Raw genomic sequence first — 52,222 nt, forward strand, 5'->3', positions numbered from 1 at the left:
GAAAGTGAAGATAAATATCGTACCATTGTGGAACAGTCGGTTATGGGGATAGGGATATCGAAAGGAAATCAGATCATATTTGCCAATAAGGCTTTATTACGAATGTTAAATTACGATGATCTTGAGGAATTTAAAAAAATACCTTTATTAGACCACGTTGCCCCATCTTCGCGTCAATTAATCACTGAACGGATGACGATGATAGCTGAAGGGGAAATCCCTCCACCGGAATATGAATACGATATAATATCTAAGGGAGGGCTGATCAGGACGTTTCTCGCTTCCAACATTCGTTTATCATTAGGAAAAGAGTTTTATATTCAATCAACTTTCCAGGACATTACAGAGCGCAAGCGAGCGGAGGAGGCTCGTGAACGTACCCATAATGAAATGGAGAATCTCCTTAACAATTTAACCGATGCTATTTTTTCGGTGGATGCTGTTAAAAATACAATGATGATTGTTTCACCCGCACACCAGACAGTGTTTGGCTACCCGCCATCAGAATTTTTTAAAAATCCGCAATTATGGTACGAACAAGTTATCCCGGAAGATAAACCAATCATAGATGCGGGTTATCCGGTTTTATTTGCAGGTAATAATCTTCAGCATCAGGTCAGGATAGTTCATCCCGATGGGCAAATACGATGGATTGAAGCAAGATTGAGACCGACACTGGATATTGAAGGAAAACTTGTTCGGGTAGATGGGATTGTTGCCGACATTACCGAGCGCAAACGGATAGAGGAGGCGCTGCGGGCGAGCGAAGAACGCTTCAGAAAAGTCTTTGAAAGGGCTCACCTGGGCATTGTCATCACCTCGCCATCATTTAAATTTGAGAAAGTTAATCCGGCTTTTTGCCGCTTAATGGGATACTCGGCGGATGAACTCATTTCCATGACATTCGCAGATATAACACACCCGGATTACCTCAAGAAGGATATGGAGAATGTAAAGAAAGTCGGACGGGGCGAAATACCCTTCTATCAAACCGAGAAGCGATATATCAAAAAGAACGGCGATGTACTATGGGGTAACCTTATCGTTTCGAGTATCCGCGATGAGCACGGCGCGTTGCAATATTATCTTTCCATGGTAAATGACATTACCGAACGCAAGATAGCGGAAGAGGCGCTGCGCGAAGTGAATCAACGCTTTGAAGCCCATATATCCAACTCCCCCCTCGCTGTTATCGAGTTCGACCCCCAATTTCGTGTCGTCAAGTGGTCTGGCGCGGCAGAACGAATATTCGGCTGGAGTCAGGATGAAATCCTCGGCAAAGCAATTACTGAAATGCCCTGGGTCTTCGAGGAGGACATGGAATCAGTACAACAAGTGTCTGAAGACATGCTTACCGCCCGGCGTCCAAGTAACCTGAACATCAACCGCAATTACACAAAAAACGGATCGATTATTCAATGCGAATGGTATAACTCTGCTATCTATGATGAGCAGGGACAAATGAGATCAATCTTATCACTCGTACTGGACATCACCGAACGAAAATGGGCAGAACGTCGTCAATTACTTTCGGCTGAAATCCTGGGGATTCTTAATGAGGATATTGCCTTCTCTGATGCTGTTAAAAATATTCTCATCGCAATCAAACAGGAAACGGGATTCGATGCGGTTGGGATTCGCCTTCGAACCGGCGATGACTTTCCGTATTTTGTCCAGAACGGTTTTTCCGAGGATTTTCTGCGCACGGAGAATACACTCATTGTCCGTGAAAAAGGTGGCGATGTCTGCAGGGATGAAAACGGCAACATTTCCCTCGAATGCACCTGCGGGCTGGTACTTTCCGGGAAAACCGATCCGTCAAATCCTCTTTGTACACCGGGGGGAAGTTTCTGGACAAACGATTCGATTCCTCTCTTAGACCTTATGGCCGACCAGGATCCGAGGCTTCATCCGCGGAACCGCTGCATACATGAAGGCTTCCAGTCCGTTGCGCTGATTCCCATCCGCGTGAAAGAGGAGATTGTTGGTCTGCTGCAGCTCAATGATCGTAAAAAAGGGCGCTTAACGCTCGACAGGATTCGCTTTTTTGAGGGGATCAGCGAAAGCATTGGCATAGCGATTATGCGCAAACAGTCTGAAGATGCGCTGCGGGAGAGCGAGGAGCGATTAAGGCTGGCGCAGAAAGCCACCAACGATGTGATATGGGATTGGAATATTGTCAATGATCAACAGATGTGGAATGAATCGGGTGCTGTCGTTTTCGGCTGGACAGATATAGTAACAGTTCCGCAAACCGCTGCCTGGTGGGTTGAGAAAGTGCATCCAGAAGATCGTCAGCGAGTCGATGATGGATTTTTCACCGTAATAAATAATCCAACCGAATCCCGCTGGCAAGATGAATACCGGTTTTTAAAGTCCGATGGAAGCTACGCCCATGTGGTGGACAGAGGGTATGTTATTCGGGATACTCAAGGCAAGGCTGTCCGCATGATCGGCGCCATGCTTGACATCACCGAGCGGAAGAAAGCTGAAGAGTTGCTTTTTCTTTCAAAGCAAAAGTTGGAACAACACGTTAAGCAGACACTGTTCGCTGTCATCGAATGGGACATCGATTTCAGAGTCAGAGAATGGAATACCGCAGCCCAACAGATTTTCGGTTATACAAAAGAAGAAGCTCTGGGACAGCATGCCAGCTTCATTATTTCCGAATCCGCAAGAGAACATGTGGATGCTGTATGGCAGGCACTTCTGGTTCAAAAGGGCGGTCGCAGGTCGATGAACATGAACATCCGAAAAGACAGCCAGATTATTTCCTGCGATTGGTTCAATACTCCTTTGACGGATACTCAGGGAAAGACTACAGGTGTAATTTCACTCGCCATGGATGTTACCGCAAAAATACAAGCTGAGGATGCGTTGAAAAAGAGTGAGATACGATATCATGAACTGTTTAGCAATATAAGCAGCGGAGTTGCTATATATGAAGCGCGAGATAATGGGAACGATTTTATTTTCAAGGACATGAACAAAGCCGGCGAACGAATAGATAACGACCGGAGGGAAAATGTTTTAGATAAGAGCGTTTTAGAGGTACGGCCGGGGATTAATGAATTTGGGCTGCTCGATGTATTTAAACGAGTATGGAAAACCGGTATTCCCGAATATTTACCCGTGAGTCTATACCATGATGAGCGGTTGACAAAATGGTATGAAAATTTTGTCTATAAGCTTCCTACCGGTGAAATAGTAGCAGTCTACGATGATGTGACCGAGCGTAAAAAGTCTGAAGATGCGCTGCGGGAGAGCGAGGAGCGCTTTCAGCAGCTGTTCGATCATATGGCAGATGGAGTTGCCGTCTATCAGGCGGTGGATGAGGGTCAGGATTTTGTCATTGTGGACATCAACAAAACGGGACAATCCCTCAGCCATGTTCGCCTGGACGAGGCGGTTGGCCGACGGGTCACCGAGGTCTTTCCGGGAGTGGAGCGGATAGGGCTTCTGGACGTATTCCGTCGCGTCTGGCGAACCGGCAGGCCAGAGCATCATCCGCTCACGGAGTACAAGGATGGCCGCATCAAGGAGTGGGTGGAGAACTATGTATATAAGCTTCCTTCGGGATTGATCGTCGCGATTTATGAAGACACTTCCGAGAAGCATCGGGCGGAGGAGTTACTCAGGGAAAGCGAGGAACGGCTTGATTCGATAGTGCGTACAATCCCTGACATCATTTATCGACTCGATTCTGAAGGGAAAATTGTATTTGTAAATAGTGCAGTAGAACAGTACGGTTATACAACTGATGAGTTAATCGGCAGAGATATACTTGATTTTGTATGTCCCCGTGATAGGGAAAAGGCTTCATACAGACTTAATGAGAGAAGAACTGGTGACAGGCATACGAAATCTTTCGAGATACGGTTGATGCGTAAGGATCAGGTCTGTATAGAATTTGATATAAAATCAGATATAGTTTCCAGCATGCCGGTATTTAGTGTTGATGCCGAAGGGATCTATATAGCCCAGGGGACCAAAAATCAGGTGTTTTTGGGTACACAGGGAATCGCCCGCGACATCACCGACCGTAAGCATTACGAGGAGGAAAAGGCTAAACTCGAAGCCCAACTCGCCCATGCCCAGAAGATGGAGTCGATTGGCTTGCTGGCCGGCGGTATCGCCCACGACTTCAACAATATTCTCTCGATCATTCTCGGATTCGCCCAGATCGCAAAAGAGGACACTATACCTCCCGGCAGTTCCATCATCGAATCTCTCGATGAAATCGAAAAGGCGGGATTACGGGCAAGCGATCTTGTCAAACAGATACTGGCTTTCAGCCGGAAATCCCAGACCGAGCGTCAGCCGTTCAAGGTCGGCCTCGTTATCAAGGAATGCATAAAAATGCTCAGGGCTTCCCTGCCTTCTACCATCGATATCAAGTACACAGATACATCATCGTCCGATCTGATTCTCGCCGGGCCCGCTCAGATAGAACAGATCGTCATGAATCTCAGTACAAACGCCAGCCATGCAATGCGCGATAAAGGTGGAGTGTTAAAGGTTACCCTGGAAGACGTTGTCTTCGATACCAATAACATAACATTGTATCCCGGCCTTGTCCCCGGTGAATATTCAAAAATCACGTTCTCGGATACCGGATACGGTATGGACCCCCAAATACTGCCCCATGTGTTCGAGCCGTACTTCACAACGAAGAAAAAAGGCGAAGGAACCGGTTTGGGACTGTCGGTGGTTTATGGAATCGTGAAAAGCCTGGGAGGGAATATCAGCGTATCGAGCACGATTGGCGTCGGAACAACATTCGAGATTCTGATTCCGAAGTACCTGAAGAAAGAAATTACGACAGAGGAAAAGCCTGCCTTGTTCAAAGGAGGAAGGGAAAGTATACTAGTGGTTGATGATGAATCGCAGATTGTCGATATTGAAATGAAGATGTTGAAAAATCTCGGGTATTACGTCACCGGATTTACGAAAAGCGAAGATGCGCTCGGTTTCTTCACCGCCAATTCCGGTTCATTCGATGTTGTGATCACCGACCAGACGATGCCGATGATGACGGGTGACGAATTAGCCGCAGAGCTGTTAACGATTTGTCCTGATCTTCCAATAATTCTTTGTACGGGGCACAGCGATCGTATCGATGAAAAATATATCAGTAAAATCGGTATAAAGGCGCTGTTGTTCAAGCCGGTTACCGTCGCCAATCTGGCTAAGACCATCAGAAAGGTTCTGGATGATGAATAAAGCAGTGAAAAACGATATTCCAAAAGCCGGTATATTGATTATCGACGATGACAAGGCTTTCTGCAAGATGCTGTCGGTGAAGCTGAAATCGTCAGGGTATGGTACAGTTTCCGTTCAAACTATCGCGGAAGGGCTGCGGACTGTTACAGAAGGTGCGTTCGATGTCGTGTATCTCGACGTCAATCTTCCCGACGGGAACGGACTCGATCTGCTGCCCCGATTGCGGAGCATCGAATCATCGCCCGAGGTTATCATTATCACGGGAGCGGGAAAACCCGATGGCGCGGAGCTGGCCATAAAGTGCGGCGCGTGGGATTATATCCAGAAAGGTTCCACACTGAACTCGATGATACTTCCCCTCATCCGTGCACTCGATTACAGGAAAGAAAAGAAAAAGTCATCGATTCCAATCTGCCTTGAGCGTTCCCATATTATCGGAGACAGTGAAGCGATCAATGTCAGCCTCGACAGGATTGCGAAAGCGGCGAACAGCGATACCAATGTCCTGATAACCGGCGAGACAGGCGTGGGGAAAGAACTCTTCGCTCAGGCCATTCACAAGAACAGCCGTCGCAGCGAAAATAATTTCGTTGTAGTCGACTGCGCATCGCTTCCTGAAACCCTTATAGAGAGCATCCTTTTCGGACATAAAAAAGGCGCATTCACCGGAGCGCACGAGAATCAGAGCGGACTTGTCAAACAAGCCGATGGCGGTACTCTGTTTCTCGATGAAATAGGCGAACTTCCCCTCTCTATTCAGAAAAGTTTTCTCAGAGTCCTTGAAGACCATTCGTTCATGCCGATAGGCAGCAGCAATCATATAATAAGTGACTTCAGGCTTATCGCGGCTACGAACCGGAACCTCGAAGAAATGGTAAGGAGCGACATGTTCAGAGAGGATCTGCTTTACCGGATCAGAGCGTTCGTTATTGAAATCCCGCCACTGAGAGAGAGAAAAAGCGATATTATCAATATATGCTTTCACTATACCCGAAAGATTTGTGAACAATCAGGGATCGATATAAAAGGTTTTTCCCCCGAGTTTTTCGAGATTCTCATGTCATACGACTGGCCGGGCAATGTCCGCGAGCTGGTCCATATGATCGAAACGGCTATCACCGCCGCCCAGACCGAACCGATACTCCATACCTGGCACCTTCCAGTTGCCCTGCGGGCACAAATCGCCAGCGATTCCATGAAACATTCCGGAAAAACGGTATCACCTGAAACGTCTGTATCCGGGGATTTCCCGCCCATGAGAGAAGTTCTCGAATTAACCGAAAAACAGTATATCCAGAATCTTCTTCGATTTACCCGGGGGAACAGGACGGTGGCATGCAGAATATCGGGTCTTTCACGAACCAGCCTTTTTATCCGTATGAAGCACCACAATATCACCTGATCTTCCCGATAACCATCTCTTCATTTTTTTTAAAATACTCCCCGGTATTACGTATTGTGAACAGTGTTCCGAATACAGAACATGTCCGCCCTCCTGAATACGAACAGACCCAACATCGATATAACTTCTTGTTATACCGTATTTTACTTTGCCAGTTGTATTGATCCGATATGGGTTCATTAGCACACATTTTTAAGGACCTTTATGACAGTTTATGTCAGAAATGTTTTGGTAAAAAATCGTTATATATTATTTTATCATAAATTTATGTTTGTACTGATTTTCAGACTATTTGTTACTATTTTTCGATGAATTGTAGAATTTGTGTAAATAATGGGAATGCATATGGTTACGCTGATTTTATTAAAAAAGAATAACTTATGAATATTTTAGTGTTTCTGCTTGACATACAGGAGGTCACTGGTTCAATTCCAACAGGTAATAACTCAGGAGTATTAAGAGATTGCGATATATTTTAATCTCTCTTCGAGTGTGCCAGTTTGTGCCAGAAATGGTGTGAAATAGAAGAAATTGTGGGAATGGTGAACTTTTTAAGGAATTTTTATAAATGCAGAGGCCATGACGTATTAGGTTTATTATTAGTGATTTGCGATGGTTGCTGAATCATTGCTCAATTGTGACTGGCAGTCAGGAGGTCGCGAGTTCGATCCTCGCTAGCTCCACCAAATTTCGTTTTTCACGGAAATCGTCTTTTCGCTGTATCTTCTTTTAATCCCCTGCCTCCCGATATTTCTAATAATATTAAAGGATTCCTTGAGTTTATAAATAAACTCCCCATCTTTCCAGATCAGGTTCGAAAATACGATCTTTATTATTGCTTCGGTGGTTAAACAGTGACATAAGATTGTGTCATGTCGAACTTGTTTCGGCATCTATTCCAAATATCAGTATCATTATTTATTCGCCGGAGCAGTAATTTGCGTTTTTCTTCAGCATTCCGGCTCCAATGCGAGGGGATCAATCTCATTTTCCCGGAATATTTGATATTATGTATCGTGAACCATCCCTTTACATACCGGCATTATGCCTCACCAATTTTCCCGGTGATTTCCATCCGTGGACTCCTATAAAGGGGGAATATCGAAAGCTTGTTTAAATCAAGGAAGGGAGCGTAGAAAAGGATACGGAGTAGGCAACCGGAAAGCCAACAAATCTGATTATCTATCTATGGGATGTATAATGGGTATTTCGGTATTCAGGCAACAGCAGATCAAATCATATAAAAAAATAAACACATCCAAAGCTCTTAAGCCGCACACTTTTTCTGATTCTTAACTGTATATCTTCACACCGACCTTTTCGGCAGTTCTTTCAATAAATGCCTTGGCCTCGGGATATTCCTCATCCTTTCCAAACTCCAGCATGAGTACCCGTGTCCTTTTCATCCGGCTCATCCTCACGAGGTATGTTTCATAATCCTGGACACCCTTGCCTGCGACTATCATATCGAGGTGAACAAGCATCCCCCGACCCATTACGGTGTCTTTGGCGTGACAGTTGGCAATATTCTCGCCAAGCATGTCAAAACACCGGTTGAGCATCTCGGTGGAATGGAAATAGTTCGCGACCGTAAACATGTTCGCGCTGTCGAGCGCAACCTGACAGCGGGGGTCGCCAACATCTTCTATGAGCCGTAAGTGGGCTTCCGGGCCGTCGAGAGGCGTAGTGACCACAGCCTCCATACCAAGCACCGACTTATAACCGGCGGTGTCTTTCAGTATCTGTTTAACGCCTTCGACGCCGAGTTTCCATGTCTCTGCTGTCCAGTTATCCGGATGCATACCCAGCCCGTTGTCTGGATCACGGCTCCCCAGCCCGGCGCAGACAGCGCCTCCACCGCACCGTTCGGCAGCCTCGACGTTTTCGGTAACATGTCTGATGACTTTTTTTCGTATGGTGCTGTCCGGATGGATCAAGTTATCGGCAGTCATGTGGTCGAAAAAATCGACATCGTACTCTTTAAGAGCCGCTTTGAGCTCTGCGATCTCCGAATCTGAAGCGTCGAGCCATTTATTATGGCTGCCCAGATGGTTTGAGACACCGGCCGCGGTATATCCCTGATCCCGGATGCTCTTGACAGCTTCCGTTATGCTCTTGTCTGTCGGGTACCAGAGGCGTGTGGCTCTCGAGCTGCAGGCAAGACGGATGGGTGTCGGTCCGGGTTTCAGGTCCCGCACAAGGTTTCTATCCGGTCCGCGGGACCACAGGTTCCCTTCCCATGCTTTACTTCGTGAAAGCGCCGGTCCCTTTTTCGTATTTTGATTAAAAGCCGGTCCTGCTCCCGCAAATAATCCGGTCGACACCGCTCCAGCCGTCAGAGCCTTACGCCGCGTCATCCCGTGCGTCATGTGATTACTCCTACTTTTTCTTCTGTTCTTCCCAGAGTTGATGGTAGCTGACCAGCTTTATTCCCTTTTTGAGAATGATGGATTTCACCTCGATACTGCAAAGAGCATCCAGTTCTGCCGCCCTGTGCTTGCCGACGCCTCCTCCGGGGAATATATCCGGGGGATCTGCATGGATGAGCGCATCATCTTCCGGGGAATCTATCGCTATGTGATCGACAATTATATATAAACCCGGTTCTTTGATTGCGTCAAGCTGCTTAACCAGTGTTTGTGTCTTCTCGTTTTCCGGTGTCAAATATATTCCAGGGATACGCTTTTCTCCAAATCCCATTGAAACAGGAAGATTATATTCACTTGCCAATTTTTCCTTAATTTTCTGGTCAACTCCGCTGTAATGGCTGTCGAGATACTGTACATTTATTCCTCTTTTGAGTGCCAGCTCGATCTGAGCGCGCAGTTCTGCTTCCATTTCATCAAGTTTAGGATTGTTTGCCGCAAGCGCTCCAGGGGTCTGGAAAAGAAATCCGTCCTCATCCACCAGGGAAGAAACCTTATCCCACGGAAGCACAGGTCTCCACCGGTATCCCATCCATTCTCCCATGAGGCAGAGGTGAACCCCTACACACCACCCGGGATTCTTTTTGGCGAGTTCTGCAGCAGCCTCAAACCATGGTGCAGGCACTTGTATTGCACCGCTTGTCAATATACCATGGTTAAAAGCCCTCTCAAATGCCACCAGTGAGCCCTGGGTCATGCCCATATCATCTCCTCGAACAATGAGCCGTATTTCCCCTGCAGGTTTAGTCTGAGTGGCTTTTGCCTGAGAAAATGCATAACCCGGCATCATAATCACCATCATGCACAAAAAAACAAAAACAGCGAGCGCTTTGTCAGTAACTTTTTTCATCATACACCCCTTTTTTAAATGGATATTTCGATAAACAGTAGTGCCCGCAAACTGGGTAGAAATTCTTTGCATATAATAACTTCTTTCTATTATAGATGTCAATACTTTTATAGTTTAATGTTTTTAATTCAAGCAAATGACGATGTATTCTCCTGATGTAACAATATCTGGATACAGATGACTATAGAGCGTCGGGCCGAAAATGGCGAGAATATACCGGTCAGGACCTCCTGCACAAAAGTGGCTTTCGACTGGAACAACGATGCTTATTGTGTGAGACTATCTGACGATTCAACGGTACTGCTGCATTCACGGGATCGTGGCGCGACTTTTACTGCATGGACGATACTGGGCACAGGCAGTTTCGACATTGAATAGTTTACCGACCACAAGCAAACGGACGGGCTGCCGTTATGAGCGCGATTCGTGAGTTACAACTGATTTCATTACTCTGTTACAGGTACAGCCCGGTTTCATCGTTTCACGTTTGATCACATTGTCTACAGTTAAACTTCCCGTATCTTTCCTGGTCAGGTGCACAAATATAGAATACAGATTAAGCAGCCAGAAAGCCAACAAATTCTTCAGAAAAATTACTCGTATTTGGTTTAATGTATGCAAGACACTGACTCACAATTTCTGCATCTGAAGTCTTAGCAAAATCATAGATTAATTCCAGATTCCTTCTTGAGCCTGGCAAATTTGAATTATCAGGTAAGAAATCTGTTGCATACAGGATTTTCTCTTCTTGCTTCTTATGCGCGAAGCATCTTTTTAACATTTATGATAATAGATTCAGCATGTATTCTTTTTTACGCCGAAGGTTTCCGTATGATGGCCTGTGTCACGGGCGGTATGGTACTTGTTTTCCCGTGAAGACATAGGATATGTAGGTTCTTTATTATCAGTCATTTTCGATAAAGAAAGCTCTCGATTTGGTGCTGTTTTCTCTGAAATGTTTAATTTTTTCATATTCTTCCGAAAAAAAACATTTTTTGGCTTCTTCCATTGATTCAAATGCTATGATTATAGACCTTTCTGGCTTGTTGCCAATAAATGGTACTATCTTATTGCTTCGTGCAATATACTCACCATTATGTGCGTGAATTATTCTTACAACCTGTTTGATATAATTATCATACATTTCATGATCAAAGATTTCTTCAATAATTACGACAAATACTGTCTTCTTCATTTTTTATGCTCCTTAAAAAAGTGTTGTGATAAACACCATTTACATGTCCTTGACAGCAACAATACAACAAATTTCGTCATGGCGCGTGAAAAAGACACTTTTTCACCGCCCTCCTAAAATGCTTTATCAATAATAAAGGGAACCTGTAATAATTATTTTTGTGGTGAACGAATTATAAAAGTTGTATTTATTTCTCAAACCCCCATTCCTGCCCTTCGGGCATTCTTCCCCCGACCGGGGGCTGGATACCACTGTGGCGCACGACTTCCCTTGCCCCTGAGGGACACGAAACGAAGCGTAGAGCCGCGAAGCGCAAGGGAATGAGGGAAAGGGGGCTGTAGTATAAACCAGAATGCCTTGTCAAATACCTTTCTTGATAAATAGAGAAGCCCTTAGTTCTTTAATAAATAAATATTCTTTTTAAAACAACTGTTTTTGACGCACGCTATTTCAATCCCTGAAAACACTGAATTTTTCAGAGATTCTTTGTTGCCGTTTGGGAAAGGTTTTTGATGTAGCGGTTTTTCTGCGATATGGTGATAGAATAAAACACGCTCGCTCCAACTTCTGACAAATCGTTACACCGGGCCGATAGTTGTGTTTACGGTCGCTATACGTACCTGCATGTATTAAAATAATCCGGAACCACATTTAAACCGCCGGACGAGATGCAGGTCTTTTTTTAAATCCCGGTATATTTATAAAGAAAAAATCGTTTTTTTATTGACAAGTGAGAATTGGAATAATATTTTCTTTGTTTGTAGCATGATAATTATATTAGTAGCACACAATCATCACACTATTATTATTCGTAACACCGAAGGGAGCGGGAAGATGTCGTCCACTGTTTTGCTGGTTTTGGGTACGTTATTGCACACTTCCATCTGTTCTGCACAGACGGATTCCACAAAGACCTATATTCTTGATGAAATTGTTGTCACTGCAACGAAAACGGAAGCGAAAGCCTCCGACCAGCCGTTCGATGTTGGTGTAGTGACCGAAAAGGAACTCCATGCGATTCCATTCAGCAGTCCCAATGTCGGCGAGGCGATCCGTCACCTTCCGGGTGTGAATGTCGGGTTCGGGAACCGTAACATACCCGCATGGGTTCATCTCAGGGGAGCAGGAATTTTTTCCAGCCGCACTCTCTATCTGGTGGATGAACTACCTTTGTTCCACCCGATGCTCAATATCGCCACCCACCCGTCGAATATGAGCGGTGTGGAGGTTTTGCTTGGACCCTCGTCTTCACTCTACGGCCCGAATGCCGCTGGAGGCGCGCTGAATGTCAAATCAAAGTCTGGAGTTAATAATCAAGGTGTAAATGTCAATATGGGGTTGGGATCGTTCGGAACAACACGGCCTTCTGTCTCGATTGGTAAACAAATCCGTAACTGGGATGTGTACGTATCTTTCGCTCAAGACAAATCAGATGGATGGAAGCTGTTTTCCTTAGATAAAGCGCGCTACTTACACCAAGCGCTCCTTGCACTGGAAAAAACCGGTGGTACCGGGTATTACAGCAGCGTATCCATTGATGACAACTCGTATACGAACAATTATACGTATGGGAGAGTGGGATATCATAATCCTGAAAAGGGGTACGGTTTTACAGCGGGTCTCCATTATATGGGGATGGATTACTACCCCGGCGCAAAGAACAAGACGGACGATGAGAAACGTATGGTTGGTACCGGAAAACTATATACACCAATTTCGAACATTGGTTTTGCTACATTTCGGTTCGGGTACCAGGAGATCAGCTATGAAGGGGTGAAGAGCACGACGGGTATGATTTCGGTAGCAGATTCGCTCATCAACGGCCGGTTCGTGTATGCGGAAAAAGACAAGAACAACAGCTATGTCTACGATCCGACCGTCACCCGGTCGAGCGATTCGAAACAGACCCGCGTTCCGCTCGATTTTCAGACTGACTGGTTCTTCATCCCCAACAACATGCTCACCGCAGGGCTCGGATATATCAAGGACACCGCCGATCAGCAAACATACGGTGTCAGCAAAAACGTCGTAGCAACAACTCCGACTTCTGATACGGTGTATGATGTCCTGCAATCCTCGTTTTACCTTCAGGACCAGTATAAGATGCTGAACAACCGTCTTGTTTTCCTTGCCGGTTTCCGTTATGATTCCTGGGAATACACGAATATTTACGATCTTACTTCCACCGACCAACATCCCGGTGATATTACAAAAAACACGAATACCTATCGCGCGGGAGTCAAATACTTACTCTCCAAACAGTTCTCCGTACGCGCTTCCGGAGGGACAGCGTTCTATCCGGGGATGGCATCCTTTTTCTTCAAGAACTCCCGTAGCGGATCGACCTGGTCCGAACCAAATCCTGATCTGAAGCCGGAACGCACAAAAATGGTGGATGCAGGTTTGGATTATACGGACCAAGCGCGTGGAATTCAGGCATCCATTACCCCGTACATCGGACGTATAAGCGATTTTATGACCTATCGTTACGACCAGCATCCCGACAGCGTGAACATCCAGATCGTCCGCCGGTATAACGCCGGCGCGGTGAACATCCGCGGAGTCGAACTCGGTTTCAGGCAGGCGGTCACTCGCGAAGTGAACTATTATGTGAACTATACGTATAACCACTCCCGTATCGACGATGCGGTTGATGATCCGACCACAAAAACCGTGGACGAACGTATCCAGCAGGGGAAACAGCTGGCGAACGCCCCCGATCACTCCTTCAACTTCGGAATCACATACGACAAGCCGTCCCTGGTAGGTGCGACACTCTCGGGACGTTATGTTTCGGAACGGTTTTATAACGATGAAATCCAGCGGAGGACCATCGATTATTTCAAGATGGACCCGTATTTCGTCATGGATGTGAAAATATGGAAAAACCTCACGTTCTCGTCGCATACGGTTACCGCATCACTCGGTGTGGACAATCTGTTCGACACCGATTATGATGGCGAATTTTATTACACACCCGCCGGGCGGTTCGTTCAGTTCACGGTTGGATATCATTTGAATATGTAACAGTGGTGCCATTCATTTTTCCGCACAGAAGCGGGACGGCTGGAAAAATCGGTCATCCCGCTTTGTTTACATGGATAGGAATCTATGCTTTTCAGGCTTTTGACATCTTTTTTCTCCATCGGGATTCTGACTGTCGTTTCATTTCTGGCAATTGAACTTGCCCCGGGAGACCCGGCGGAACTGATTCTGGGGAATGTATCCACCACCGTTCCCCGTGAAACGGTGGATCATATCCGGGCGTTTTACCACTTCAACCGCCCGCCTCTGATACGTTACCTCGAATGGGTCGGAGATGTCTTCCGGGGAGACTGGGGATACTCTCTCAAGAGCGGAAGGAAAGTAACCGCCGAATTGCTGGACAGGCTCCCGACAACCCTGAAACTTTCCTTCGGATCGATTGTCCTTGCGGTAATAACAGGGGTTATTGTCGGTACCCTGAGCGTATTTCATGAAAACAAACCGCTCGATCATGTAATCCGGTGTATAACTGTTTTTGTCCTTTCACTTCCCTCTTTTCTGATCGGACTCCTGCTCCTGTATGTTTTTTCTTTTCGCGTGAACTGGACGCCACTTTACGGTTCGGGAAATATAGGCGGTCTGATATTACCCGTTCTCGCTCTGGGCATTGCTCAAGGTCTTTACTATGCAAGGTTGCTCAGGAACTCACTCATCGAATCCATCCATCGCGAGTATTTTTTGGCAGCCCTTGCCAAGGGATTACATTATCGAAAAGCTGTCATTCATCATGCCCTGAGGAATGCAATAACACCTCTCGTTTCGGTTATAGGGCTGCGCTTTGCCGGTCTGCTTGGAGGTGTGGTGATTATCGAGACGATCTTTTCGCTGCCCGGAATCGGTAGTTATATATTCGAGGCCATCGCGAGCAGGGACTATACGGTGATTCAGGGATATGTAGTGTGTGTAGGAACAGCCGTAGTGACCATGAATCTTCTGGCGGATCTTGCCCTCCGGCTCATCGACCCGCGAACAACAAAATCAAGGATTCACTGATACATGAATGCTTCGCTCGTTTCGGGAATTTTTATTCTCTTTTTCTTTCTGGCGGTCTGTGTCTTCGGTTTCGCGATTACGCCGTACCCTCCGTCCCTGACCGATTACGGGAATATCTTTCAAAATCCGTCCATCCACCATCTTTGCGGCACCGATCATCTCGGCAGGGATGTGCTGAGCCGTCTGCTCATCGGAACGAGAACGACCCTCGTCCTCGCGATCGGTATTGCGCTCATCAACATCCTCATCGCTCTGTTTGTTGGGTCTGCTTCCGGATTCTTCGGGGGAAAGCTCGACACGTTCATCATGCGGCTGGTGGACAGTCTTATCGCCTTGCCGGGCTTTCTTCTGGCAATCTGTTTTCTCGGCATATTCGGGGGAGGTGTAAAAAACCTTGTGGTGTTCCTCGTTCTTACCGGATGGGCGGGGCTGTCGAGAATAATCCGCAACGAGGTAATCGTCGTCAAGAACATGGATTTCATCATTTCCAACATTTCTCTCGGCTTCGGCACATTCCGAATCATCCGGAGACATATTCTTCCCCATATCATACCCTCGCTTCTCATCATTTTCATTATGACGATGACAGGAGAGTTGTTCTCTATCGTCTCATTGAGCTTCCTCGGTCTGGGTATTTCACCCCAGATACCCGAGTGGGGAGCCATTCTGAATGACGCTCGTCCGTATTTCCTGTCCTCACCCGGACTCCTCGTTTTCCCGACACTTTTCGTTTTTTTCGCGGTTCTCGGACTCCACTTTCTTGCCGACGGTGTACGGGAATACATGGACAGAAAAAAGATTCTCATCGAGATGGAAGAAAACGGCCGCTTGTTCCGTGTCGATGAAGCCCCCATCGGAGACTCCCAATGAACCTTCGCGTTCCTTGCGCCCTCGCCCTCGCGTTTCTCTGTGTCTTTGGAGCCTGTTCGCCTCATTCTGAAAAGGGGAACCGGCTCGTTATCGGCGTCGGCGGCTCGCTCAATCTGGGAACGAACAATCCCGTATACATCCAGAGGAACGCCAATGTCTGGGAAACGTTTTCCCGGCTTGACGATTCCTATAAACCGCAGCCGCTCCTCGCGGAATCATGGAGTTCCGGGGAGAACGGGACCGTGTGGACGATGCGTCTGCGCCGGGATGTCGTGTTTCATAACGGCGACTCATTAGATGCCTCACTTGCCATTGCCAATATCCGCCGGTTCAAAGACCACCCCGAATTCGATTACTATGGTGTTTATACGTATCTCGATTCGATATATACTCAGGATAATTATACCATCATCCTTGCATTTTCACGTCCGTGCGTCGATCTCCCCAATAAAATAGGTCATTATTTCAGCGGGATTTTCAGCCCCGAATCGTTCGATGGCGAAGGGAAAATCTCCGCGCCCATAGGGTGCGGCCCCTATGAGTTCGTAAAAAGCGAAACGGGGAAATGCGACATGGTGAAGTCATTCGACCGTTATTTCGGCGGGAAACCCTATTTCGACACAGTCGAATTCCGGATCATCCCCGATCCCCTGGTACGAGTCATGGCGCTCATCCGGGGAGACATCGACATGATCGCTCACCACGGCGGAGTTCTTCCCGAACACCTCAAACTCCTCCGGGGAAATTCAACTGTCGTTGTCGATTCCTGCGATATAGGGGTATCGCATTACCTCCTTTTCAACTGTGCGAGCGAGGCGTTCCGGGACCGTGAAAACAGGGTGGCGTTCTCGCTTCTTCTGAATCGGAAGGAGATGGTTGACTTGATCCTCCGGGGCAAGGGTATTCCCGCACACGATTATTTTGTCGGGTCGATCAGTACATGGGACAGGGCGCGATTCCCGGAAATACCCGACACATCCATGATCGCCTCCGCTTCCGCCATGTTCCGGAACAAACCGATCACCCTTGTTCTCGCGCAGGGCGACGTATCGAACTGGGGGTATAAACAGATAGCGGAATACCTGGCTGATTATTACGGGAAACGGGGCATTGATATATCCATCGTTTCCCTTGAGGGGGGAGCCTGGCAGCGGGCGATACAGAAAGGCGATTATTCATTCACTCTCTATCCGCTGTCCATTCCGACGGGAACCCCGGAGCTCTTCATTCGCGCCCTGGCGTGCTCGCAGGGGCTCAAGGCCAGAAACACCGGCAACAGAACCCATTTTTCCTCGGCGGATGTCGATTCACTCGTGGAAAAAGCGGTAACAGCGCCATCGCTCGCACTCCGGGACAGCCTCTATAACCGGGTTCTTGACATCATGGCCCGCGAACAGCCTGTTGTGCCGTTGTACCATGAGCGGTATTATTATGCATATAAAAAGGGATTGAAGCACATCTCGCTCGATCCGTTTTTAAAACTCGATCTATCACGCATATCACGGTGAATGCATGCTGGAAGTAACTGATCTTTCCGTTTCATTCGTAATGAAGAATGAAACTGTTCGGGCTGTCAGCTCGGTCTCCTTTGCTTTGGGGTATGGGGATAAAACGGCGGTAATTGGGGAAAGCGGGTGCGGAAAGACTGTGCTTGCCCTCGCAATGCTGAATCTGCTGCCTCAAACTGCCCGTGTCGACGGTTCGATCCGATTCAATGGAAAGGAACTCACTCTGGAATCCGAAGCAAGAACCGTGAGAGGCAGGGATATCGGCATGAGCTGGTCCAATGCCGAAAACTATTTCAATCCGATATATACGGTCGGAGAACAGATATCGGAAGCCTATCGTATTCATCACCCGTCAAGGAAAAAAGAGGCACGGGAGAAAACTCTCTCCCTGATGGAGAAATTGAATTTTCCACAGCCGGACAAGGTTTTCCGTTCCTACCCGCACCAGTTGAGCGGAGGGATGAACCAGCGCGCCATGATTGCCATGAGCCTTATAAACGATCCCTCGCTGGTCATTATCGATGAGCCGACCCGGGGATTGGATGATCGCAACCGGGAAATGGTCATGGACACCATACATTCTCTGGGAAATATCTCGATTTTTCTCATCACCCATGATCTTTATCTTGCGGAACGTATTTCGAATTTCATCATGGTTATGCGGCAAGGGATCATCCTCGAAACAGCAGCAAAAGAGGCGTTCTTTTCCTGCCCTCACCATCCGTACTCTATCGATTTGTTGCATTCTGTTCTATAAAAAACGCTTAAACCGGCCGGAGCCATGACCGAACATCAGTGCATCATCGAGACCAGAAACCTCAGCGTTTTTCATTTTTCGGGCGCTGTACTCACCAAAAAACACTATGTGGTGAAGAATTTCACCATGCATATTCATCACGGGGAAATCATCGGTCTGTCCGGCGAGAGCGGCTGCGGCAAGTCCACGCTCGGCAAGTCTATCCTCAATCTCATCCCGACCTGGGAGGGCGATATATACTGGAACGGTATAAATATCCGAAACAATGACCTTCGTCCGTACAGGCGCAATTACGGCTGGATGAGCCAGGAACCGTTTCTCATATTCAATCCGCGCCGTAAAATAATCGACTCGCTCGCGGAGACGCTCCTCGTTCATCATATGGCATATACCACCGATGAAACAATAACCGTTCTCGAACCTTTTCTGCGGAACATGTCCCTGGATAAAAATCTTCTCTCCCGGTATCCCTTCGAATTGAGCGGCGGACAGATACAGCGTCTCTCACTGTTGAGAGTTCTTTCCCTGCAACCCCGTTTCGTGGTGCTCGATGAACCTACATCATCGCTTGACCCCATCAGCCAGAAACAGATTGTCGAGCTTATCATGCACTACCATTCCGTCTTTAACATGGGCATCCTCTGGATATCTCATTCCGTCAGGTTTCTGGAGAAAAACGCTCATACCATTCATCGATTGGATTGAACGATGGATACCCTTTCGGCGATACAGGCGATAAATCATGATTCGTATGGGAGAATTGCCTCTCTCTGGGATAGAACGGTCAAGGAGAACTACGATTTCGAATTGCATGAGCGATGCAGGAACCTGTTCATCCGGCATCTGCCCGGAAAACGGATTCTTGAGGTGGGATGTGGCCTGGGATGGGACAGCCATTTTTTTTCGCTGGCCGGATACGATGTCACCGCCACCGATTTTCAGGAAGAATTCATTGCGCTGACCAAATCAAGGAATCCCGGTGTAAAGGCTCAGGTCATGGACATGACGATTCCGGCACACTTTCCCGAACCGTTTCATGGCATCTACGGATTCGCTTCTTTCCTCCATATTCCCCGCGAACAATCAGAAGAGACTTTAAAACGGCTGGCTGCCCTCCTGTGCGATAACGGCGTCTTTTTTCTGCACCATGTCCGGTCGAACAAGGGGATCATTCGGTACACACAGCCCCGACTGCTCATCGATAATAATCCGGCGTACTGTTTTTGTCACTCTGAAGATGAAATGAAACAAATGCTTCTCAACGCAGGATTGTCTTCAATCCAGTTTACCGGATATTCGTCGGGGAAAAGCGGCGGTCTTTCTGAGGAATTGGGATTGTCTCCGTATCAGGTGCTATCCTTTAAAAAATAATCCGCTGCTGTTCCTGTATAAGTCGGTAATGGCAACTGAAACGATATGTATAATCCTTATTTTTATTCCAATCCGGAAAAGCGTGTTCGGTGTGGAGGTCGTCTGTTCAATCCCGACTATCTCCACCAATGAAACAACAAGAACTGAGCAGTATTATTCCGAATTCCCTGAATGTCCCCCAATAATTTGAAACCGACCCTGTCCTTACCGTGCATCCTTTGCGCATCTGAATCCGATCATCGCCGCCCAGCCGGAGTACCTCATCGCGCTTCTGTACGTGCTCCCGATGTTCGCCGGCGGGGTCACCCATGACCCTCCGCGCATGAGCTGCCTGCCTTCCGGCATTCCGGCGATTTTTTTGCCCCAGGGATATTCGGTCCAGTTTCCTTCGAGCACCTCCCATACATTGCCTGCCATGTCATACACTCCCTCGGGAGTTTTCCCCTTTTCGTACGAGCCGACCGGGGTCGTATGACCGACATGGTGGTCGAAATTCACCCGCTCCGGATTTGGCGGCTCATTCCCCCAGGGATAGAGACGGGCTTCTTTTCCCCGCGCGGCGATCTCCCATTCGTATTCCGTGGGAAGACGCTTTCCCGCCCATACCGCATACGCCTGCGCCGATTCTGGCCGCATATAGACGACAGGGTAGTATTCTTTCCCCGGAACGACACTATACTTCCCTTCGCCGTTTTTGACGATGCCGCAGAAGTCGGGATCCGCCATATCCTCCATGTAGTGGGTATCGTTCCCCCCTACGTTGAGAAACCGGGCATAATCGCCTGTGGTGACTTCGTAACGGTCGATGTAGAAATCTTCCACGGTGACGGTGCCTTTGGGAGAATCTTCGGGGTCGGTGTTGTCCGGGCCTATCGTATAGGTACCGCCTTTGATTTTGACCATGTCACCGACATTCGGCTTCCGTTTTGACAGGGGTGCTTCGGTGAATGGAAACGAGTTTTCGAGCTCCGGGTCTTTGGGATCGATGACCGTCCGGTCGGACAGGATAACACGTCCCCATGACTCGGGGACATGCATGTCGTAGGCGAGATTGGGTGTCCATGTCCAGTCCCAGCACGAGCCCTTGTGATCGAAATCCGTAATAGGCCATACATTGCGCGGCCATTGGTACTGAACACGGCTGAATCCGATTCTCATGCATGTACCGTTCCGGCTGAGTTTTCCCCTGCTCATGTTTGTCTCGTCGAGCGATTTCCAGGGGATCGACACCTCGATCGTCCATCCCCGGTCGGTGTCGAGGGGATAGTTGATGCTCCCGTCCACACGTACCGCAGCGCGCAGTCCCTCGAGGTCCCAGGGCAGGCTGTACGGCCGGTTGTAAAAGTGCTGCGGCCAGCTCATGGGAAGACCGCCGCGGTGGAATTCCTTATGGAAAAACATGTCCCAGACCGTTCCCAGAATGTTGAATTCAAGCTCGATGTAATTCTGCGCATCGTCATCACTATCGATGAATATCTCGAAGTCGTTGTCGCCGCATACCACCGTATCGTTCTCCGCAATATGGCCGACAAGGTTCGGTTCTTCCAGTACGGCCGCAAAGTAAATGCGGTCGTTATCCCAGAGCATTTTCACCCGGGTTGCGAGAAACGGTTTCGTATAACCCCGCGTCGAAAGGATATGATCGAACCTGTTTGTCCATTCGGCGTTTGCCCAGCTCGTTTCATCCAGTGAGCCGTCGACGACAACAGGCCCGACCGCCCGGTAAATGACATACTGCCGCGGTTTGTGACGTTCCGGGATATAGGGCGCGGCGCTCGATGGGTATTTATAGTGAGGATCACGGTCGAAGTTGGCAGAATCCGCCGGATGAATGATGGTAATCATGAAAAATGAAAAAACAAGCGGAACCAGCGCTGAGACATGAAGACGATTATACATGACGGTCTCCCGGTATAATAAAAACCTGTGTTTGTGCCTGATTATAGTAATTTACCTTATTTTCCACGGGAACTCTTCTCGTGCATAACATATTGATAATTCGAAATATTTTCTGTTTATGCTCACCGCTCTTCGAGTACCTGTAATTCGGTATCGGCCTGGCGGAGACGTTCGCCGATAGCAAGGGCAAGGCGGGCAAAGACCCGTACGCCCAAAGCTGCATCAGCCAGCGACTGTTCGTTGAACAGGGAGCGTGAGAGCACATAGAGATCGGTCGGAGTTTTTGCCTCGGCATCGGCTGAGCGGTGACCACGATCGAGAAAAGTGATTTCACCGAAAAAATCACCTCTGCCAAAAGTGGCGAGGTGATGGTATTTCCCCCCCTCGAGGGGCAGCAGAATCCGGACACTGCCGCGGCGGATAAAGTAAATCTCGTCTCCCTGGTCGCCGTGAGAGAAAATTCTCTGCCCCTGCGGGACAAAGAGTTCGTGCATGCAGGCGGCAAGCCCATCGAGCGTTCTGTCGTCTAACTCACGGAAAAGGTTGATGTCCCTGACCTCAAGCAGTTGTTCCTCGTCCTTTGTCTTGACCCCCGCAGCTTCCAGAATCTGTTCCTCCATCCATTCAAGCGCGCCGTCGAGAGTATCGGAAATCATGATACCGCCGCCTTTTCTGATGACGCCGAGCTCGGCCAGATAATGCTCGAAATCACGCTGATCGAGGAGGGCTGACGGCATACCGCTGAACAGAAGCTGCCCGTCGCGTTCCGAAAGCCGTACCTGCATCTGCTCGAAGAGGTGCGCTGCCGTGTAATCCATGGACTGAACACGGCGCATGTCGAGAAGGACAAAGCGCTTTGTCCTGAGGTCGGGTTCGAGCTGGGAATAGAGCTGGTCGGTGGTGCCGAAGAACAGATTGCCCTGGAGTTCGCAGAAAACCCCCTGATCGCCGTGCTGGACGAGGACAGCACGTTCCGCGGCAAGACGACGGGTTTTCGAGGACATCTGGTTGAGGTATCTCTTACGGCGAATGACCGTTCCCCGTATCTGGTCACGGATGAACAACAGGATCGCGAGAGCCACACCCACTCCGGAAGCGGCGATCAGATCGACTGTGACAGCGACAAGGATAACCCCGAGAATGATAGCGAAATCAAGCCGCCCGGCCGGGTAACGCAGCAGCCGGAACATGCTCCTGTCGAACATTCGCCATGCGATAATGAGCAGAATACCCGCCAGCGCGCCGATCGGTACCCATGCGATCAGCCGGCTCAAAAGAAAGAGGGTCATGAGGACAAATACGCCCTCGATGACACCGGAGCGGGGAGTTCGTCCCCCGCTGGTCACGTTGACAAGCGTTGGCCCCATCGTTCCGGAGCCCGGCATGCCGCCGGCCAGGGATGATACAAGGTTCCCGATTCCCTGGCCCATGAGTTCCCTGTCCGAGTTGTGACGGCTTCGGGTCTGAAAATCGAGTACCACGCATGTCTTCAGGGTATCGATGGACAACAGCACTGAAAGGGTGAGCGCGGAAATGAATATGAGCCGGATGGATGCAAGGTGGACGGAAAACAGAGAGGTTACCTGTCCGGAAACAACGTTAAGAAGATTGCCGGAGGTCTGGATCGGCCCGATTATGAGGGGATTATCCTTGATATCGAGCATACCCGAAGAAAGCGCGGCGAGAGCGAAATAGGCGACCATACCCCCCAGGAGGCCAAGGATTGTGGCAGGAACCTTTTTTGAAAGACGGGGGGCAATCACCATGACGGCCATGGTGAAAAGCCCGACAGCGAGACTCTGCCATGTCCAGAGTCCCGGCAAGAACAAACCGTGGAGAAGCGATGTTCCTTTTGGCAGGCCGAACAGTTTGGGAAGCTGGCCGAGGGCGATGAGGACTCCCACTCCGGAGAGATAGCCGCTGACTACCGGGTAGGGAATGAATTTTATCAGCCTGCCCCCGCCTATGACTCCGTAGAGAATCTGAAATCCGGCTGATATCACAGCGGTCAGCACCAGGAGCGAGGGAATGCTTGCCGGATCGAGCCCGTTTCCGGATGTTTTGGAAAAAAGTTCCAGAGCCAGCGCGGAAAGGACAGCGGCCGCCGGTGCGCAGGGAGCGGATATAAGTCCCCCCGTCCGTCCGACCAGAGGCGCGACAATACCGAGCACCGCCGCGCCGAGAATCCCGACAAGGGCGCCCTGTCCCGCATACTCCGGCCCGAGCACCGTATAGACGAGGACTCCGAAGGCGATGGAGGAGGGCAGCGCAACGAGCATTGCCGAAAGTCCGCCCCACAGATCATCGATCCACGAATGTGTTTCCTGCATGCCTTTACCGGTTTGAGCAGTCATGATATCACCTCACGATGTCCCGGAAACAGTATGGAAACACCCATGATGGGCAAGAATATTTATGTTGATCTCTGTAAATATTCAGGAGCACTGTGGTTAAAAAATTTCTGCGGCACACCCTATAAACTATAATGAAATGTTGCAAATGACAAGCATGATAATTGTATATGCTTCAGAGTGAAAATAATAAAACCCCCCCTGTTTGAATTATAATCTGAAAAATTTACGGGATTCAATAGACTGATGATTTATGCTGACAGAGTTTATTTACTCGATAATTCTTGAAAAATCCTTGGAATTTCGAAAAGTGTGATTATTCCCGTATAAGAAAAAATCCGGTTGTAATTCATGAAATTTTCATTTTATTAGTATTCAAAGCAATAAAATTATGTAATAATGTAATTATAGTCATTGTATATGCACTGTATACTGCTTCCGTACCTGTAAACAAGGATTCCATTGTATGATCATGCTCTCGCGCAGAAAAGCTCTCATGGCGGCCATGGCATGGGGAACCTGTTCAGTTGTGGGTTCGGCCGCTGCCCAGACAGCGGGTAGCGGCAAAAAGGAAACGAGCTATATCGCTGCCTACGACACCGAATCGCCGTCATGTCTTGAGGCCTGCAAAGCCATCGTCGCCGTACACAGGAAGTTACACATCCCGGCGACATTTTTCATTGTGGGAAAAACGCTCGAAGCCAATTCCGCCGACTATCGTCAACTTCTAAATGATCCCCTTTTCGAGGTAGCATCGCATACCTATTCACACCGGATGCTGCGGGATAATCCCTTCTGCGGGTCAGAGATTCCCCTCAATGAAAAACGTACGGAGATTTTCAAGGGCAAGGAGGTAGTCGAACGGGTGTTCGGGAAACCCTGTACCGGACTTCGTCCGGGATGCGGATTCGTCGACGGTTTCAGGGGAGCGAACGATGTGCTCGGTCTTGTACGCGAAGCGGGTTTCAAATATACGAGCAGCCTGCTCTGGGGGCCCGACTACTCGATGCCTGCACTGATAACAGAACCGTTCACATACGCCCCGGATGGATACGCTGACCTGTGGGAACTGCCCGGTCATGGCTGGCACGAGAATCTGCTGAAAAACAACAACAAGTTCGGTCCGAGCCGCATGACACTCTGGCCGTCCGCGATGCCTGAAGCCATCCCGCCGGGATTCGTGACCACACCGCAGGAGGAATTCGCGGTCAACAGGATTTTTATAGAAAAGGCCGCTTCCACGGGGGCGACATATCTCTCGTTCATCTGGCATCCCTGGTCGCTGTTCTCGTTCGATCCCGGTATGAAAATGCTCGAGCTGACATTTTCCCATGTCCGCAAGCTCGGATTGAAGCCGTGCACATATTCGGATATGTATGCCCGGTTATCGGGGTAAGCATGTCCGTTCCACGGTTACCTGCCGGTGAATAATGTGCCGGACACAGCAAGTTGTCATAACGGTAAGGATTATATTCCGGAGAACCATCCGGTCGAACAGACCATACGCAGTGTTGGGCAGATGATTATCGCATAAACCGTTCATCCTGAGGTGCATATGAGGACTGTGATATACCATTTCTGTTTCTTCTGTGTCGTTATGCTTTTTGCAGCCGCATTTCCCTGCAATGCGCAGGAAACTTACAACACATGGGATTTGACATCGTTCGGCGAGATGGCATCATGGCCGTCATCGGGCGATGTTCTCGGGGCGCCGGTTACAAACGCGAAACTCATCGAGGTTCCCCGGACTGCTGACAACGAGTGGAACATCGGAGCCTGGTGGCAGGAGGAGCGCGATGTTGTACGGATCGAGGTTACACACAGCGGCGCGGTAAACGAATCCCTCGCGAAAGCTGTCTCCGTCGAGTACTGGAACAGAACATGGCCCGGAGAACCGCCCCGCCTGCATACCATCGAAGACCGGGCGGACGATCCCTGGCAGGGCGAATGGACGAAAGCTGCTGTGAACTCTTCGATCAACGGGCGAACCATCGCATTCACCTTCAAACCCCTGACGACAGAGGAAAACGGGCGCGCCGGCAATCTTCCCGAAGCCGTCGTTTACCGCCGGACAATGAAAATCCGTCTTGTGTACACCATCAAACCTTCCGCCGTAACCGCATTCCATGTGTATTCCCCGACGAAGGAGAAAAAGGTATCATGCTCCATCGAGTTTCTCGGTGATACGACCGTGAACTCGCCGGTTGAGGGCTCCCTGGAGATTTTCAACGGCCGCATCGGAAAGGTTTCGGGATGGGGGCTCACCCGGGGCGATACGGTTGACCGCCCATCGGGGTGGAAACTGCGTCCCGAGGGCAAACCGAAAGGTATCCGGGCCGATATCATCACCGCATCACCCGATCTGCCGGGATCGAACGACCTGACCATTATGACTGTCAGGAGCTCGCGGGGGACATTCTCATTTCTTGTGGACGATCTCGATAAAGGCCCCATATATATACCGTTGTACGCCGTGTTCATAAAAAAGGCGGATGATGCGACTACTTTCGCCGGTTTTGGGGCTGTTCAGGGCCGCACTATACGCGATCAGCTCAGGGTCGAGCCCGAGCAGACTTACGACCGTGCGGTGGCCGAAATCCCTGTGCTTTCCGTATCCCTGCGCGAGGACGGCAGACGGCTGTATCTGCCTCTGGCGGCGGATGCGAGCTGGCAAAAGTTCGCATTCGAATGGGGCGGCGGTTTCTTCATGAGTAAACGGCAGACGAAGGCGAAAGGCGCCGAGCTTGCGCGCTTATCCTGGGACAGCGATGTGCTTCACTGGTATATCGGAACCGGAGAAAATCCCGTGTATATCCGTGATGATGACAAGTCCCGAATGTCCATTCTTGACGATTATCTCCCGGTGCCGGAAGTGATCTGGAGCCATGAGGGGCTGAATTTCCGCGAGGAAGCCTTCGTGACCCTGCTCGAAGGGCCGTTGTCGCCATATGACGCGGGACGAAGCGAACAGACGCCTGCCATTCTCATGATTGCCCTTTCTATCGAAAATCCAAAGGATACAGACGCGATAGCCCATGTCTGGCTCAAAGCCGATTCGCTTGCAAGCCCGGTAGTTCGGAACGGTTTCATCTGCGATTCCAGAAACGGCGAAATCTTTCTCAGGGCCGGAGTAAAACTTCCTTCCGGCAATATCCTGCCCGACCAGACTGTAAGGGACAATGCCGTTCATCAGCCCGTTGAAATCCCTGCTCATCAGGCAGTGACCGTATACATTTCTGCGCCGTTTGCGGGCGATCTCACCATCCGTGACATCCCCCGTATCGCCGCACTCGATTACGGGGCCGAGCGTTTGCGGGTGACCGAATACTGGCGGACTGTGGTCAATGCCGGAACCGCTTATAATGTCCCCGAGCGGAAATTCAACGAAATGGCCCAGTCGGTTATCCCCCATATCAGGATAAGCACCTCGAAAGACCCGAAAAGCGGCCTCTTCATGGTTCCGGCGGCGAGCATGTCCTATGGCGTGTATTCGAACGAGTCTTCCTTCCAGACCCTTTTTCTCGACCGGATCGGCGACAGCGGAACGGCTGCCTCGTATCTGGAAACGTTCCTGAAGCTCCAGGGCACCGACCCTATGCCGGGGACGTTCACAGGCGACCAGAGCGCTGTGTTCCACGGCGGCAGGGTCGATGAGACATACAATTATACCTCCGGCAGGTATAACCTCGACCACGGCACTGTCCTGTGGGCTATGGCTCAGCATTACCTTTTATCCCGTGACAGGGCATGGCTCGACCATGCGGCGCCCAATATGCTCAGGGCAGCCGACTGGATCATCGAACAGCGTAACCTGACAAAACTTCTCGATGGTCAGGGGAGACCGGTGCGTCACTACGGGCTTCTCCCGGCGGGAAGGCTTGAGGATAACGATGAATGGGGATTCTGGTTCGCGGTGAACGCCTATGCCTGGCTGGGCCTGCAGAGTACCGCCGATGTCTTCGGACAGACGGGCATTCCCGGAGCCGACCGCCTTGAAAAGGAGGCCGCCGACTATCTGAAGGATATCCGCACCGCAGTAAAGCGATCAAGCGAACTCGCCCCCGTGGCGCGCCTCCGAAACAATACTTATGTTCCGTTCGTGCCGTCCCATGTCTATCAGCGATTCCGGTATTTCGGTCCCATGCGGTCGAAATATTATGAACGGTACCGGCAGAACACCCTCCTGACATTCCGTCTTTCGGCGACACGGGAAGCCCTCTATGGCCCCATGATTCTCATCACGACCGGAATTCTTGAACCGCGCGATTCCCTGTCCGATGCGATACTCGATGACTGGGAGGACAATATCACGCTTTCAAGCTCGCTGGGACAGCACATCCACGGCGTGGTGGACGACGAGTACTGGTTCAGCCGCGGGGGCATGGTCTTCCAGCCCAATCTGCAGAATCCCATCCAGGCGTACCTGCTGCGGAACGAAATCCCGGCGGCGATTCGCAATATCTATAATTCCATGGTCTCCTGTCTCTACCGGGATGTCAATGCCTTTACCGAGGAATACCGCCGATGGGGTGTCGGCAGCGGGCCCATGCACAAGATTCCGGATGAGGCCCGGTTCGTGAACCGTGTCTGCGACATGCTGGTCATGGAATCCGGCAATGAGCTTTGGATTGCGCCCGGCACGCCGAGACGATGGCTCGAACCCGGCAGGCCGATAGAACTGTATTCGGCCCAGACCATATTCGGGGAAGTCTCCTATGTCATGCAGCATGGTGGTAATCCCGGCACGGTCAGGGCGCATATTGAGCTTAAACCCGTGAAAACGCCGGGGAAAATTGTGCTGTTCGTCCGCGCGCCCTTCGGAAAACCGATGCGGTCGGTCACGGTGAATGGCAGGCAGTGGGAAGGCTTCGATACGGAGCGTGAAGCGGTCACTCTCGATCCTTCGGGTGGTGTTTTCGATGTTCTTGTATCGTATTGATGCTCGTTCATGGTTTGGTTTATGGTCTATGGTCTATAGTTTATGGTTCATGGTTTGGTTTATTTAGTCGGGTATCGATGATTCATTTTTTCAAGGGAGCGCGCTGCATGAAAATAACCGATGTTGAAACCATACTGCTCAGCCTGCCGGATATCGCCTGGCGCACGGATGGCAGCCAGGATACGGCAGTTGTGAAGGTCACCACCGACGAAGGAATCGTGGGTATCGGCGAGGTCGATTCCTCGCCGCGGGTGGTCAAGGCGATCATAGAGGCGCCGAAATCCCATACGCTCTGCCGCGGTCTCAGGGACATCGTCATCGGCCAGGACCCCTTCAATATCCGGCAGATATGGGATAAAATGTACGAAGGATCGCTCTATTACGGCCGTCGCGGGGCGGTCATCCATGCAATGAGCGGCATCGACATCGCTCTGTGGGACATTCTGGGGAAAGCAACCGGTAAGCCGGTTCACACCCTTCTTGGAGGAAACTGCTGTCAGAACATCAGAGCCTATGCGAGCTCGTTGTTCGGCGATACCGTCAGTGAGACCGGCGATATGGCGAGACGCTATGCAGACATGGGATTTACAGCCGTGAAGTTTGGCTGGGAACCGCTCGGAAGCGATCCGGACAACGATGTGGCGCTCGTGCGTGAGATTCGCCGTGCGGTCGGCACCGACAGAGATGTCATCATTGACGCTGGCCTGGTCTGGGATGCCAAAACCGCGATCATGATGGCCCGTCGGTTCGCCGATTATGACATCTACTGGCTCGAGGAGCCGCTCCATCCTGATGATCTCGACGGGTACGCACGGTTGACCGGGGCCACCGAAGTCCGGATAGCCGCCGGTGAGGAGGAAAGCGAACGCCACTCCTTTATCGAGCTCATGGATCGCGGGGGTATCGATGTGGTTCAGGTGGATGTGACCCGCTGCGGCGGATTGACCGAGGCTCTCCGCATTGCCGGTCTTGCACGGGACCGTCGTCGTCCGGTCGTGAACCATTCGTTCAAGACAGGCATCAATATTGCCGCTTCGCTCCATTTTCTTGCAGCGATTCCGAATTCCTTCATTTTCGAATACTGCGTGAGCCAGTCGCCTCTCAGGCACACGCTCACAAAACAGCGTTTCGAAGTCGTCGACGGCCGTGTATCGGTTCCCCAGGAACCGGGGCTCGGTATCGAGCTCGATGAAACCGTCATCGCTCAGTACAGGGTTGCCTGATCATGAAACGGATTACCTGGACCGGGAACGACACGCTTGTCTATACCGAAGATGCCCCTCTTCCCGCACCACCGGGCAGAGAGGAAGTGCTCGTCAGGGTTACCGCTGTCGGACTCTGCGGTACCGACGTGCATATCGTCAGCGGCAGGACGCGGTTCACCGACCCGCCCCATGTGCTGGGGCACGAGATTGCCGGTGTAGTCGAAGAAACAGGCGACGCTGTGGAATGCCCGGCCGGAACACGGGTGACCATCGATTCCGTGGTGGGATGCGGTGAATGTGTGTTCTGCCACCGGGGAGCGACACAGTTCTGCCCCAATGGGTATGAAATCGGCCAGACGGTAACCGGGGGAATGCAGGAGTTCATAACGGTTCCGGCGCGGAACGCGATTCCTGTTCCCGACGGTATCGGCGATGAGGTTGCCGCCATTCTCGATCCCGAAGTACTGGGCGCGCTGGTCAAGCCCGGAGTATGTGCAGGAGAGACTTTTCTGGTCATCGGCCCCGGTCCCGCGGGACTGATTGCCGTGCAGATCGGCAAAATTCTGGGCGCCGGAACGACAATCCTCATGGGAACCCGTCCCGAACGTCTAAAGCTTGGCGCACAGCTCGGCGCCGATATCACTATCAACCCTGCTGTACAGAATCCCCGTGAAGTGGTGAATGATGTCACGAAAGGACGGGGCGCCGGTCTCGTGTTCGATGGAGCCGGGACATCTTCAAGCCTTGCATCGGCCCTCGATCTGGTATCGGTGCAGGGGCGTGTCGTGCTGTACGGTGTTCATGGCTCGCCGGTACCCACCGTGAATATCGATATAATCACACTGAAGGATTTAACCGTTTACGGCGCTCTTTCGGATCGTGTAGGATGGGAACGTTTGTTTGGATGGCTCCTTGATGGCTCACTCGATCTCGCATCGATCATCACTCACCGGTTTCCGTTCAGCGAGGCTCAGCAGGCGTATGAATGTGTTCGTGACCGCCGCGACGGAGCTATTAAAGCGGTTCTTTTCCCGGCATGATTTTCGGGACGTCGAGATTCATCGGACAGGAAGGTGAAACGTGGGACATATTATCGTTGAAACGGCATGGCAGTATCACGGATTGCAGGCAATCTGCATCGAGAATTCACTGTTGAGAATCGTAGTTCTCCCCGAGCTCGGCGGCAAGATATTCCGGCTCATCCATAAACCGTCCGATACCGGCATTCTCTGGCAGAATCCCCGTCTAATCCCGCGTCGGCTCCCCACAGGATCGCGGTTCGACGATCATTTTTACGGCGGATGGGACGAGCTCTTCCCCAATGACGAACCGACATCGGCAGCCGGTGAACCATACCCGGATCACGGCGAGCTCTGGACGCTTCCCTGGCAGGCGGTAATAGAGGAAGAATCCGACGAGCAGGCGGTGCTGCACATGTGGTGTTACGGTTCGGTTACCACTGCCCGGCTGGATCGCTGGCTGACCGTAAAACGCGACAGCCCGTTGCTTACGTTCCGGTATGAACTTGTCAACATGAGCCATACCGGTCTCGATTTCCTCTGGAAACTTCACCCGGCGCTCAATATCTCCCCGTCGAGCCGTATCGATCTGCCGCCCTGTACGGTCATTCGGGGCGATCGGGAATTCAGCTTCTTGGTCGGGGAAGAACGCTTCCCCTGGCCGGTTTGCAGGGGAAAGGACGGTGACGACTGCGACCTGCGGTTCATGTTCGGCTCCGGGCGTCCGTTCAAAGAGTTTGTCTACTGCATCGATTTGGAGAATGGCTGGTGCGCGATGACCGATTCTGAAAAGAGAGTGGGTTTCGGCATGCATTTTCCGAAGGAAATATTCACATCGGTCTGGCTGTTTATCACAGATGGCGGCTGGCGCGGTTATCGCACGGCCATTTTAGAACCCTGCACCGCCTATCCGTTTCTTCTCGACAAAGCCATCGAGCAGGGAACCTGCGGTCATCTGAATCCCGGTGAAACGCTGAAATGCGAGGTTGAAGCCGTCGTATATGAGGGCCTCTCCGGTGTAAAAGGCATAGAATCCGGAGGACAGGTCATCGGTATATGAAATACCGGTGATTGTTCCTGATCCGGCCTGTAAAAAATTATGTGGAACGCGGATTTTCGCGGATTTGTTTTATATCTTATTTTTATTGTGAAAGAATTATAATTACTAAAGATAGTATATACAATTTGTTATATCTATTTGTGCCTTTGTGTCTTTGTGGTTAAATATTTTTCATGAATGATCCGGGCTGAAAATCGGACTGTTTTCTGAAGACACAGTGCATCACCGGCATCCCGCATGAACGGCGAATGAGGGAATTATATGTTTGCAATCGGCGCCATGGATTTTATCATCTTCGCGCTGTACATTGTCGCTGTGCTCCTTATCGGTTTTTTTGCGGGACGTAACAAGGGAGCACAGGCGGAGGGATTTTTTCTTGCCAGAGGGCGTCTTCCGTGGTACGCCGTCGGTTTCGCCATGGTTGCAACATCCATCAGCACCGAACAGTTCATCGGGGCTTCGGCAAAGGCATACGAAGTCGGTCTCGCGGTCATCCACTGGGAATGGGGAGTATTCCCCTCCTTCGCCCTGCTGATGGTCGTTTTCATGCCGCTCTATTTCCGGCGGCGCATCATGACCATCCCCGAGTACCTCGAACGAAGATTCAGCCCCCTTGCACGGTCTATCTTTTCGGCAATGACACTGGCGAGTTATTTCATCATCAATCTTGCAGGTGTGCTCTTTTCCGGCGGATACCTGATGCACCAGGTGTTTGGATTTCCGGTGGTTACTTGCATCTGGCTTCTGGCTGTATTGACCGGTCTATATACGGTCTATGGCGGCATGTCGTCTGTGGCATGGACGGAAACACTTCAGAGCGTTCTGCTCATTGTCGGCGGGCTTTTCATCACGGTGACGGGATTGATGCACATCCCCGGCGGATTCATGGAAGCGGTCGGCACCGGCGAACGTGCCCACCTGTTTCTGCCGATCGATCATCCCGAACTGCCCTGGACTGCTATCCTCGTCCTCATGTTCTCCACGAATGTCTGGTATGCCTGCACCAACCAGTTCTATATCCAGATGTGTCTGGGTGCGAAAAACGAATGGAACGCCCGCATGGGAGTGGTATTCGCCACCTTCCTCGGTATTCTGCTGGGGCTGGCAATCGAGTTCACGGGCATCGTGGGATACCGTCTTGCGCAGATCGGCGCAATGCCCGTTCCACCCGAGCCGAATGCTGTCTATCCCTATCTTGTCCGTTACATGGTTCCCGCCGGATTACGTGGCATCGTATACGCCGGTGTTTTCGCGGCCATCATGTCCACTATCAGCGCCCTCGTTCATTCGATTGCGACTCTCTTCTCGATCGACTTTTACCGTGTGTACTTCAGGCCCGATGCCTCGGATCGCCACCTCGTGACCGTGGGCCGTGCAACCGGAGGTATTCTGCTTGCGGCTGCGGCGCTGTGGGCTCCGGTTGTCGGAACATTCCCCACCATTTTCGATTATTTCCAGCAGAGCTGGGCGGTCATGGCGGCGCCTTTCGCGGTGATATTTACAACCGGCGCGCTCTGGAAACGGGCGACAAACCGCGGGGCAATCGTGACCATGCTTCTCGGAATGGTGCTCATTCCTCTGACATTCTGGCTCGAAAAGCGGATTCTCCCCGGATTCAATTTTTTCAATCTCGTCGGCATCGAATTTTTCCTGCTGCTCGGAGTGATGATTGCCGTAAGCCTCTTTTCATCGACACCTGACAGCGAACAGGTGCGCACGGCTGTATGGACACGCGATCTTGCTAATCTCCCTCCCGAAGAATGTCCGAAACCCTATTCCTGGTACAAAAATTTCTGGCTCTGGTGGGGAATATCCGTGGCATGTATGATTACGCTCTACATCATATTCTGGTAGATGTCTATTTTTGAATGATTTCCAGTAAGCCGTAGCTTCTTCGGATACGAAAAGCGTTTGGGATCGGTTATTTCAAAATATTCCGTGCAATTCTGTCTGCCGGATGAATCGAACCATTGGTTTTTATCAAACATAAACTGTCGGGGATCGGAGTTGCCATATGAATCGGAGAAACTTTGTCAAGTACATCGCTGCGGGGAGTCTGGCGACCGGGGCTGCGCCGCTGCTCTGGGGAAATCAGAAACAATGGCGGGGAGCCAATGACCGTATACGTGTCGCCGTTATCGGAATTCACGGGATGGGACAGAATCACATTCTGGAATACTCGAAACTCGAAAATGTGGAAGTTGCGGCTCTCTGTGATGTGGATGAAAACCTGTTTGAAGAGCGGATTAAGAAACTGTTTACCGATCGGGGATTGAAAAGACCGCAGACATATGGGGATATCCGTAAACTGCTCGAGGACAAGACCATCGATGCGGTTTCCGTTGTCACGCCCAATCACTGGCATGCGCTGGCTGCTATCTGGGCCATGCAGGCAGGGAAGCATGTGAGTGTCGAAAAACCGTGCTGTTACAACATTTTCGAGGGTAAAAAACTCGTCGAAGCCGCTCAAAAATACAAGATGGTCTGTCAGGACGGCGCCGAACAGCGAAGCAATCCCTGCGCCCGGACAGCGGTCGAGTTTTTACGAAAAGGCGGAATAGGCGAGGTCTATATGGCCAAGGGAATGTGCTATAAATGGCGTGATACCATCGGGAAATACCCCGATGGGCCAGTCGAACCATATACGAAAGAATACCTCGGTAAAGTCCATTACGATCTGTGGATCGGCCCCGCTCCCGAACGGCCTTTCAACCGCAATCGGTTCCACTATAACTGGCATTGGAACTGGGAATACGGGAACGGGGATATCGGCAATCAGGGGCCTCATGAAATGGATATTGCGCGCTGGGGACTCGGGGTCACTCTGCCGACGAAAGTTACTTCCATGGGCGGCCATTTCATGTTTGACGATGCACAGAACACGCCCAATGCCATTGTGGCGCTGTTCGAGTTTCCTTCCCAGGAAGGCGGCGGCGATAAAAAGAAAATGCTCCAGTTCGAGGTCCGTCACTGGAATACCAACGACGAAGGCGATATCCGGAAGCAGGCAAACCAGAACAAGGATAACACACAGGGATATATGATGAGCGATGTGAATGTCATCGGGAACATTTTTTATGGGTCTGAAGGTTACATGGTCAAAACGGTCGACCGGTGGTGGACATTTATGGGGAAAAAACAGGAACCCGGTCCCTCCGGCGGCGGCATCGGCAATCATTACCAGAATTTCATCGATGCTGTTCGGGCAAACGATCCGGGTATTCTGACCGCGCCGATCATAGAAGGCTATCATACCTGTTCGCTCGTTCATCTTGCGAACACGTCCTACAGGCTGGGACGATCCCTGGTTTATGATCCGGTCAATGAACGCTATGTCGGTGACAAAGAAGCGGATGCGATGATGAGTCGTGATTATCGGAAGCCGTTTTATGTGCCCGATAAAGTGTAAGCAGTGCAGGGCGGTAAAGAATATTTACTATATTTATACTGGATAGCGTTTATAAAGACCTTTACGATTTACGAAGTACGGTTTTATCCCCGGGTAGATCGGGGATCGATTTTCTGATGACGCTCTAATTTCCATACTGAATTGTGGTGTAATATATTGATTATAAATAGATATAGAACATAGACACCAATGGTTTTTTATCCCGTTGAAAAGCCCCCTGTTCACAACCGGTTTTCGGAAAAAGAATGGGTGCTGTCCGAGCGAGCCGAAGGCTCGTGAGTTCACACATTCCCGAAAAACGGGAAATGAACAGGGATAAAGGCTTTTCACGGGCGCCTTTTCCTTGGGATACTTTCCTTTGGGCGCGCAAAGGAAAGTATCATATTATAAGGGATTCATATAATAGGGCGTGTTTGTTGGAGCCTGAAGAACCTCTATAATTCGTAAATCGTACTTCGTAAATCGTACATTATTTACATCGAAATGTAGCTCATAGAATTCACCTTCGTATGATTCTGCGCCAGAAAAAAATTTACGGAACATACTGAAAGGAAATTGCCATGATGAGACGTTTGATTTCACCCGGTAACCGGATAATCACCGCTGGTGTCATTCTGCTGCTCCTGAACGTGCTCGCCGTGGGCTGCCGTAAACCGGCCGACACGAAAATTCCCGGTAAGCCGGCAAAACTTCTCTCTGTACGTAAAATCGTTGTTCTGAATGACAACTGGCATTTCCAGATCGATGTCAACGACATCGGTGAACAGGAACGCTGGTATGCCGGGGATTTCGACAGGAATGCATGGACTCCCGTAACCGTTCCGGGTGCATGGGATTGCTACGATGAGGCCCTGTGGGGTTACGAGGGCATCGGCTGGTACGCGACGACGATCGATCTGGGAGATTTCGATGCCGATAAGCGTACGGAGCTCATTTTCAACCGGGTCATGTATTACAGCAGGGTATGGATCGACGGCGAATACATCGGTGAAAACATCGGCGGCTATCTTCCGTTCTCGTTCGATGTGACCGATCACCTTCAGCCCGGCAAAACCAGTACCCTTGTGCTCAGGGTAGACAACCGGCCGAGAATAGAATGGCTTCCCGCGGCGAAACGGATCGAATGGATGCAGTACGGCGGGATTCTGCAGCCGGTGAGGCTTGTCGGAACATCGAAAACCCGTATCGCCGATCTGGCGGTCACTGCGGTACCCGATAAAGGCGGCGCAAACGTTTCCTGTACCGTTGAGATTTCGAATACGGCCGACACGGATAACGAGCTCGTCCTTTCCGTGGAAATCGAGGGTGTCACCGGTCAGGCGGACACCACCGTGAATGTTCACACCGGACCCGGCGAAACCACGAAAGTCCCCGTCGAAATCTCGATCGAAAAAGCCGAAGCATGGTCTCCCGATTCCCCGGTGTTGTATACCGTTACTGCCAGCCTGACACACAATGGGGACATCATCGACACCGTTTCAGACCGGTTCGGGATAAGAGCCGTAACTACGAACGGCACCGATATTCTCCTCAACGGAATCCCTGTCACCATCAAGGGAGTCAACCGTTACGACGATTACGACAGGATGGGCCCCGTTGTTCCCACGGATGTCTTACGCCGGGAGCTGAAACTCATGAAACAGGTCGGGATCAACACCATCCGCGTTCACTATCCCCAGTCGCCCGATCTGTTATCGCTGTACGACGAGTACGGATTCATGATGATAGAAGAAGTTCCGATCAACTGGTGGGGTCAGGACTGGTGGGGCAGGGACGGGGTGAATCAGAGCCTCGAAATCCTCGATCAGGCGAAACCTGTGCTGAGAAAAATGGTCGCGCGCGACAAGAATCACCCCTGCGTTATCATCTGGAGCATGGCGAACGAAAGTAAAACGAACAATGACATCGGTATAACCGTGATGCGTGAGCTGATCCGTCTGGCGAAGTCGCTCGACAAAACCCGTCTCGTCACGTTCGTTGCCAATGGGGATCCACGGGAACATCGCGCGTTCGATGAGGCGGATATCGTCTGTTTCAACAAGTACTATGGAATTTTCGAGGGCCAGTTATGCCGTCACACCGCCCAGATCGATTCGTTTGCATACCAGCCGACTGTCAATATCCTGACGCTCATGCGGAGCTATTTCGGTAATAAGCCGATCGTCATTACCGAATTCGGCGCCCGCGGTATCAGAACCATTCACGGTGATGTCTACTATTCGGAAGATTTTCAGGCTGCCTATATATCGAGAATATGGGATGCGATCCGGAGTGTTCATGGGATTTCGGGAGGCGTGCTCTGGTGCTGGGCCGATTATTATCACCGCAGAGATTTCTTCGACTATGCTGTTTTCGGCCCCTATGGTGTCGTGAGCGTTGACCGCAAACCCAAGTTTTCGCTCGATACGCTTGCACGGATGTACGGAGGTACTTTATCCGATAAGAAATAACACATCCGTCATGAGAGAAGTTCCGCCATTTGCGGACAGCTTTCATGGTCACAGAAATATCGGCAGCCGGGCTGTTCGATATATATGGTAATACTCGGATAAACATGCTCATGCATACCACGGGCGTTTACGGTCGAGCTTTCCGCCGAGCACCTCCATGGCGATGTTGACATCGTCCACGATCTGAAAGTCGTACATGCCCACACATATGAAGTCGGCGCCGCCGTCGAACGCATACTTGAATCCCTCTTTCGGCTCGATTGCGCCGGCAGCGAGAACCTTGAAAGCAATCCATGGCTGGCTGAGTGTCCCCATGAACTCGATGGTCTCTTCCGGTTCGGTACACCAGAGATTGTCATGGTCTCCGAGTCCCTCTTTCGCTCCTTCGAGCCGGGCCGACCAGTAATCTGTCCGATGAAGCGTTTTTACCCAGAAATCCGGTATAACACCCTGTTCGACGCATTTTTTGACCGTATAGAGGTCATGCGCCCCGATACCGGCGGGGATGCCATTCTGACGGATGAGGTCGATCGCCTTCCCGACCGGCTCGACATTCCCCTCGCGGGCGTATTGGTCAGCGCTTGCGCCGTGCACATAACACGCGCTCGCGCCGAAATCGACACACCGCTTCGCTCCCTCGATGATGTTGTCCGATGTGGTATTGGGTATGAATTTGATTTTGCCGATGCCACGGCGCCAGTATTCGTCCATGACACCCGACAGAATCGGATTTGTGAGAAAGGCGTTGATTCCGCACTTCTCGGCAAGCATGAACGTTTCGAATATCTTCGCCTTGTGGTGGTATGCCTTGACGAGATTGGAGACATAGAGGAGATCGCGGGCGTGGACGAAGCCGTTGATCAGGTTCCCGCCGAGGATGACGCGGCTCAGTCCGAGATTCTTGATTTGAGCCTGCGGAACCTTCTCTTTGAGGTTTTCCATGCTCGTGAAGCTGAAGGTCTTGGCTGTCGCGCGAGAGACCGCATCGGCCTGAAATTCCTTGAGGCGCTTCTCCTCGTAGCTCTCCCATCCGAGTTTCCTGAGCACTGCAATGATGAATATCCCGAGTACCGGGAATGTGGCGAGACTTTTGAAAAGCTCGCGGCGGCCGATTGAAGGGGGGGTATCATGGTTTTCGCCCGTCTGCTGCGACGCCTCTTTGGGGAGTGGTTGAGCGACCGAATCACCGGTGCGTTTTAATCGCAGATATGCAACATACCGGTCGAGCCCGAGGAATGTCCCGGTCGGAAAAAGCGCCACCACAATCAGAGCGATGAGTTCCACGAGGTTTTTATCAACGATCAGGTAGCTTCCCTCGGTTATAACACCGTAATCCATGCCGATGAACGGAGGATTGGCGACATAGTACAGAAAAAGAAGGACAATGCCGAAAACGGCTGAGGGGCGGGTTAACAGACCGGCCATGAGTCCCAGTCCGATGAGTGTGAGTCCCCAGATGTTGAGGAAATCGACTACGGAAAGGACGGAGGGTGTGTCAGCAATCCAGTGGAATATCGGGGAGAATATCCACTTGGAAATGGCGAGAAATCCCTTGGATGTCCAGTCAGGGGTATAAATCTTGGCGACACCCTCGTAGAGAAAGTGCCATCCGACAGCCACGCGGAGCAGCGTGAGAGCGGAAAGCTGAATGAGGGTAACGGGTCGGTCCGGTTCGCTGCGAGGTATCATGATCTTGTTTTCCCCTTTCGAGCGGCTGAATCGAGTATTATGGGTTATAAGAACAGATCAATCATGAATCGGCAGAACTGCGAATGGTATTTTTTCACACGCCCGGTTATAATACATGCAGATATAGAATGTGTTTAATCTTTTCTTTATTTCTCCGTTGATTAAACAGTAACATCGGATAACCTCATGCTGAACTGGTTTCAGCATCGTTTTAAATCACTACGGGCACCTATATTGCCCGTTCGATTGCAACCTGGTATTATATATTGTGCCTTGGTGCCTTTGTGGTGAAAAATCTTCATAAATAATCCGGATATTATTTTCACAAATTTATCATAATTCTCCGTATTGTCAATGTTAATAAAAAATCCGTGTTCATCAGTAGTCTATTGAATCTTGAAAAGGTAAAAAAAGGGGGCCGCTTTCTGTTGTCGCGGGAAGCAGCCCCATTTCAGTTTGTATATACAGGCAGGATTACAAAATTCCTGTTGAGAGATAATGTCTACCGTTTCTTTTGTTCTTTCCATAAATCGGTATAACTGACCAGCTTGATGCCTTTGGCCAGAATCATCGATTTAACCTCGATGCTGGTGAGGACCCCTAATTCAGCCGCACGGTGGGCGCCGACCCCGCCATTGGTAAAGATGTGATCGGGCTGGGTATGAATGAGGGCATCCTGTTCCGGCGATTCTATTCCGATATGACAAACCCATAGCCATAATCCCGGTTTGAGCTCCTGAAGCATTTTTACTGCGGCATCTTTTTTCTGGGCTACCGGGACAGTATAGACACTGCCGGGACTTCCTTCACCAAGCTCGGACGATATGGGTACATTATTTTCTTTTGCGATGGTTTTGATGACATTTTCGAGGCCCGGATAGTCGTTCAATTCCATATAATGGGTATCGACATACTGGACATTAATACCTTTTTTCTTTGCCAGAGCCACTTGTGCTCTCAGTTCCGCATCTATCTCTTCGATTTTGGGCTTATGCGCCCAGAGCACATCAGGTGATGTGTACAGAAATCCATCCTCGTCAACGATTGAGGATACCTTGTCATACGGGAGCACCGGGCGCCATCTGTATCCGCGCCATTCACCCACCAGCGCGAGATGAACGCCGGTACACCAGCCCGGGTTTTTCCTGCACAGCTCGGCTGCGCCTTCAAACCACGGCCCCGGAACGATGATTGCGCCGCTTGTCAGGACTCCCTCATTGAAAGCTTTCTCGAAGCCTGCAAGTGATCCCTGGGTCATGCCCATGTCATCGCCGCGAACGATGACCCTGATATCCTGGGCACCTGCCGTTTGCGGAATTACCCAAACAGCAATACATAAAACGCAGAGTACAGCAGCAGCTTTAAACACTGTCTCTTTCATGACAGGGCTCCTCCTTTTGTGATTTTTTAAGTACTGGTTGCCTTGTTTAAATTTAAAATATATAATTATCTTATGCTGCGCTATAGTATTATTTGTATTTTTCTCATGATGTTTTCGGGTGCTGTTGATAATAAAATGACAGTTTATCAAGTCGTTGGGGCGCTATGCAAAATGAGGCCGCTTCGATTCATTTTCATGGTTGTAAAAAAGGAAGCGAATGATGATGTTCAGAACTCGTGCTGTTCTCTGTGCCGTGACTTGTGCATTGTTGCTTATGTTTTCAGGTATTGCCGCCGAAAATACTAAAAATACTGCGGGGCCGAATGAGAAATTGTATGTTTTCCTTCTTATCGGACAATCCAATATGGCCGGGAGAGCCCCGATCGGGGACGAAGACAGGGCGCCCATCGAGCGGTGCTATCTGCTCAATGCCTCGGACGAGTGGGAAATCGCATCGAATCCGCTCAACAGGTATTCACGGTACCGGAAAGAGATGAGCATGCAGAAACTCAATCCCGGTTATACCTTTGCAAAGAAAATTCTCCGCTCGGACCCGTCCATAACCGTGGGTCTCGTGGTCAACGCACGCGGTGGAACGAGCATCTCACAGTGGAGCAGAGGGGGACTTCTCTACTCTGAGGCGGTGAGACGGGTAAAAATCGCACAGAAGACCGGCGTGCTGAAGGGAATTCTCTGGCATCAGGGCGAAGCGGACTGTTCCGATCCACTGTACCTTGACAAGCTGAAGGTATTGATCGGTAATTTCAGAGAGGACCTCGGGGCGCCAGACCTTCCCTTTATCGCCGGGCAGATAAACGGATCATGGCCGGTGAACGATCAGATTGCCAGACTCCCCCGTGAGGTTCCCTGTACCGGGTTTGCCTCATCCGAAGGATTGAATGTGCTCGATGACTGGCATTTCGACACCCCGGGCATGAGGATTTTCGGCGAACGCTATGCCGACGCGGTTCTGCCTTTTCTCGGGAAAAAACAGCAGAGGACCGTGAAATAAAACCTTTGTAATCGAGGTCTGTGCAGAATAATAAGGTTCACATGGGCCTGTGTCGTTTCTCAGCCTGGTTTTATCTGAAAATGCATCTGCTGTTTCATGTGCCAAAGCCCCGGCCTGGTGTCGGGAGTCCCCGTAACGCCGTCATTCCCGAATCGCTGATAGGGAATCCTTTTTAAATGACTTGCAGGAATTTGGAATAAAACACATATGGTACATTGTCGGGAGGGATATCTTTGAAATACCTGAACACAATCGATTATACGGTCATTCTGATCTATTTTTCGATACTTCTCGGTCTCGGTCTTGTGCTCAAAAAGATGGCGTCACGAAGCCTCGAAGATTACTTTCTCGGAGGCAGAAAGCTCCCCTGGTGGGCGCTCGGTGTCTCGGGAATGGCGTCGTATCTCGATATGACCGGCACCATGATCATTACATCGTTTCTGTTCATGCTCGGTCCCCGGGGACTGTTCATAGAGTTCCGGGGCGGCGCTGTCCTGCCGCTCGCTTTCATGCTCGTCTGGATGGGGAAATGGCACAGGCGGTCACGGTGTATAACCGGCGCCGAGTGGATGATATTCAGGTTCGGCGAGGGTTTCGGCGGTCAGTTTGCCCGTCTTACCGCGGCATTGGCAGCGATACTGCTCACTGTCGGCATGCTGGCATACCTCGTGAAAGGTGCAGGGCTTTTTCTGTCCATGTTCCTGCCTTTTTCTCCGCTCGCCTGCTCGCTCATCATGATAGGTGTCGCAGCGTTGTATACCATGGCTTCTGGTTTTTACGGCGTTGTGTTCATCGATCTTTTTCAATCAATGATCATTCTTGTTGCGGTTGTTGCGATTTCGCTCATGGCGTTCCTAAAACCATACGATGTTCAGAGCCTCGCCGCACTGGCCCATAGTGTAACCGGCAGCGCCGAATGGACGAGTTCACGGCTGCAATGGTTTACATCCATGCCGCGGGGTTACGAAGCCTACCGTCACCTTGCGATGTTCGCGATGTTTTACTTCCTCCGCCAGATATTCGGTGGCATGTGCGCGGGGGACGACCCCAAGTATTTCGGCGCCCGCAGCGACCGTGAATGCGGCACGCTGACCTTCATGTGGACATCCCTCATGATGTTCCGGTGGCCCATGATGATGGCGTTTGCGGTGCTCGGACTTTTTCTCGTGCAGAATCTGTTTCCCGACCAGGGGGTGCTGATTCAGGCCGCCGATCTCATCAAGAATCACCTCGGCGCAGTCGACAAGAGCCGCTGGCCCGATGCTCTTGCCGGAATCATCAATGCTCCCGGCCATTATCCGGCGCTCGTCGCCGGTCTCTCCAATCTGCTGGGGGATGACTGGTCATCGAAACTCCAGCTTCTGAGTTTCGAGGGAACCGTCAATCCCGAGCGCATTCTTCCGGCTGTCATTCTCTATGACATACCGATGGGTTTCCGCGGGATGATTCTTGTGGCGCTCATCGCTGCGGCTATGACCACATTCGATTCCACGGTCAACAGGACGACGGGTTTCTTCATCCGTGATATCTATCAGCGGTATATGAGACCTTCAGCCCCGAACAGGGAAATGATCGTTGCAAGCTGGGTTTTCATTGTCGTTCTCGTTGCGGTCGGGTTTGCCCTCGGATACTCGACAAGAAGCATCAACGATATTTGGGGATGGATCAACATGAGTTTCGGAGCCGGTCTCCTTATCCCCAGTCTCATGCGGTTTTACTGGTGGCGTTACAACGGCGGAGGTTTTGCCCTCGGCACCGTTGTCGGGATGGTTTTTGCCGTTGCACAGCGTTTCATGTTTCCCGAGCTCGACGAGCGTCTTCAGTTTGCGCTCGTAAGTGTTGTATCGTTCGCCGGCGCCGTTGCCGGAACCTATTTGAGCAGGCCGACCGACCGGGCGATACTCGAAAACTTTTACCATAAAACCCGGCCGTTCGGTTTCTGGGGGCCGCTCAGGAAAAAAATGTCCCCTGATATCCGCGCCGGTATGGAACGGGAGCACCGCTACGATATCATCGCGCTTCCGTTTGTTCTTGGCTGGCAGATCACGCTTTTCATGCTGCCAATGCAGCTCATAATTAAATCCTATGGGGCATTCCGGGTTACATTTGCTGTCTGGGCCGTATGCTTCGCAGGGATGTACCTGTTCTGGTACCGTAAGCTGCCGGAAGGATGATTTTATCCGTGATGCGGGTGAGTGAGAGAAAACGGAGATACCCGATAAGTTCTCAAGATTCGATAGAACGCGGATTTACGCGGATTTGAGTTTAGTACCTTACCGATGTAACATTGCAGGGGTAATTCATGAATTACCCCTGCTCCGTGTCTCCGTGGTGAAATTTTTTATGAATATTTCCAGATAAATTCGGAATAGACACTAATCGTAAAATGTCAGGAGGATACCTATGGAATACCTGAACACGATCGATTATACAGTCATGCTGATCTATTTTGCCATTCTTATAGGTCTCGGCATGGTTCTTAAAAAGATGGCATCCCGAAGTCTCGAGGATTACTTCCTCGGCGGAAGGAGACTCCCCTGGTGGGCGCTCGGCGTTTCGGGCATGGCATCGTTTCTCGATATCACCGGCACCATGATCATCACATCCTTCCTGTTCATGCTCGGACCGCGGGGGCTTTTCATCGAGTTCCGCGGCGGCGCGGTGCTTGTTCTGCCCTTCATGCTCCTGTGGACCGGGAAATGGCACCGTCGCTCCGGCTGTATAACGGGAGCCGAGTGGATGGTGTTCAGGTTCGGCGAGAGTATCAGCGGGCAGTTCGCCCGTATCGCCCGCGCCATTGCGGAAATACTTATCACCATCGGAATGCTCGCTTATCTGGTCAAAGGGGTCGGATTATTCCTTTCGATGTTTCTTCCTTTTTCTCCGCTTGTGTGTTCGATTATCATGATCAGTGTGGCCGCGATCTATACCATGGCATCGGGTTTTTACGGCGTTGTATTCACCGACATGTTTCAATCGTTCATTATTCTCACCGCAGTCATAGCTATTTCGATACTGGCGCTCATGAAAGCTTCCGATTCGCAGACTATTGCGCTTCTTGCACATGAAGTCACCGGGAATCCCGACTGGATGACATCACGGCTCCGGTGGTTTACTTCGATGCCGAAGGGTTATGAAGCCTACAGTCATCTCGCCATGTTCGCCTTCTTTTACCTTCTGCGTAATATTATCGGCGGTGTGGGCTCGGGAGACGATCCGAAATTCTTCGGCGCGAAGAGCGACCGCGAGTGCGGGAAACTCACCTTTTTCTGGACATGGCTCATGATGTTCCGCTGGCCGCTCATGATATCTTTTGTCGTGCTCGGTCTGTTCCTCGTCAAGGATCTTTTCCCGGATCAGGGGGTGCTTATCCAGGCAGCCGATCTCATCAAAAACCATTTCGGCGCAATTGACAAGAGCCGCTGGGCCGATGTGCTGTCCGGCGTTATCCATTATCCCGAACGGTATCCGGACCTCGTTTCGGGTCTTTCCAACATTCTTGGGCAGAACTGGACATCCAAACTTCAGCTTCTCAGTTACGAGGGAACCATTAATCCCGAACGTATTCTTCCTGCTGTCATCCTGTTCGATATTCCCATGGGATTTCGCGGGATGATCCTTATCGCGCTTATTGCGGCATGTATGTCCACCTTCGATTCCACGGTCAATAAGACAGCGGGATTTTTCACCCGCGATATCTACCAGCGCTATCTCCGCCCCTCGGCATCAAACAGGGAGCTCATAACGGCCAGCTGGGGATTCATTGTCATACTGGTCACCGCAGGCTACGTGATGGGCTATTCAACGAGGAGTATCAACGATATCTGGGGCTGGATTATCATGAGCCTCGGCGGAGGGATGATCATACCCTTTATGCTGCGCCTGTACTGGTGGCGTTTCAACGGAGGCGGTTTCGCCATCGGCCTGATGGGAGGCATGCTCTGCTCTGTAATCCAGCGGTTCATGTTTCCCGATCTCGATGAACGTCTCCAGTTTACCATTATTACCTCTATCGGATTGATTTGTTCGATAATCGGTACCTATATCAGCAAACCAACCGATCGAGCGGTTCTTGAGAATTTCTATAGGAAAACACGCCCCTTCGGATTATGGGGACCTCTGAAATCCATTCTTTCTTCAGGGGAACGGACCGCGATGGAACACGAGCACCGTTACGATATCATCGCGCTTCCTTTTGTGATGCTCTGGCAGATTACCCTGTTCCTGCTGCCTATGCAGCTTATCATCAGGGCGTATGATTCGTTTTTGTGGACTTTGCCGGTGTTTATTCTGTCGCTTGCAGGAATCTATTTCTTCTGGTACAAAAAACTGCCAACAACCTGAAAACTGTTTAAAGTATACCGTTTCTGCGTAATAGGGTGCTCCGTTGATTATACTGTGGTTTCGCACGGTGTCATACCGGAATCGAACCGGCTTCGGCGCCGGGCAACGGCAAATAATACATGATATTATCGTTATTAAAATTTATATAAAAAAAATATATTGACAATAAATGTTAATATATATATTATATATCTATCAACACATAATTGGAGCACTGGTAAAATATTAAAGATGACGTTATATTATATGTAAGTATATAAATAGTTTATATATAATATTATTGTGCCTTGTATTCGTTTACTCGTTTTCGGGGTGGTTTTTCCCACTGTCTCAAATCCCTTTATACACGGAGAAAAGATATGTACAAACAGCATCTCAGGCTTTCCGGAATGTGCATGATTGTATGGGTATTTGCCTCTTTCGTTTCTCATCATTCGCCTGCATGGGCAGACAAGACCGGCGGTATGATTTTCGGTACCATAACCGATCGCGCAAGCAATTCTCCTCTTATCGGAGCCTCGGTACGAATTGAAAATACAAACATGGGCGGCATGGCGAACGAAAAGGGTGAATATACGCTCAAACAGGTTCCTCCCGGCACGTATAACCTCCGTTTTATGATGATAGGATATCAGCCGCTTGTGAAAACCAATGTTGTCGTGAGCCCTGACCGTGGCACCGAGATATCGGTGGGACTCGCGCTTTCGGCGGTGGAAGTCGAGGGTGTTACGGTTAAAGCGCAGGAATCCTATTTTGAAAAAGACCCCGAAGCCGAGGTATCGGGCAAGACAATGGATACACAGGAAATCATCGATGCAGCAGGGGGAACCCTCGATGTTCAACGGGTTATCCAGGTAATGCCCTCGGTATCATCCGGCATCGACCAGATCAATGAGATTGTCGTTCGCGGCGGTAATTTCAATGAGAACCTCACGGTTATGGACGGAATCGAGATACCCAATATCAATCATTTTTCCAATCAGAGCCTGGGCGGCGGCCCGATTTCCATGGTACGCTCGGAATTCATCAATGACGTGAGCTTTATGGCCGGCGCGTTTCCGGCGCGGTTCGGCGACAAGGCTTCATCCGTCCTCGATATTTCACTCCGTAAGGGCAGCAGGGAAAGAATGCTCAAGAGTGTCGATCTGGGAATTGCGGGTTTCGGTGCCATGGCCGAGGGTCCGGCAGGAGATAACGGATCGTATCTTGTTTCCGGCCGGGTGAGTTATCTCGATCTTATAGCCTCCAACTGGGAAACCGAGTCCATACCCCACTATTATAACATGCAGAGCAAGGTATCCTGGGATTTCGGGATCCATACGGTCATGTGGAACACCCTCTTCGGCGCCGACCACATCAAAGGCGATAATGCGAAAGATTCGGATATGTATTCCGATGAGTTCACCTATTGGACGCAGAAAAGCGATCTTTTTGTCACCGGCCTTACGGTTAAGAGCGCTCTTTCACGGTCGCTGTACGGGCAACTGGTCGTTTCGCATGTACAGAATAACTGGAACAATCGCGACTGGCTCCATGAAAAAAATGGTCTTCTCACCGACAGCAACGAGTCGACCGAATCCGAAAACACCCTGAAATACGATCTGTCGTGGTTCTGGAGGAAGCAGGAAATTTCCGGGGGATTTTCCCTCAAGAATTGCAGGTTTAACGATGACATGTATCAAAAGCCCGATACGGTTTATGTGTATGACTGGACTGACAGCGCGGCTGATCCCCGGTATGATTTCAAGATCAGGAATTCAGCCGGTGACGCGGATTCCATTTATACCATAAATCCCGAATTGCATGGTAAAGAGCATGTCGATACCTACAAGACAGCCGCTTACGGACAGGTTCGTCTTGTTCCGGTGGAGCGCCTTACCCTGAGGCTGGGCGGGCGATATGACAAATTCATCTACACAAAGGACAGCAGTTTTTCACCGCGGGCGGGTGTACGGTACCAGGTGACCGATAACTTCTTTCTCAACGGCGCATATGGCAAACACTATCAAAGCCCCGCATATGTAATGCTCATCGCCAGCAGCAATAACAGGAATCTTAAAAACTACCATACGGAACAGTTTGTTGCCGGCACCGAGTGGTTTCCGTTTCCCGAGATGAGAATCACGCTCGAAGCATACTCGAAGAAATACAGGGACATCCCCGTCCTCAAAGCCTTGACAAACGACAATCCCTTCGATGACCCGTCGGATATGATCGATTACGGAGATATGGTCAACAAGGGAAAGGGACACTCGGAGGGTATCGAACTGTTCCTCCATCGCAAGATGACCACCTCTTACATGTATCTCATTTCGTATTCATTGTACAGGTGCCGGTTCGACGATCCCCGGACGGGCGAGGAGCGTCCCGGAATGTTCGATCTCAAAAATATCGTGACCCTGACCGGTTCAAAACAGTGGAATCTCATGAAAGCGAAATGGTATACCGACGGCATGCGCCCAAAGCTGTGGTATAAAACCCTGGCATGGCTTCTCCCGTTCGGGGACGAGGTCACTTTGTCCGCAAAATGGCGTTACAGCGGCGGCCGTCCTTACACAGAGCCTGTTTATGTCAGGCAATATCACGAATGGATCGTGCCCACCGACGAAAAAATCTATGACACGCGCCTCGGCGATTACCAGAGACTCGATATCCGTATCGACCGGCGGTACTTTTTCAATGACTGGAGTCTTGTCGTTTATTTTGACTTCTGGAATGTCTTCAACAGGAAAAATATATTTGATTATAACAGGAGCGAATACGGCGAGAAGGAACAGATCAACAATTTCGAGGCAATGCCCATGCTCGGTTTCAATTTCGAGTTTTAAAAAGCAGTAAATCGGATTTATCCGGAAATGTTTAAAAATAATTTCACCGCTGAGAAACGGAACAGGGGTAATTCATGAATTACCCCTGCAATGATACATCGGTCAGATATGAAAAATAATCTGCGTTAATCAGCGTTCTGTAGAATCGTGTGAACAGACCGGATCAACCGTCCTTTTTCACCTTTTCGATAATCTGCTCGAGAATCTGTTTCCATTCGAGGACGGAAACCTGGCATGTGCCCACTTTTTCGTGTCCGCCGCCCTTGAATTCGAGCATGAGCTTCCCGACATTTGTCTTGCTCGTGCGGTTGAGGATGCTGTGGCCGACGGTGAAGACCACATTCTGGCTGATTTTGCCCCACATGACCCTGATTTCGATATTCTGCTGGGGAAAGAGCGCGTATATTACGAACCGGTTTCCGGCATATATCGGCTCTTCGTTCATGAGGTTTGTCACGATTGCGTTGCCGTATGTTTTGCTGCAGCGTTTGAGCATTTCCACATAGGGTTTCTGGTGTTTGTAATACAGGTCGACCCGTTCCTTGACATCCGGGAGCTGCAGTATCTCTTCCACTGTTTTCGTACGGCAGTACTGTATCATATTTTCCATCAGCTGGTAATTGCTGATTTTGAATTCCTTGAATCGGCCGAGCCCTGTCCGCGGGTCCATGATGAACGAAAGCAGAATAAAGCCTTTCGGGCTTAATATCTCATCGCGGGCCAGGTTACCTGAGTCGCTCTTGTTGACCCCTTCCATGAGGGGCAGGAAGTGTTTTCCGAACGTCGCCTCGCCGCCGTAATACTCCCATATAACCTGGGCAGCACTGGGAGCTGGACGGGAGTCGCCTTCGAATTCGAGCTTGGCGATTTCAAGGCGTTCTTCTTCGCTTGCGTGATGATCGAACCAGAGTCCGCAGCCCGGAACATAGGGGATATTTGCCAGTACGTCATCAGTGGTCACTTTCACCCGTCCCGACTGAACATCTTTTGGATGTACAAACATATATTCGTCAACAATACCTTTTTCAACCAGAAGTACCGCACATGCCAATCCGTCGAAATCCGAACGAGTTAAAAGCCTCATCGAAGCACCTCCTGAAATCCCCAAGAGAATTTATTGTTTTTTATAAAACCATATTATTATCACAGAGTCATGCCTGCCATGGTTCTTCATGATCACTATCATGCCTGTTTCATATAAAATGCATGAATGATAACAGTATAGGGAAATAAAGTGAAAACGTCAAGAAAAACCATACTGTACGTGTGCGTATGGAAATTTCACCGCGCTGTCTGAACGTGTAATTGCGGTTTCAGAACGACTCTTCTGTCCTTACAGGCCGATATCTGCTGCAACTACGCGCATTCCCATAATTACATCGGTAAACAGCCCGGTCAATTCGATACCGAGCATGTCCGCACCCTTCTGGATGACCTCGCGGTTTGCGCCCGCGGCAAATGAACGCTGTTTCCACTTCTTTTTGACAGAGCCCGACTCGAGGTCCATGACACTCTTCGAAGGCCGCACGAGCGCGCATGCGGTAACAAGCCCGGTAAGCTCGTCGATTGCGAACAGGACTTTTTCAAGGTCGGACAGGGGCTCCACCGGGGAGCATATTCCCCATCCGTGCGAAACGACAGCCCGGATATAATCCTCGGGCCAACCGTGCTCCCTGAGGATTTCTTCCGATTTCGTGCAGTGCTGTTCCGGGAACCGTTCATAGTCGATGTCGTGGACAAGCCCGATTATGCCCCATTTCTCCTCTTCGGCAGCATGCCCCATTTTCCGTGCCATATGACGCATGACCGCCTCGACAGCCTTTGCATGGTTGATGAGCGCTTCTTCCGCGTTATATGCATGGAGGAGTTCGAGCGCTTCATCACGTGTCGGTACATGTGTTTCCATGATTGCCCCGTGTGAAGATGATTCATGATCGATTGTGAAGTTCCCGGTCGCGTACGCCGGGCGGCGGATTGTCCTTCTGCCCGGTATTCTCCTGAATCCTGTGCCCCATGCGGAGTGAAATGCACAATTTTGCGCGTGCTGCAACGTTGCAGCACTGAACTCATGTGTCGCAGAAATTCGAGACTTTCCCGCCCCGGTCGATCATATGCCCGATAATCTGCGGAGCGAAGAAGAGACGGCGCGGATGATGAAGCAATCCTTCCCGTATCTGACGCTCGGGATGGGCATATGAGACTTTGAACGCCTTGTCGTACCAGTACATCGCCCATGGCGCATGGGTATGTTCTATTGCCATGAGTGTAAACACCATCGCATCATCGAGCGCTCCCCACGGCAGATATCCCACACTGTCCAATGTCGGTTTCGACTCGGGATTGGGCAGGGAAGCGAGGCCGCTTTCCTTACCGTCGTCATACCAGCATTTTTCAAGAGTGCAGCGCCCCATTTCGAGCGCCTCCATGAACATCCGCTTGTGTCCCGTTCTCAACGCCTCGTCCATGCACATCCATGCCGCCTGAATACTGTGCCATCCCGATACGACCCGGTGATGGTCGAACGGGTCGTCCCGGAACGGCTGGAACAGATCGTCGAGGTGCTCGAATGCCACGCCCAGTTCGGGGTGCCAGTGACGTTCGAGGATGTTACGCACGCACATACGGGCGATCATTTCAACACCGTAATCGTCTGTCTGACGGGCGAGCGGTGTAAGAGCGCCTAAAAAATGCTGCCATGTGCCGAGACGTTTGGTGCCCGGCTCATGACCGGCGCCGTGTCCGCCGAGGTGCTGATATTCGGGCGATACGATGCGTTCGTTGACACCGTGCGCGGTTTCGATTGCAATGTCTCGGGCTTCCGTATCCCCGGTTGCCTCAAAGTATTCGCCGAGCGCCATGGCCACATACATGTCGCCGTAAATGTTCTCCGATGGCCTGAGGGGTTTGCCCTCGCGGGTTACTTCCGAAATCCAGTAGCCGTCTTTGTCCCGGCAGTATTTGAAGATGAAATCCTTCCCCTTGCGCGCTGCTTCAAG

32 protein-coding genes (1 of these 32 running past the window's edge) are annotated in these 52,222 nt (G+C 50.4%); 22 read left to right on the forward strand and 10 right to left on the reverse strand.

Annotated elements, in window-relative coordinates; genetic code table 11:
• A protein-coding gene (locus LLG96_09905) for a PAS domain S-box protein (GenBank protein ID MCE5250517.1) crosses the window boundary here: on the forward strand, positions 1-5,223 show its 3' portion. The gene continues 1,599 nt to the left of window position 1, outside the view; 5,223 of the gene's 6,822 nt are visible here — the last part of the coding sequence; its start codon lies beyond the left edge, outside the window; it ends in the stop codon at positions 5,221-5,223.
• Positions 5,213-6,625, forward strand: a complete 1,413-nt coding sequence (locus LLG96_09910) for a sigma-54 dependent transcriptional regulator (protein MCE5250518.1) — start codon at positions 5,213-5,215, stop codon at positions 6,623-6,625. Before LLG96_09905 ends, LLG96_09910 begins: the two co-directional genes overlap by 11 nt.
• A gap of 1,292 nt (positions 6,626-7,917) precedes the next feature.
• Here LLG96_09910 and LLG96_09915 read toward each other — a convergent pair.
• Both LLG96_09915 and LLG96_09920 read right to left on the reverse strand, forming a co-directional pair.
• On the reverse strand, positions 7,918-8,994 hold the full coding sequence (locus LLG96_09915; protein MCE5250519.1) for a sugar phosphate isomerase/epimerase: 1,077 nt from the start codon (positions 8,992-8,994) through the stop codon (positions 7,918-7,920).
• Between the two features lie 10 nt (positions 8,995-9,004).
• Positions 9,005-9,901 carry a ChbG/HpnK family deacetylase gene (locus LLG96_09920; GenBank protein ID MCE5250520.1) on the reverse strand — a complete coding sequence of 299 codons (897 nt, stop codon included), beginning with the start codon at positions 9,899-9,901 and terminating at the stop codon, positions 9,005-9,007.
• 177 nt (positions 9,902-10,078) lie between these two features.
• Between LLG96_09920 and LLG96_09925 the strand changes: the two genes are divergently transcribed.
• Positions 10,079-10,279 carry a hypothetical protein gene (locus LLG96_09925; protein ID MCE5250521.1) on the forward strand — a complete coding sequence of 67 codons (201 nt, stop codon included), beginning with the start codon at positions 10,079-10,081 and terminating at the stop codon, positions 10,277-10,279.
• A 526-nt stretch (positions 10,280-10,805) separates the two neighbouring features.
• Here the strand turns inward: LLG96_09925 and LLG96_09930 are convergent.
• Entirely contained in the window at positions 10,806-11,096 is a 291-nt protein-coding gene (locus LLG96_09930) for a DUF1330 domain-containing protein (GenBank protein MCE5250522.1), read from the reverse strand.
• A gap of 834 nt (positions 11,097-11,930) precedes the next feature.
• On the opposite strand from LLG96_09930, the gene LLG96_09935 reads away from it, so the two are divergent.
• The 7 genes from LLG96_09935 to LLG96_09965 all read left to right on the forward strand — a co-directional run bounded on the left by LLG96_09935 (position 11,931) and on the right by LLG96_09965 (position 19,640).
• On the forward strand, positions 11,931-14,123 hold the full coding sequence (locus tag LLG96_09935) for a TonB-dependent receptor (protein MCE5250523.1): 2,193 nt from the start codon (positions 11,931-11,933) through the stop codon (positions 14,121-14,123).
• Positions 14,124-14,207: 84 nt separating this feature from the next.
• Positions 14,208-15,134, forward strand: coding sequence for an ABC transporter permease (locus LLG96_09940; GenBank protein ID MCE5250524.1), 927 nt, complete (start codon positions 14,208-14,210; stop codon positions 15,132-15,134).
• A 3-nt stretch (positions 15,135-15,137) separates the two neighbouring features.
• Positions 15,138-16,004 (forward strand): ABC transporter permease, encoded by an 867-nt coding sequence (locus tag LLG96_09945; GenBank protein ID MCE5250525.1) that lies wholly within the window; start codon positions 15,138-15,140, stop codon positions 16,002-16,004.
• Positions 16,001-17,512 carry an ABC transporter substrate-binding protein gene (locus LLG96_09950; GenBank protein MCE5250526.1) on the forward strand — a complete coding sequence of 504 codons (1,512 nt, stop codon included), beginning with the start codon at positions 16,001-16,003 and terminating at the stop codon, positions 17,510-17,512. Before LLG96_09945 ends, LLG96_09950 begins: the two co-directional genes overlap by 4 nt.
• Before the next feature lie 4 nt (positions 17,513-17,516).
• Positions 17,517-18,269: an ABC transporter ATP-binding protein gene (locus tag LLG96_09955; protein ID MCE5250527.1), complete on the forward strand. Its 753-nt coding sequence runs from the start codon at positions 17,517-17,519 to the stop codon at positions 18,267-18,269.
• 24 nt (positions 18,270-18,293) lie between these two features.
• The gene (locus tag LLG96_09960) at positions 18,294-18,974 is read left to right on the forward strand and encodes an ATP-binding cassette domain-containing protein (GenBank protein ID MCE5250528.1); all 681 of its coding nucleotides are present in this window, start codon (positions 18,294-18,296) and stop codon (positions 18,972-18,974) included.
• 3 nt (positions 18,975-18,977) lie between these two features.
• Positions 18,978-19,640, forward strand: coding sequence for a methyltransferase domain-containing protein (locus LLG96_09965; protein MCE5250529.1), 663 nt, complete (start codon positions 18,978-18,980; stop codon positions 19,638-19,640).
• Positions 19,641-19,844: 204 nt separating this feature from the next.
• Here LLG96_09965 and LLG96_09970 read toward each other — a convergent pair whose 3' ends face one another.
• Positions 19,845-21,539: an SUMF1/EgtB/PvdO family nonheme iron enzyme gene (locus tag LLG96_09970; protein ID MCE5250530.1), complete on the reverse strand. Its 1,695-nt coding sequence runs from the start codon at positions 21,537-21,539 to the stop codon at positions 19,845-19,847.
• Between the two features lie 122 nt (positions 21,540-21,661).
• Positions 21,662-23,893 carry an SLC26A/SulP transporter family protein gene (locus LLG96_09975; GenBank protein ID MCE5250531.1) on the reverse strand — a complete coding sequence of 744 codons (2,232 nt, stop codon included), beginning with the start codon at positions 23,891-23,893 and terminating at the stop codon, positions 21,662-21,664.
• 463 nt (positions 23,894-24,356) lie between these two features.
• On the opposite strand from LLG96_09975, the gene LLG96_09980 reads away from it, so the two are divergent.
• The 8 genes from LLG96_09980 to LLG96_10015 all read left to right on the forward strand — a co-directional run bounded on the left by LLG96_09980 (position 24,357) and on the right by LLG96_10015 (position 37,972).
• Entirely contained in the window at positions 24,357-25,286 is a 930-nt protein-coding gene (locus tag LLG96_09980; protein ID MCE5250532.1) for a polysaccharide deacetylase family protein, read from the forward strand.
• A gap of 159 nt (positions 25,287-25,445) precedes the next feature.
• Positions 25,446-28,829 (forward strand): hypothetical protein, encoded by a 3,384-nt coding sequence (locus LLG96_09985; GenBank protein ID MCE5250533.1) that lies wholly within the window; start codon positions 25,446-25,448, stop codon positions 28,827-28,829.
• 107 nt (positions 28,830-28,936) lie between these two features.
• Positions 28,937-30,052, forward strand: coding sequence for a mandelate racemase/muconate lactonizing enzyme family protein (locus tag LLG96_09990; GenBank protein ID MCE5250534.1), 1,116 nt, complete (start codon positions 28,937-28,939; stop codon positions 30,050-30,052).
• Positions 30,053-30,054: 2 nt separating this feature from the next.
• Positions 30,055-31,074: an alcohol dehydrogenase catalytic domain-containing protein gene (locus LLG96_09995; GenBank protein MCE5250535.1), complete on the forward strand. Its 1,020-nt coding sequence runs from the start codon at positions 30,055-30,057 to the stop codon at positions 31,072-31,074.
• Between the two features lie 40 nt (positions 31,075-31,114).
• Positions 31,115-32,113, forward strand: coding sequence for a DUF5107 domain-containing protein (locus LLG96_10000; protein ID MCE5250536.1), 999 nt, complete (start codon positions 31,115-31,117; stop codon positions 32,111-32,113).
• A gap of 261 nt (positions 32,114-32,374) precedes the next feature.
• Complete coding sequence (locus LLG96_10005; GenBank protein ID MCE5250537.1) at positions 32,375-33,967, forward strand: sodium/solute symporter; 1,593 nt, start codon at positions 32,375-32,377, stop codon at positions 33,965-33,967.
• Positions 33,968-34,127: 160 nt separating this feature from the next.
• A complete protein-coding gene (locus tag LLG96_10010) occupies positions 34,128-35,522 on the forward strand; it encodes a Gfo/Idh/MocA family oxidoreductase (GenBank protein ID MCE5250538.1) in 1,395 nt (464 codons plus the stop codon).
• Between the two features lie 560 nt (positions 35,523-36,082).
• Positions 36,083-37,972: a hypothetical protein gene (locus LLG96_10015; GenBank protein ID MCE5250539.1), complete on the forward strand. Its 1,890-nt coding sequence runs from the start codon at positions 36,083-36,085 to the stop codon at positions 37,970-37,972.
• Between the two features lie 108 nt (positions 37,973-38,080).
• On the opposite strand, the gene LLG96_10020 is transcribed toward LLG96_10015, so the two are convergent.
• Together LLG96_10020 and LLG96_10025 are read right to left on the reverse strand one after the other, a co-directional pair.
• On the reverse strand, positions 38,081-39,661 hold the full coding sequence (locus LLG96_10020) for a DoxX family protein (GenBank protein ID MCE5250540.1): 1,581 nt from the start codon (positions 39,659-39,661) through the stop codon (positions 38,081-38,083).
• 502 nt (positions 39,662-40,163) lie between these two features.
• Complete coding sequence (locus LLG96_10025; GenBank protein ID MCE5250541.1) at positions 40,164-41,042, reverse strand: ChbG/HpnK family deacetylase; 879 nt, start codon at positions 41,040-41,042, stop codon at positions 40,164-40,166.
• Between the two features lie 274 nt (positions 41,043-41,316).
• Between LLG96_10025 and LLG96_10030 the strand changes: the two genes are divergently transcribed.
• From LLG96_10030 to LLG96_10045, 4 genes are all read left to right on the forward strand, one after another.
• Positions 41,317-42,054, forward strand: a complete 738-nt coding sequence (locus LLG96_10030) for a sialate O-acetylesterase (GenBank protein MCE5250542.1) — start codon at positions 41,317-41,319, stop codon at positions 42,052-42,054.
• 233 nt (positions 42,055-42,287) lie between these two features.
• Positions 42,288-44,228 carry a sodium:solute symporter gene (locus LLG96_10035; GenBank protein MCE5250543.1) on the forward strand — a complete coding sequence of 647 codons (1,941 nt, stop codon included), beginning with the start codon at positions 42,288-42,290 and terminating at the stop codon, positions 44,226-44,228.
• Between the two features lie 229 nt (positions 44,229-44,457).
• Complete coding sequence (locus tag LLG96_10040) at positions 44,458-46,398, forward strand: sodium:solute symporter (protein ID MCE5250544.1); 1,941 nt, start codon at positions 44,458-44,460, stop codon at positions 46,396-46,398.
• A gap of 359 nt (positions 46,399-46,757) precedes the next feature.
• Positions 46,758-49,226 carry a TonB-dependent receptor gene (locus LLG96_10045; GenBank protein MCE5250545.1) on the forward strand — a complete coding sequence of 823 codons (2,469 nt, stop codon included), beginning with the start codon at positions 46,758-46,760 and terminating at the stop codon, positions 49,224-49,226.
• Positions 49,227-49,389: 163 nt separating this feature from the next.
• On the opposite strand, the gene LLG96_10050 is transcribed toward LLG96_10045, so the two are convergent.
• The 3 genes from LLG96_10050 to LLG96_10060 all read right to left on the reverse strand — a co-directional run.
• On the reverse strand, positions 49,390-50,310 hold the full coding sequence (locus LLG96_10050) for an exopolyphosphatase (GenBank protein MCE5250546.1): 921 nt from the start codon (positions 50,308-50,310) through the stop codon (positions 49,390-49,392).
• A 249-nt stretch (positions 50,311-50,559) separates the two neighbouring features.
• On the reverse strand, positions 50,560-51,132 hold the full coding sequence (locus tag LLG96_10055) for an HDIG domain-containing protein (protein ID MCE5250547.1): 573 nt from the start codon (positions 51,130-51,132) through the stop codon (positions 50,560-50,562).
• 160 nt (positions 51,133-51,292) lie between these two features.
• Positions 51,293-52,222 (reverse strand): AGE family epimerase/isomerase (locus LLG96_10060; GenBank protein MCE5250548.1); only part of this gene is annotated, 930 nt, incomplete at its 5' end.

Source organism: bacterium (genome assembly GCA_021372535.1).
In the GTDB taxonomy this organism is placed as follows: Bacteria; Latescibacterota; Latescibacteria; order Latescibacterales; family Latescibacteraceae; genus JAFGMP01.

Excerpts from the sequence above, each read along its gene's own strand:
- LLG96_10040 (MCE5250544.1), top strand. The coding sequence starts at position 44,458 with ATGGAATACCTGAACACGATCGATTATACAGTCATGCTGATCTATTTT.
- LLG96_09995 (MCE5250535.1), top strand. The coding sequence starts at position 30,055 with ATGAAACGGATTACCTGGACCGGGAACGACACGCTTGTCTATACCGAA.
- LLG96_10025 (MCE5250541.1), bottom strand. The coding sequence starts at position 41,042 with ATGAAAGAGACAGTGTTTAAAGCTGCTGCTGTACTCTGCGTTTTATGT.
- LLG96_09975 (MCE5250531.1), bottom strand. The coding sequence starts at position 23,893 with ATGACTGCTCAAACCGGTAAAGGCATGCAGGAAACACATTCGTGGATC.
- LLG96_10045 (MCE5250545.1), top strand. The coding sequence starts at position 46,758 with ATGTACAAACAGCATCTCAGGCTTTCCGGAATGTGCATGATTGTATGG.
- LLG96_10050 (MCE5250546.1), bottom strand. The coding sequence starts at position 50,310 with ATGAGGCTTTTAACTCGTTCGGATTTCGACGGATTGGCATGTGCGGTA.
- LLG96_10020 (MCE5250540.1), bottom strand. The coding sequence starts at position 39,661 with ATGATACCTCGCAGCGAACCGGACCGACCCGTTACCCTCATTCAGCTT.
- LLG96_09965 (MCE5250529.1), top strand. The coding sequence starts at position 18,978 with ATGGATACCCTTTCGGCGATACAGGCGATAAATCATGATTCGTATGGG.
- LLG96_09925 (MCE5250521.1), top strand. The coding sequence starts at position 10,079 with ATGACTATAGAGCGTCGGGCCGAAAATGGCGAGAATATACCGGTCAGG.
- LLG96_10055 (MCE5250547.1), bottom strand. The coding sequence starts at position 51,132 with ATGGAAACACATGTACCGACACGTGATGAAGCGCTCGAACTCCTCCAT.
- LLG96_09935 (MCE5250523.1), top strand. The coding sequence starts at position 11,931 with ATGTCGTCCACTGTTTTGCTGGTTTTGGGTACGTTATTGCACACTTCC.
- LLG96_10005 (MCE5250537.1), top strand. The coding sequence starts at position 32,375 with ATGTTTGCAATCGGCGCCATGGATTTTATCATCTTCGCGCTGTACATT.
- LLG96_09915 (MCE5250519.1), bottom strand. The coding sequence starts at position 8,994 with ATGACGCACGGGATGACGCGGCGTAAGGCTCTGACGGCTGGAGCGGTG.
- LLG96_10015 (MCE5250539.1), top strand. The coding sequence starts at position 36,083 with ATGATGAGACGTTTGATTTCACCCGGTAACCGGATAATCACCGCTGGT.
- LLG96_09940 (MCE5250524.1), top strand. The coding sequence starts at position 14,208 with ATGCTTTTCAGGCTTTTGACATCTTTTTTCTCCATCGGGATTCTGACT.
- LLG96_09950 (MCE5250526.1), top strand. The coding sequence starts at position 16,001 with ATGAACCTTCGCGTTCCTTGCGCCCTCGCCCTCGCGTTTCTCTGTGTC.
- LLG96_09970 (MCE5250530.1), bottom strand. The coding sequence starts at position 21,539 with ATGTATAATCGTCTTCATGTCTCAGCGCTGGTTCCGCTTGTTTTTTCA.
- LLG96_09990 (MCE5250534.1), top strand. The coding sequence starts at position 28,937 with ATGAAAATAACCGATGTTGAAACCATACTGCTCAGCCTGCCGGATATC.
- LLG96_09985 (MCE5250533.1), top strand. The coding sequence starts at position 25,446 with ATGAGGACTGTGATATACCATTTCTGTTTCTTCTGTGTCGTTATGCTT.
- LLG96_09980 (MCE5250532.1), top strand. The coding sequence starts at position 24,357 with ATGATCATGCTCTCGCGCAGAAAAGCTCTCATGGCGGCCATGGCATGG.
- LLG96_09960 (MCE5250528.1), top strand. The coding sequence starts at position 18,294 with ATGACCGAACATCAGTGCATCATCGAGACCAGAAACCTCAGCGTTTTT.
- LLG96_09930 (MCE5250522.1), bottom strand. The coding sequence starts at position 11,096 with ATGAAGAAGACAGTATTTGTCGTAATTATTGAAGAAATCTTTGATCAT.
- LLG96_10030 (MCE5250542.1), top strand. The coding sequence starts at position 41,317 with ATGTTTTCAGGTATTGCCGCCGAAAATACTAAAAATACTGCGGGGCCG.
- LLG96_09910 (MCE5250518.1), top strand. The coding sequence starts at position 5,213 with ATGATGAATAAAGCAGTGAAAAACGATATTCCAAAAGCCGGTATATTG.
- LLG96_09945 (MCE5250525.1), top strand. The coding sequence starts at position 15,138 with ATGAATGCTTCGCTCGTTTCGGGAATTTTTATTCTCTTTTTCTTTCTG.
- LLG96_09955 (MCE5250527.1), top strand. The coding sequence starts at position 17,517 with ATGCTGGAAGTAACTGATCTTTCCGTTTCATTCGTAATGAAGAATGAA.
- LLG96_10010 (MCE5250538.1), top strand. The coding sequence starts at position 34,128 with ATGAATCGGAGAAACTTTGTCAAGTACATCGCTGCGGGGAGTCTGGCG.
- LLG96_09920 (MCE5250520.1), bottom strand. The coding sequence starts at position 9,901 with ATGAAAAAAGTTACTGACAAAGCGCTCGCTGTTTTTGTTTTTTTGTGC.